This window comes from Pantoea sp. CFCC18179 (genome assembly GCF_059412405.1).
This window is the reverse complement of record NZ_JBNBPM010000002.1, coordinates 343508-401178: the sequence shown is the minus strand read 5'-3', so window position 1 is coordinate 401178 and position 57671 is coordinate 343508. Positions and strand designations below refer to the sequence as shown.

The 57671-nt window shown below is 53.2% G+C and carries 54 protein-coding genes (2 of these 54 running past the window's edge); 24 read left to right on the top strand and 30 right to left on the bottom strand.

Translation table 11 applies throughout. From position 1 onward, the window contains the following. From ACPUC7_RS06485 to ACPUC7_RS06460, 6 genes are all read right to left on the bottom strand, one after another. Nucleotides 1-258: the beginning of a siderophore-interacting protein gene (locus tag ACPUC7_RS06485; protein WP_494922219.1), read on the bottom strand. Its footprint begins 525 nt before the window's first position; only the first 258 of its 783 coding nucleotides appear in the window; it begins with the start codon at nt 256-258; its stop codon lies beyond the left edge, outside the window. A 238-nt stretch (nt 259-496) separates the two neighbouring features. Beyond that, entirely contained in the window at nt 497-724 is a 228-nt protein-coding gene (locus ACPUC7_RS06480) for a hypothetical protein (protein ID WP_494922218.1), read from the bottom strand. 167 nt (nt 725-891) lie between these two features. Next, entirely contained in the window at nt 892-1758 is an 867-nt protein-coding gene (locus tag ACPUC7_RS06475) for a helix-turn-helix domain-containing protein (RefSeq protein WP_343550917.1), read from the bottom strand. A 223-nt stretch (nt 1759-1981) separates the two neighbouring features. Further along, nucleotides 1982-2149 (bottom strand): DUF2474 domain-containing protein, encoded by a 168-nt coding sequence (locus ACPUC7_RS06470; RefSeq protein WP_343550916.1) that lies wholly within the window; start codon nt 2147-2149, stop codon nt 1982-1984. A 1-nt stretch (nt 2150) separates the two neighbouring features. Next, on the bottom strand, nt 2151-3155 hold the full coding sequence (gene cydB, locus ACPUC7_RS06465) for a cytochrome d ubiquinol oxidase subunit II (RefSeq protein ID WP_343550915.1): 1005 nt from the start codon (nt 3153-3155) through the stop codon (nt 2151-2153). Between the two features lies 1 nt (nt 3156). Further along, nucleotides 3157-4575 (bottom strand): cytochrome ubiquinol oxidase subunit I, encoded by a 1419-nt coding sequence (locus tag ACPUC7_RS06460; protein WP_494922217.1) that lies wholly within the window; start codon nt 4573-4575, stop codon nt 3157-3159. 564 nt (nt 4576-5139) lie between these two features. Here ACPUC7_RS06460 and yghX point away from each other — a divergent pair. Next, nucleotides 5140-6030, top strand: a complete 891-nt coding sequence (gene yghX / locus ACPUC7_RS06455; RefSeq protein WP_494922216.1) for a YghX family hydrolase — start codon at nt 5140-5142, stop codon at nt 6028-6030. A 79-nt stretch (nt 6031-6109) separates the two neighbouring features. Here yghX and ACPUC7_RS06450 read toward each other — a convergent pair whose 3' ends face one another. Continuing rightward, entirely contained in the window at nt 6110-6484 is a 375-nt protein-coding gene (locus ACPUC7_RS06450) for a winged helix-turn-helix transcriptional regulator (protein WP_494922215.1), read from the bottom strand. A gap of 101 nt (nt 6485-6585) precedes the next feature. On the opposite strand from ACPUC7_RS06450, the gene ACPUC7_RS06445 reads away from it, so the two are divergent. After that, a complete protein-coding gene (locus ACPUC7_RS06445; RefSeq protein WP_494922214.1) occupies nt 6586-7437 on the top strand; it encodes an SDR family oxidoreductase in 852 nt (283 codons plus the stop codon). A 441-nt stretch (nt 7438-7878) separates the two neighbouring features. Next, entirely contained in the window at nt 7879-9537 is a 1659-nt protein-coding gene (gene treF / locus ACPUC7_RS06440) for an alpha,alpha-trehalase TreF (protein WP_494922390.1), read from the top strand. Between the two features lie 84 nt (nt 9538-9621). Here the strand turns inward: treF and ACPUC7_RS06435 are convergent, their stop codons facing one another. Further along, nucleotides 9622-10440 carry an alpha/beta fold hydrolase gene (locus tag ACPUC7_RS06435; protein ID WP_343550910.1) on the bottom strand — a complete coding sequence of 273 codons (819 nt, stop codon included), beginning with the start codon at nt 10438-10440 and terminating at the stop codon, nt 9622-9624. 215 nt (nt 10441-10655) lie between these two features. Here ACPUC7_RS06435 and ACPUC7_RS06430 point away from each other — a divergent pair, with 215 nt between their 5' ends. Beyond that, the gene (locus ACPUC7_RS06430) at nt 10656-12245 is read left to right on the top strand and encodes an MFS transporter (protein WP_494922389.1); all 1590 of its coding nucleotides are present in this window, start codon (nt 10656-10658) and stop codon (nt 12243-12245) included. On the opposite strand, the gene ACPUC7_RS06425 is transcribed toward ACPUC7_RS06430, so the two are convergent. Further along, nucleotides 12246-13154 (bottom strand): LysR family transcriptional regulator, encoded by a 909-nt coding sequence (locus ACPUC7_RS06425; protein WP_494922213.1) that lies wholly within the window; start codon nt 13152-13154, stop codon nt 12246-12248. 136 nt (nt 13155-13290) lie between these two features. Here ACPUC7_RS06425 and ACPUC7_RS06420 point away from each other — a divergent pair, with 136 nt between their 5' ends. Then, nucleotides 13291-15159: an amidohydrolase gene (locus ACPUC7_RS06420; RefSeq protein WP_494922388.1), complete on the top strand. Its 1869-nt coding sequence runs from the start codon at nt 13291-13293 to the stop codon at nt 15157-15159. 61 nt (nt 15160-15220) lie between these two features. Here ACPUC7_RS06420 and ACPUC7_RS06415 read toward each other — a convergent pair whose 3' ends face one another. Beyond that, nucleotides 15221-16165, bottom strand: a complete 945-nt coding sequence (locus ACPUC7_RS06415) for a diguanylate cyclase domain-containing protein (protein ID WP_494922212.1) — start codon at nt 16163-16165, stop codon at nt 15221-15223. 377 nt (nt 16166-16542) lie between these two features. On the opposite strand from ACPUC7_RS06415, the gene ACPUC7_RS06410 reads away from it, so the two are divergent. The 4 genes from ACPUC7_RS06410 (at nt 16543) to ACPUC7_RS06395 (ending at nt 22258) form a co-directional block, all read left to right on the top strand. Then, on the top strand, nt 16543-19767 hold the full coding sequence (locus tag ACPUC7_RS06410; RefSeq protein WP_494922211.1) for a transporter substrate-binding domain-containing protein: 3225 nt from the start codon (nt 16543-16545) through the stop codon (nt 19765-19767). Next, entirely contained in the window at nt 19767-20471 is a 705-nt protein-coding gene (locus tag ACPUC7_RS06405; protein ID WP_494922210.1) for a response regulator, read from the top strand. Before ACPUC7_RS06410 ends, ACPUC7_RS06405 begins: the two co-directional genes overlap by 1 nt. Before the next feature lie 131 nt (nt 20472-20602). Then, nucleotides 20603-21667, top strand: a complete 1065-nt coding sequence (gene uxuA, locus ACPUC7_RS06400; protein ID WP_494922209.1) for a mannonate dehydratase — start codon at nt 20603-20605, stop codon at nt 21665-21667. 177 nt (nt 21668-21844) lie between these two features. Beyond that, a complete protein-coding gene (locus ACPUC7_RS06395) occupies nt 21845-22258 on the top strand; it encodes an ester cyclase (RefSeq protein ID WP_494922208.1) in 414 nt (137 codons plus the stop codon). On the opposite strand, the gene ACPUC7_RS06390 is transcribed toward ACPUC7_RS06395, so the two are convergent. From ACPUC7_RS06390 to ACPUC7_RS06345, 10 genes are all read right to left on the bottom strand, one after another. Beyond that, nucleotides 22255-22677, bottom strand: a complete 423-nt coding sequence (locus ACPUC7_RS06390) for a MarR family winged helix-turn-helix transcriptional regulator (RefSeq protein WP_494922207.1) — start codon at nt 22675-22677, stop codon at nt 22255-22257. The two genes, ACPUC7_RS06395 and ACPUC7_RS06390, sit on opposite strands and share 4 nt — an antisense overlap. Nucleotides 22678-22743: 66 nt before the next feature. Then, complete coding sequence (locus ACPUC7_RS06385) at nt 22744-23436, bottom strand: amino acid ABC transporter permease (protein WP_494922206.1); 693 nt, start codon at nt 23434-23436, stop codon at nt 22744-22746. Nucleotides 23437-23451: 15 nt separating this feature from the next. Further along, nucleotides 23452-24138, bottom strand: a complete 687-nt coding sequence (locus ACPUC7_RS06380; RefSeq protein WP_494922387.1) for an amino acid ABC transporter permease — start codon at nt 24136-24138, stop codon at nt 23452-23454. A gap of 111 nt (nt 24139-24249) precedes the next feature. After that, nucleotides 24250-25065, bottom strand: a complete 816-nt coding sequence (locus tag ACPUC7_RS06375; RefSeq protein WP_494922205.1) for a transporter substrate-binding domain-containing protein — start codon at nt 25063-25065, stop codon at nt 24250-24252. Between the two features lie 20 nt (nt 25066-25085). Continuing rightward, nucleotides 25086-25823, bottom strand: a complete 738-nt coding sequence (locus tag ACPUC7_RS06370) for an amino acid ABC transporter ATP-binding protein (RefSeq protein WP_494922204.1) — start codon at nt 25821-25823, stop codon at nt 25086-25088. A gap of 10 nt (nt 25824-25833) precedes the next feature. Next, complete coding sequence (locus tag ACPUC7_RS06365; protein WP_494922203.1) at nt 25834-26400, bottom strand: peroxidase-related enzyme; 567 nt, start codon at nt 26398-26400, stop codon at nt 25834-25836. Beyond that, nucleotides 26397-26879 carry a CMD domain-containing protein gene (locus ACPUC7_RS06360; protein ID WP_494922202.1) on the bottom strand — a complete coding sequence of 161 codons (483 nt, stop codon included), beginning with the start codon at nt 26877-26879 and terminating at the stop codon, nt 26397-26399. The genes ACPUC7_RS06365 and ACPUC7_RS06360 overlap by 4 nt, the downstream gene beginning before the upstream one ends. Continuing rightward, nucleotides 26876-28330, bottom strand: a complete 1455-nt coding sequence (locus tag ACPUC7_RS06355) for an NAD(P)-binding domain-containing protein (protein WP_494922201.1) — start codon at nt 28328-28330, stop codon at nt 26876-26878. Before ACPUC7_RS06355 ends, ACPUC7_RS06360 begins: the two co-directional genes overlap by 4 nt. Before the next feature lie 329 nt (nt 28331-28659). Continuing rightward, nucleotides 28660-29619: a LysR family transcriptional regulator gene (locus tag ACPUC7_RS06350; RefSeq protein ID WP_494922200.1), complete on the bottom strand. Its 960-nt coding sequence runs from the start codon at nt 29617-29619 to the stop codon at nt 28660-28662. 234 nt (nt 29620-29853) lie between these two features. Next, nucleotides 29854-30762, bottom strand: coding sequence for a LysR family transcriptional regulator (locus ACPUC7_RS06345; protein ID WP_494922199.1), 909 nt, complete (start codon nt 30760-30762; stop codon nt 29854-29856). Between the two features lie 130 nt (nt 30763-30892). Here ACPUC7_RS06345 and ACPUC7_RS06340 point away from each other — a divergent pair, with 130 nt between their 5' ends. The 3 genes from ACPUC7_RS06340 to ACPUC7_RS06330 all read left to right on the top strand — a co-directional run bounded on the left by ACPUC7_RS06340 (nt 30893) and on the right by ACPUC7_RS06330 (nt 34883). After that, nucleotides 30893-32203: an MFS transporter gene (locus ACPUC7_RS06340; RefSeq protein ID WP_494922198.1), complete on the top strand. Its 1311-nt coding sequence runs from the start codon at nt 30893-30895 to the stop codon at nt 32201-32203. A gap of 18 nt (nt 32204-32221) precedes the next feature. Next, nucleotides 32222-33310 carry a tartrate dehydrogenase gene (locus ACPUC7_RS06335; RefSeq protein ID WP_494922197.1) on the top strand — a complete coding sequence of 363 codons (1089 nt, stop codon included), beginning with the start codon at nt 32222-32224 and terminating at the stop codon, nt 33308-33310. 166 nt (nt 33311-33476) lie between these two features. Beyond that, nucleotides 33477-34883 (top strand): MFS transporter, encoded by a 1407-nt coding sequence (locus tag ACPUC7_RS06330; RefSeq protein ID WP_494922196.1) that lies wholly within the window; start codon nt 33477-33479, stop codon nt 34881-34883. Between the two features lie 98 nt (nt 34884-34981). Here ACPUC7_RS06330 and ACPUC7_RS06325 read toward each other — a convergent pair whose 3' ends face one another. Continuing rightward, on the bottom strand, nt 34982-35929 hold the full coding sequence (locus ACPUC7_RS06325; RefSeq protein WP_494922195.1) for a MurR/RpiR family transcriptional regulator: 948 nt from the start codon (nt 35927-35929) through the stop codon (nt 34982-34984). 290 nt (nt 35930-36219) lie between these two features. Between ACPUC7_RS06325 and ACPUC7_RS06320 the strand changes: the two genes are divergently transcribed. The 6 genes from ACPUC7_RS06320 (at nt 36220) to ACPUC7_RS06295 (ending at nt 42526) form a co-directional block, all read left to right on the top strand. Then, nucleotides 36220-36525, top strand: a complete 306-nt coding sequence (locus ACPUC7_RS06320) for a PTS sugar transporter subunit IIB (RefSeq protein ID WP_343550889.1) — start codon at nt 36220-36222, stop codon at nt 36523-36525. Nucleotides 36526-36584: 59 nt separating this feature from the next. Then, nucleotides 36585-36926: a PTS lactose/cellobiose transporter subunit IIA gene (locus ACPUC7_RS06315; protein WP_494922194.1), complete on the top strand. Its 342-nt coding sequence runs from the start codon at nt 36585-36587 to the stop codon at nt 36924-36926. Then, nucleotides 36919-38232 carry a 6-phospho-beta-glucosidase gene (locus ACPUC7_RS06310; RefSeq protein WP_494922193.1) on the top strand — a complete coding sequence of 438 codons (1314 nt, stop codon included), beginning with the start codon at nt 36919-36921 and terminating at the stop codon, nt 38230-38232. Before ACPUC7_RS06315 ends, ACPUC7_RS06310 begins: the two co-directional genes overlap by 8 nt. Before the next feature lie 31 nt (nt 38233-38263). Further along, nucleotides 38264-39616, top strand: coding sequence for a PTS cellobiose transporter subunit IIC (gene celB, locus ACPUC7_RS06305; RefSeq protein ID WP_494922192.1), 1353 nt, complete (start codon nt 38264-38266; stop codon nt 39614-39616). A gap of 240 nt (nt 39617-39856) precedes the next feature. Next, entirely contained in the window at nt 39857-40474 is a 618-nt protein-coding gene (locus ACPUC7_RS06300) for a glutathione S-transferase family protein (RefSeq protein WP_494922191.1), read from the top strand. Between the two features lie 9 nt (nt 40475-40483). After that, a complete protein-coding gene (locus tag ACPUC7_RS06295; RefSeq protein ID WP_494922190.1) occupies nt 40484-42526 on the top strand; it encodes a 2Fe-2S iron-sulfur cluster-binding protein in 2043 nt (680 codons plus the stop codon). 140 nt (nt 42527-42666) lie between these two features. Here the strand turns inward: ACPUC7_RS06295 and ACPUC7_RS06290 are convergent, their stop codons facing one another. From ACPUC7_RS06290 to ACPUC7_RS06260, 7 genes are all read right to left on the bottom strand, one after another. Continuing rightward, nucleotides 42667-43863 carry a peptidase domain-containing ABC transporter gene (locus tag ACPUC7_RS06290; protein WP_494922189.1) on the bottom strand — a complete coding sequence of 399 codons (1197 nt, stop codon included), beginning with the start codon at nt 43861-43863 and terminating at the stop codon, nt 42667-42669. Beyond that, complete coding sequence (locus ACPUC7_RS06285; protein WP_494922188.1) at nt 43781-44386, bottom strand: cysteine peptidase family C39 domain-containing protein; 606 nt, start codon at nt 44384-44386, stop codon at nt 43781-43783. The genes ACPUC7_RS06290 and ACPUC7_RS06285 overlap by 83 nt, the downstream gene beginning before the upstream one ends. Further along, the gene (locus ACPUC7_RS06280) at nt 44383-45666 is read right to left on the bottom strand and encodes an HlyD family secretion protein (RefSeq protein ID WP_494922187.1); all 1284 of its coding nucleotides are present in this window, start codon (nt 45664-45666) and stop codon (nt 44383-44385) included. The genes ACPUC7_RS06285 and ACPUC7_RS06280 overlap by 4 nt, the downstream gene beginning before the upstream one ends. A gap of 288 nt (nt 45667-45954) precedes the next feature. Continuing rightward, nucleotides 45955-46281, bottom strand: a complete 327-nt coding sequence (locus ACPUC7_RS06275; protein WP_494922186.1) for a hypothetical protein — start codon at nt 46279-46281, stop codon at nt 45955-45957. Between the two features lie 363 nt (nt 46282-46644). Further along, nucleotides 46645-47937, bottom strand: coding sequence for a DUF1254 domain-containing protein (locus ACPUC7_RS06270; protein WP_494922185.1), 1293 nt, complete (start codon nt 47935-47937; stop codon nt 46645-46647). Between the two features lie 16 nt (nt 47938-47953). Then, nucleotides 47954-49468 carry a DUF1254 domain-containing protein gene (locus ACPUC7_RS06265; protein WP_494922184.1) on the bottom strand — a complete coding sequence of 505 codons (1515 nt, stop codon included), beginning with the start codon at nt 49466-49468 and terminating at the stop codon, nt 47954-47956. Nucleotides 49469-49812: 344 nt separating this feature from the next. Continuing rightward, nucleotides 49813-51273: a DUF1254 domain-containing protein gene (locus ACPUC7_RS06260; protein ID WP_494922183.1), complete on the bottom strand. Its 1461-nt coding sequence runs from the start codon at nt 51271-51273 to the stop codon at nt 49813-49815. 226 nt (nt 51274-51499) lie between these two features. Here ACPUC7_RS06260 and ACPUC7_RS06255 point away from each other — a divergent pair, with 226 nt between their 5' ends. The 3 genes from ACPUC7_RS06255 (at nt 51500) to arsC (ending at nt 53684) form a co-directional block, all read left to right on the top strand. After that, nucleotides 51500-51853: a metalloregulator ArsR/SmtB family transcription factor gene (locus ACPUC7_RS06255; protein WP_494922182.1), complete on the top strand. Its 354-nt coding sequence runs from the start codon at nt 51500-51502 to the stop codon at nt 51851-51853. Nucleotides 51854-51924: 71 nt separating this feature from the next. Then, the gene (locus ACPUC7_RS06250; protein ID WP_494922181.1) at nt 51925-53208 is read left to right on the top strand and encodes an arsenic transporter; all 1284 of its coding nucleotides are present in this window, start codon (nt 51925-51927) and stop codon (nt 53206-53208) included. Between the two features lie 47 nt (nt 53209-53255). After that, entirely contained in the window at nt 53256-53684 is a 429-nt protein-coding gene (arsC, locus tag ACPUC7_RS06245; RefSeq protein WP_494922180.1) for a glutaredoxin-dependent arsenate reductase, read from the top strand. Nucleotides 53685-53731: 47 nt separating this feature from the next. On the opposite strand, the gene ACPUC7_RS06240 is transcribed toward arsC, so the two are convergent. Continuing rightward, the gene (locus ACPUC7_RS06240; protein ID WP_494922179.1) at nt 53732-54211 is read right to left on the bottom strand and encodes a nuclear transport factor 2 family protein; all 480 of its coding nucleotides are present in this window, start codon (nt 54209-54211) and stop codon (nt 53732-53734) included. A gap of 26 nt (nt 54212-54237) precedes the next feature. Continuing rightward, nucleotides 54238-54810, bottom strand: coding sequence for a TetR/AcrR family transcriptional regulator (locus tag ACPUC7_RS06235; protein WP_494922178.1), 573 nt, complete (start codon nt 54808-54810; stop codon nt 54238-54240). Nucleotides 54811-55201: 391 nt separating this feature from the next. On the opposite strand from ACPUC7_RS06235, the gene ACPUC7_RS06230 reads away from it, so the two are divergent. The 3 genes in view from ACPUC7_RS06230 to ACPUC7_RS06220 are tightly spaced (each overlapping or abutting the next) and all read left to right on the top strand, a layout consistent with a single transcriptional unit that may run on beyond the window. After that, the gene (locus ACPUC7_RS06230) at nt 55202-56086 is read left to right on the top strand and encodes a ParA family protein (RefSeq protein WP_494922386.1); all 885 of its coding nucleotides are present in this window, start codon (nt 55202-55204) and stop codon (nt 56084-56086) included. After that, nucleotides 56079-57458, top strand: coding sequence for an SPI-7-type island replicative DNA helicase (gene dnaB-PI / locus ACPUC7_RS06225; RefSeq protein WP_494922177.1), 1380 nt, complete (start codon nt 56079-56081; stop codon nt 57456-57458). Before ACPUC7_RS06230 ends, dnaB-PI begins: the two co-directional genes overlap by 8 nt. Further along, a protein-coding gene (locus ACPUC7_RS06220) for a ParB family protein (RefSeq protein WP_494922176.1) crosses the window boundary here: on the top strand, nt 57455-57671 show its 5' end (the start). 1310 nt of this gene lie beyond the right edge of the window; only the first 217 of its 1527 coding nucleotides appear in the window; the start codon lies at nt 57455-57457; its stop codon lies beyond the right edge, outside the window. Before dnaB-PI ends, ACPUC7_RS06220 begins: the two co-directional genes overlap by 4 nt.

The window sequence follows — 57671 nt, the reverse complement described above, 5'->3', positions numbered from 1 at the left end:
GGGACGCACGCCGCCCGGCCATTCAATGCCTTCTTCGGTCATTTTCGGCAAAGCCAACGCGCTGCCTGCACTCTCCGGGAAGAACACTTTGATGTGATCATCGAACGATGGCGAATTGAAGCCCGCCAGATCGCTGCCTGTAAATACGATGCGCCAGAATTCCCCGGCGATCAGGGTTTTGCTGGCAACGGTGATATGACGAAAACGTAATTCATTACGCACGCGGCGTGGCGCGCGCTCGGATGTTGACTGTGGCAAGCGATCTCTCCCGGATGTTTATTGAAACTCATTCTCATTTAATGAGGAGAGAATAGTTATGATATATCTTCGATGCAATGCCGAAAAATGCTATTGGGTGGATGTGGGATTGGTGCGCATAGCAAAAGGTCACCATAAATGGCGACCCTACGGGTGAAATATGCACCAACGTAGGGTCGCCATTTATGGTGACCGTTTTCAAGTACGCTTAAATCTGAAATAAATTCGCGGAGAGAGATTAAGCCTGATGATTCGTGCAGATAACAAAGCTGCCATCATCTTTGTTGTGTTGAGGCAACGGATTGTCGCCGAGGATTTCATGCTGCGCGCAATGCGTCTGATGCGGATGAAGTCCGGTCGGTGGTGAGAAAGGCTCAGCCATCTGTGCACTTGCCAACGAAGAAAACGCTACAAGCGCTGTCATGAGGAACAACGGTAGAAGTCGCATAATTTTTTGTCTTTTCACTATAGCGGTCCGGAATGGACCAGAAATGCAGGTGATTATCCAGCCTGATGTACGGCGGCTGGTGAATTACGCGGCCAATCAGGTTTCAATGAAGAATTTTACGCCAATCACGGCGATGAGTTTATAAAATCGTGCGGTTTGTCACGGTTTACCGCACGAATTATGCATTACGACGCCGTGACCGGAATATAAAACGTGCCTTGCAGCAAATCTGGCGTGCTGTATTTCAAATCCAGCTTGAGCAGATCTTTGCCGGCGCGACGCGCAACGCCCAATGCCGGCAGATGGTTGTAGTAAATCTCAGCGGTAAACGCGTTGATCTCCTCCGGCGCGCCGTGCCAATCAATCTCGGCATACAAACCACTTTCACCGGTCCAGTTCTGCACATTGCGCGGCAACACGTCGGCGTTCTGACTTTCCAGCGCCTGGAACATGCTGATGTGCTGCTGATCGGCGGAATTCACGCCCGGACTGAACTGGAAACCGAGCCAGCCGCGACTGACGTGTTGACCGGCGAAGGCAATGAAATCTCGCGTATGCTGCGCCACCACATGATTGTGATGCTCAATGTATTCGCCAAAACGGCATTCCCACTCAATCACTTCGCCGCACAGTTGCAGCTCTGGCTTGTGCGCCAGACGCGCGTTCACCCATTCACGCTGGGTGGAGATGCGGCTGTGGAAATCCTTCATCAGCATATCCGGGATGCGACGATAGGCGCCCGGCGTCAGCGAGAAGTGGCTTTTAAACACACGGGTGAAATTCTGTTGGTTATCAAAACCAAAGCGCACCGCGATATCAATCAGCGGCATGCTGGTTAAGCGCAACGCCATCGCCGACATCGTAAGGCGACGCTTGCGCGTGTACGACGCCAGCGTTTGTCCGGTCATCTCTTTGAACATGCGCTGCATGTGCCACTTGGAGTAACCGGATTTCAGGGTAATCAGATCGATATTCAGTTCGTCGGTCAGATTGGCCTCGATCCAGTCCACCAGATCATTGATGTACTGTTTTTTCAGATTCAGGCTGAGCATGATTTTGCTAATCGAATGATGAGGTTGAAGGTAATGAATTTGCGTGTTTCGTCACATAAATATAACAAAAACGTATTACCAACGTAAGGAAGAGTAAAGCCAGCGAGACGGGAAAAGCATTAATTGCTTAGGTGACTAATGTTTTTTCGGCGCGCGAACGTAAAAAAGGCCGCCATGAATGGCGACCTCGGGTGAACTCAAACGTTTTTTACGATGTGGCAATTCAGTGCGAGCGCATGCCCGCAGCCGTCATCATCATACGAAACAGTGATGCCACCACACCGAGTGCCAGCACGCTTGCGCCGTAAATAATGACCAACCACATCAGCTGTTTCCACCACGGAATCTTGGTTTCAGTGTGAGTTTTCATGTTGCTGACCTCGGTTTGCATATCAATGATATCCTTCGTCGGCTTTGATTTTTCCGCGGAACACGTAGTAACTCCAGAAGGTGTAACCCAGAATCACCGGAATAATCAGTAAGCCGCCCACCAGCATAAATGCCTGGCTGCTGGCCGGAGAGGCCGCCTGCCAGATGGTGATTGACGGTGGAATGATGTTCGGCCAGATACTGATACCCAGGCCGGAGAAGCCGAGGAAAATCAGCGCCAGCGTCAGGATGAACGGCGAGTAATGCGCTTCACGTTTGATGGCACGCACAATCCCCCACGAACACAGCACCACCAGCACCGGAACCGGCAGGAACCAGAACAGGTTCGGACGCGAGAACCAGCGCTGCGCGATATCGGCGTGCGTCAGCGGCGTCCAGATGCTGATAATGCCCACCACCAGCAGCAGCGTTAAGGTCAGCGGCGTTGCCAACGCAGACATTTTACGATGCAGATCGTGCTCGGTTTTCATGATCAGCCAGGTGCAGCCCAGCAGTGCATAAGCAATCACCAAGCCCACGCCGCAGAACAGCGGGAACGGCGCTAACCAGCTCATTGCCGAACCGGCATATTCACGGCCGACCACCGGGAAACCATTCAGAATCGCACCCACCGCCACGCCCTGGCTGAAGGTCGCCAGCAGTGAACCGGCAATGAACGATTTATCCCAGAATGGACGATGTTCTTCAGTCGCTTTGAAACGGAATTCAAACGCCACGCCACGGAAAATCAGGCCAATCAACATCGCCGTCAGTGGAATCGACAACGCATCCAGCAACACGGCGTAAGCCAGCGGGAACGCGCCATACAGCGCCGCGCCGCCCAGCACCAGCCAGGTTTCGTTGCCATCCCAAACTGGCGCAACGGTGTTAACCATCATGTCGCGCTCAATCGGATCTTTGTTGAACGGCAACAGCAGGCCAATGCCGAGATCGAAGCCATCCATCACGATGTACATCAAGGTGCCAAACACGATGATGGCAAACCAGATAATTGAGAAATCGATCATCTTAGTGCTCCCCGCTCTTGTTCGCGGTATTCGCTGCCGACAACGGACGCGCTGGCGTGTGATGCTGACCCGGACCGCCGTGATCAACTTCTTTACCTTCGCCGGTCACCGGACCTTCTTTAATCAGACGCATCATGTAGAGATAACCGACGCCAAACACCGATGAATAAACCAGAATGAACGCCAGCAGGCTGATACTCATGTGCATGTCGCCATGCGCCGACACCGCATCAATGGTGCGCTGCACGCCGTAAACCACCCATGGCTGACGGCCAATTTCGGTAGTAAACCAACCCGCCAGAATCGCGATCAAGCCCGATGGGCCCATCAACAGCGTGAACCACAGGAACGGACGCGATTGATACAGGCGACCTTTGTAGCGCAGCCACAAACTCACCACGCCGAGGGTAATCATCAGCAGCCCCAGCGCCACCATCACGCGGAATGACCAAAAGATGATGGTCGAATTCGGACGATCTTCTTTCGGGAAACTCTTCAGCGCCGGAATCTGCTTATCGAGGCTGTGGGTCAGAATCAGGCTGCCCAGATAAGGAATCTCCAGCGCATATTTGGTGCGTTCCTGCTCCATATCGGGCACGCCAAACAGAATCAGCGGCGAGGCTTCACCCGGTTTGTTTTCCCAGTGACCTTCAATCGCGGCGATTTTTGCCGGTTGATGTTCAAGAGTGTTCAACCCATGCGCATCGCCAATCATCGCCTGAATCGGTGCCACAATCAGCGCCATCCACAACGCCATTGAGAACATTTTGCGAATCGCCGGATTGTCGTTGCCGCGCAGCAAATGCCATGCGCCAGAAGCACCAACAAAGAAGGCACTGGCCAGGAAAGCACCCACCGACATGTGGAACAGTCGATACGGGAATGACGGGTTAAAGATGATTTTCAGCCAATCTTCTGGCACCACAATGCCGTTCTGGATGATGTAGCCCTGCGGCGTGTGCATCCAGCTGTTAGAGGCGAGGATCCAGAACGTGGAGAAGATGGTGCCGAGCGCCACCATGCAGGTGGCAAAGAAGTGCAAGCCTGGACCAACGCGGTTCCAGCCAAACAGCATCACGCCAAGGAAACCCGCTTCGAGGAAGAAGGCGGTTAACACTTCATAGGTGAGCAGCGGGCCGGTAATACTGCCAGCAAACTGCGAGAAACCGCTCCAGTTAGTACCGAACTGGTACGCCATCACCAAACCCGATACCACGCCCATACCGAAGTTCACGGCAAACGCTTTGGACCAGAAATGGTAGAGATCGCGATAGGTCTCGTTACGGGTTTTCAGCCACATCCCTTCAAGCACCGCCAGGAAGCTGGCGAGACCGATGGTGATGGCTGGGAAGATAATATGGAAGGAAACAGTAAAGGCGAACTGAATCCTAGCCAGATGAAAGGCATCTAATCCAAACATTGCTTACCTCATTGCCACAAATTACACCGAAATTTTTACTTATATTTAACAAGCAGAGCATCGCGTTATTTCGCCATGCTTAAAGATATGTCGCACCAATGTAAAAGAAAGGCGTGCGAACCGTAAGAAACAGTGGAAGTCGGTAAAACTATAACAGTGTTTTTTGATTTCGATCATTGTTTTCCGCAGAAACTAATACTTTAAAATCACTACGTTAAGGTTAATCACCCTCATTTATTGTGACAATATTGTTATTGTTTTATGGCTATTAATACGGCGCTTATCAGGTAAGCACCTCATTTATTTATTTTTTCGTGCGCAGAATATTTAGATTATTTAGCGGTGATGGAAATGCGCTGTAAATATTTACGGACAGCGCATCATGATCAGAATTGTTAATTAAAAGATAATTAATTTAAAACGAAAAAGGTTATTTCTGCTGTTTATTGGTGAAGTAATGTTAAACATTGCGCTTTAACCCGCTGCGGCATGGCATTTGCCAGCGGCGGCAAGCTGTGCTTTTTTAGAGCGGTAATCAACCAGTTAAACAGCGAAGGAGAGGTTATGACCCGTCTTACTGCACAGGATTTCCCTCAGGAACTGCTCGAGCTTTACGATTACTACGCGCACGGCAAAATCAGCAAACGCGAGTTCATCGCGATGGCAGCGAAATTCACCGTGGCTGGCATGGCGGGTGCAACGCTGTTAAGCGCCATGAGCCCCAACTATGCGCTGGCGCAGCAGGTGGAATTTACCGATCCGGCGATCAAACCTGAATACATTAACTATCCGTCGCCACAAGGCCACGGCGAGGTGCGTGGTTATCTGGTGCGCCCAACTAATGCGCAAGGCAAAGTGCCGGCTGTGGTGGTGGTGCATGAAAACCGTGGTCTGAATCCGTATATCGAAGATGTGGCGCGCCGCGTGGCGAAAGCCGGCTATATCGCGCTGGCACCAGATGGATTGAGTTCAATGGGCGGTTATCCGGGCAATGACGACGAAGGCAAAACCATGCAGGCAAAAGTCGATCCCACCAAGTTGATGAATGATTTCTTTGCGGCGGTGGATTTTTTAATGCACCACGAAGAGGGCACCGGCAAAGTCGGCATCACCGGTTTCTGTTATGGCGGCGGCGTGGCGAATGCGGCGGCGGTGGCGTTTCCTGAACTGGCCTGCGCCGTGCCGTTTTATGGTCGTCAGCCGAAAGCAGATGATGTGCCGCGCATCAAAGCGCCACTCTTGCTGCATTACGCCGGGCTGGATAAAGGCATCAACGAAGGCTGGCCAGCTTATGAAGAGGCGTTGAAGGCCAACCATAAAGTGTACGAAGGTTATGTGTATCCCAACGTCAATCATGGTTTCCACAATGATTCGACGCCGCGCTATGACAAAGCCGCCGCCGATCTGGCGTGGGAGCGCACGTTGGGTTGGTTTGAGAAGTATTTGCGCGCGTAATACTTAGCGGTCACCATAAATGGCGACCCTACAAACCCAGATTCACCTATTGTAGGGTCGCCATTATTGGCAACCGTTGTTAATGGCTCGTTGTGGAGTCTTTCAAAATCCGATGCACATTGCTCTCCAGCCAATCGGCCAATCCGGTCACCTGCCCTTCCACTTCCTGCCCTAACGACGTCAAACGGTATTCGACGTGCGGCGGCACCACTTCATACGCAATCCGCTCGACAAAACCATCTTCTTCCATATAGCGCAGCGTCTGCGCCAACATGCGCTCACTGACGCCACCAATCTTGCGGCGCAGCTCGCTAAAGCGCAGCGTTTCTTCACGTAGCGCCAATAAAATCAGCACGCTCCAGCGACTGGTAATACGCTTAAGCACATCACGTGACGGACAATTGGGGTTGAGTAACTCACCACGCGTAAATTTTTCACTCATCTTTTCAGACATTTAACTCACCCTTTCCAAACTAACAAATCTGTAAGTACTTACTAAAAGTTAGTTTATCTCGTAGGCTGTTTTCATTCCAGCTCAAACTGTAGGAGAACATCATGATTGCGATTACCGGAGCAACTGGCCAACTGGGCCGTTTAGTGATTAACGAATTATTGAAAAAAGTACCCGTCAGCGAAATCATCGCTGCGGTGCGCTCGCCAGAGAAAGCCAGCGACCTGCAAGCGTTAGGCGTGACCTTGCGTGCTGCGGATTACAGCAAACCTGAAACCTTGAAAAGTGCTTTTGCTGGCGTGGATAAAGTGCTGCTGATCTCGTCGAGCGAAGTGGGTCAGCGTGAAGCGCAGCATCAGGCGGTGATCGATGCCGCCAAAGCGGCGGGCGTTGGCTTCATTGCTTACACCAGCTTGCTGCATGCCGATACCACGCCATTGGGTTTGGGCGTTGAGCACCGTGCCACCGAAGCTTATCTGAAAGCTTCTGGCGTGCCGTTTGCCCTGTTGCGTAATGGCTGGTACACCGAAAACTACGCGGCAAGCATTGCACCGGCGCTGGCGCATCATGCCTTTATTGGTTCGGTCGGTGAAGGACGTATCTCTTCAGCTGCGCGTGCGGATTATGCCGCCGCCGCAGCGGAAGTGATGAGCCGTGACGGCCAGGCGGGCAAAGTGTATGAACTGGCGGGCGATGATAGCTATACGTTGGCGCAATTCAGCGCCGAGATCGCTAAGCAGTCTGGTGAAGCGGTGGATTACATCAACCTGCCACAAGCCGAGTTTGCCGCCGCCCTGAAAGGGGCCGGTTTACCGGACGGGCTTTCGGAGATGCTGGCGGATTCCGATGCCGGTGCCGAGAAAGGCGGATTGTTCGATGATAGCCGCACGCTGAGCACGCTGATTGGCCGTCCAACCACGCCGTTTGCGGATGTGATTAAGGCGTCGTTGAAGTAAGGAGCTGTTTGGCCCTCACCCCAGCCCTCTCCCACAAGTGGGAGAGGGAGCAGACTGTGCAATGATGTCAGATTTTAGCTCCACCTAAACATCCCTTCTCCCGCCTGCGGGAAGAAGGTTAGGATGAGGGACAGACAACTCCGAACCCTCCCATCCACCGCCTCGTATGCCATTAATTGATCAAGCCAACTGGCCCGTTTTAAGTCAAATAATAGCGATTTTCTTAATTACAGATAATTCTGTGCCGTTATTTAAACATCCATATAAGAAGCTGCTTTCACTTCCTGAAATATAGGACGTTGTAATCGCTGATAAATCATAAAAAAGCGCGATCCATCGACATGATTTATTACGTTCATAGATATTTCGCATTGTTGTCTCGCCTGCTCAGACCTCTATAATTTGTCCTTTACGCATTCAAGATTTAACCAGGAGGCTGCTATTAATACTAACAACCAGCAACGTAACGCTTTCGAGGATCGACGCGATGATGCTGAATTGGAGTATCAATATAATCCTCACGAGTTTGTGCGCGAAGGTATGCAAGATTCGGAGCCGGAGCCCGAGCTGATCGAAGGTCTGCCTGCGCCGGATGCGCTGACGCCTGCCGATCGCTACATGGAACTGTTTGAACAAGTGCAGACGTCGCACATATTTTCTGACAGCAAAACCTTTCCGGACTGCGCGCCAAAATTCGATCCGCTGGATATATTAATCCGCTATCGTCGGCGTAAACGCGCCGCGGATTTTGATCTGGAAAAATTCGTGCATGAACATTTTTATACGCCGCAGGTGAATGAGAGTTTTTATGTTTCCAATCCGGATAAAACCTTAACGGAACATATTGATGAACTGTGGCCGGTGTTAACTAAAATGCCGCAGCAACATTTACCACATTCATCACTGCTGCCATTACCAAAACCCTATGTGGTGCCGGGCGGTCGTTTTGGTGAGACCTATTATTGGGACTCCTATTTCAGCATGCTCGGCCTGGCGGATGCGGGCCGCGATGACCTGCTGCGCCACATGGCGGATAATTTTGCCTGGCTGATTGATAATTACGGTCATGTGCCAAACGGCAACCGTACTTACTATCTCAGCCGCTCACAGCCGCCGGTGTTTGCGCTGATGGTTGAGTTGTTCGAAGAGGATGGCATTCGCGGCGCGAAACGCTATCTCGACCAGTTGATGAAAGAGTATCAATTCTGGATGGATGGCGCGGGCGAGCTGATGCCGCATCAAGCCTATCGTCATGTGGTGCGCATGCCTGACGGTTCGCTACTCAATCGTTATTGGGATGACCGCGACACGCCGCGTGATGAATCGTGGCTGGAAGATATCGAAACCGCGAAGAAATCCAGTCGTCCGGCCAACGAAGTGTACCGCGACCTGCGCGCAGGTGCGGCTTCCGGTTGGGATTACTCGTCGCGCTGGCTACGCGATCCGCAACGTCTAGCCAGCATTCGCACCACACAATTTATTCCGATCGATCTCAACGCGTTCCTCTACAAGCTGGAACTGATGATTTCGACGCTCTCGCATGCCAAAGGTGAAGAGTTAACCGCGCTGGCGTGGCAGAAAAAAGCCGATGCGCGCAAGCAGGCGATTCACCGTTATCTGTGGGACAACACCGCTGGCGTGTACCGCGATTACGACTGGCGTCGTGAGCGTTTCGGCGCCTTCACTGCGGCGGCGGTGGTGCCACTGTTCCTCGGTCTGGCCTCGCCAGAACAGGCACATTTGCAGGCAGTCGCGCTGCGTCACTTGCTGCTGACACAAGGCGGTTTGTTAACGTCGATGGTGGAAAGCGGCGAGCAGTGGGATAAGCCCAACGCATGGGCACCGCTGCAATGGATGGCGGTGGTCGGCCTGAACAATTACGGTGAAGAGACGCTAGCCAGCGAGATTGCCGTGAACTGGCTGACGACCGTGAATAATTTCTATTCGCTGCATCATAAGCTGGTCGAGAAGTACGACATCAGCGGCGAGCGTGCGCGTCCGGGTGGCGGCGGGGAATATCCGTTGCAGGATGGCTTCGGCTGGACCAACGGCGTAACGCGCCGCTTGATGACCATGTACGGACATCTGCTCGCGGATTGATGCTTCGCTCCCCTATTCATCCCCTCTCCCGCCTGCGGGAGAGGGTTAGGGTGAGGGACAACGTGCTCCCTACTTCTGTGCTCCCTACTTCTGCAAGAACGCCAGCAAATCCGCATTCAACTGATCCTGATGCGTCACCGCAAAACCGTGCGGGCCATTCTCATACACCTTCAACTCTGAACCTTTAATCATCTCGTGCACCAACTTGCCGGTGGCTTCGAACGGCACGATCTGGTCATTGCTGCCGTGAATCACCAGGGTTGGCACATCGACTTTGGCGATATCGGCACGGAAATCGGTCTCAGCAAACGCCGTCACGCAATCGATGGTGCCTTTCAGCGACGCCAGCAGCGCAATATTCAAGGTCTGCGTCATCACGCCATCAGAAATCGTTTGTCCGGCATTGGCACCATAAAACGGCGTGGCGAACTCTTTGATAAACTGCGCGCGGTCTTTACGTAAGCCATCCCTGATACCATCAAACACCGCTTGCTCCACACCTTCGGGGTGATCAGCGGTTTTACCGAAGATCGGCGTTACCGCGCCCAACAGCACCAATCCTTTCACTTTCGCCGTGCCGTAGCGGCCGATATAGCGTGACACATCGCCGCCGCCCATCGAGAAGCCCACCAGCGTGACGTCATCCAGTTGCAGATGCTCAATCAAGCCGTGAATGTCATCAGCAAAGGTATCGTAGTTGTAACCTTCCCACGGCTGATCGGAGCGACCAAAGCCGCGGCGGTCAAAGGCAATCACACGATAGCCACGTTCCGCGAGGAAATTGAGCTGGCTATCCCACATATCCGCATCCAGAGGCCAGCCGTGGCTGAACAGTACCGGTTGGCCTTTGCCCCAATCTTTGAAGTACAGGTTAACGCCGTCTTTGGTTTTGAATGTGCTCATGTTTTTGCTCCGTTAGTGAGTGATGTGGTGTCTGCAAATCAAACTACATCGAGCGACTGGAAAAACCTAAAGCAGAGATTTTGACAACTTGTTCAGGCTTTTTTGTGTAGTGAAGCTGTCAAAAAAGCCTGAACAAGTTGCCCGGTTTTTTCCGCTATCAAGCAAGCAGCGGGCTTCGTAAGGTGCACTCATCGCCTACTGACAGGAACCTGATGATGAGCCAGCACAATCCAACTCAACCGCACAACAATGCCTTTTCTCCCTTTGGTTACGGGCTGTTTGCCCTGATCTGGACCGCCTCGGTGCTCGGCAACACCGGCAGCTTTATCCGCGATGTCGCCAGCGCGTGGCTGGTCACCGGATTGTCGGACAATCCCACCGCTGTCGCACTGATGCAAACTGCCGCTACCTTGCCGGTGTTCCTGCTGGCGCTGCCGGCGGGCGTGCTGTCGGATATTGTCGATCGCCGTCGCCTGCTGATTGCGGTGCAAATTCTGATGGCCAGCGTCAGCGGCACCTTACTTTTGCTGTCGCACAATCACTGGCTTACCGTTGAATGGCTGATCGGTCTGACCTTCATCGGCGGCATTGGCGCGGCGCTGTTTGGCCCTGCCTGGCAAGCGATTGTGCCGGAACTGGTGCCGCGTCATGAGCTGAAAAACGCCGTGGCACTTAATTCGCTCGGTATCAACATTGCGCGAGCGATTGGCCCAGCAACCGGTGGCTTGCTGCTGGCAAGTTTAGGTGCGATGGCGGCATATGGTGCCGATGTGGCGAGTTATTTTTTCGTTATCGCCGCTCTGCTGTATTGGAAACGTCCGGCCAAAGCCAAAACCGAACTCAATGAGCACTTCTTTGGCGCGTTTCGTGCCGGGCTGCGCTATGTGCGCGCCAGCCATGATCTGCACCGCGTGCTGCTGCGTGCCGCGCTGTACTTCGCCTTCGCCAGTGCCATTTGGGCGCTGCTGCCGCTGGTAGCACGCAACATGTTGCAAGGCACGGCGGGTTTCTACGGCATGCTGCTTGGCGCGGTGGGTATCGGCGCGATTGCCGGTGCGCTGCTGCTGCCGCGTCTGCGCAGCAAATTAAGTCACGATGGCTTAATGCTGCTCTCGGCGCTGCTGAGTGCGCTGGTGATGCTGGCGCTGGCCTTCAGTCCACCGCAATGGCTGGCGCTGGTTTTGATGCTGGTACTCGGCGTGGGCTGGATCATTGCCCTCACCACCTTAAACGGCGTGGCGCAAGCGGTGCTGCCGGATTGGGTGCGCGGCCGTGGTTTGGCGGTTTATTTGATGGTGTTTAACGGCACGCTGGCGGGCGGCAGTTTGACGTGGGGCTTGATTGCTCAACATGCTGGATTGGCCAATACCTTGCTGATCGCCGGAGCAGGTTTGATTATCAGCGCCCTATTGCTCAAACGTCTGGTGTTGCCAGCCGGTGAAGCCGATCTGCAACCGGCGCTGCATTGGGCTGAGCCGCAGGTGGATGCTGACGTGGATGTGCGTCACGGTCCGGTACTGATTCAAATTCGCTATCGCGTGATGCCTGAAGATCGTGCTGCATTCAAACAGGCGATTCATAAGCTGGCACATGCCCGCCGCCGCGATGGCGCTTATTCATGGGGATTGATGGCGCAAACCGACGATCCTAATGCCTTGCTGGAGTGGTTTTTGGTCGAGTCGTGGCAGGAACATTTGCGTCAGCACCAGCGCGTTTCCCACGCTGATGCTGAGTTACAACAAGCGGTGCGGCAATTCCATCAGGGCGAAGAGGAACCGGTTGTCAGTCACCACATCGCCATTTGATCACGCCGGCAGATAGATTTCAGCCAAACCTGGCAGCGTGAGCAAGCGCTCGCGCCACCAGGTTGCCGCGTTACCGCAGGCACTTTCGTTCCACGCCAGGTACGCCATATCACGACGACATTCGCTATCCAGCATGCGCGCCACCAGCGCACCACTTTCCAGATGCGGCTGCGCCAGATAGCGTGGTAAATAGCCGCAGCCCAAACCATCCAGCTGCGCCTGCAATTTGGCTGGGAAATCATGCACGCTCAGGGTTTTCTGTTCATCCAGCACGCGTAAATCCATGCCCGCGCCGTGACGCGACGAATCATGCACCGTCACCGCACGGTATTGGCGGATCTGCTCGCGCAGCAGCGGTTCCGGCGCCGTGGCGAGGGGATGATTGGGTGCCACAGCAAACACATATTCCAGCCAACCCAGCGGCTGGCAGATAATCTCTTTGCGCGTGGCGGGCTCTTGCACCGCGCCAAAGACAATATCCGCTTCGCCGTAATGCAATGCTTCCCAGCAGCCGGAAAGCACATCCTGGCGGAATTGCAGTTGGGTGTGCGGATGTTCCTGATAAAACTCATCAATCAGCGGCGTCAGGATGCTAAACGGCACCGATGCATCGACGCTGATCACCAATTGGCTTTCCCAGCCGCTTTCCACGTAGCGCGCCTGTTGTTCCAGCTCATTCACCGCGCGCAACAACGTGCGTCCTTTCTCCAGCATCAGGCGGCCGGTTGGCGTGAAGGTGGCGCGATGACCGGAGCGATCAAGCAGCGTGATTTTGAGATCGCTCTCCATTTTCTGCACGGTATAGCTCAGCGCTGACGCGGTTTTAAACAGTCGTGCAGCCGCCGCCGCAAAGGTGCCGTGGCGATCCAGCGCATCTAAAATCAGCAGCGCCTCAAGGTTTAAACGCATTTATTCCCCTCCCCCAAAATTGTTTAACAACAACCCCAAAACAATCCGTTATCAATAATTGCTCTCATTTCGTATTTTTTTAACCAACGACGCAAGTGCTTTTCACCGCTACGCTTAATCGATTTGGAGAAAGATGATGACAACCGCCTCACTGATTTTTACCAACGGCAAATTTCACACCGTAGACCGCGCTAATCCGCTGGCATCCGCCGTGGCGATTAAAGATGGCAAATTCCTCGCGGTCGGCAGTGAAGCGGAAGTGATGCGCTTCGCCGATAACAACACGCAAATCATTGATGCCAAAGGCCATACCGGTATTCCCGGCCTCAACGATTCGCACTTGCACCTGATTCGCGGCGGCCTGAATTACAACCTGGAACTGCGCTGGGAAGGTGTGCCATCGCTGGCCGATGCGCTGCGTATGCTGCGTGAACAAGCGCTGCGCACGCCGTCACCGCAATGGGTGCGCGTAGTTGGCGGCTGGAGCGAATTCCAGTTCGCCGAACGCCGCATGCCGACGCTGGATGAAATCAACGCCGCCGCGCCGGATACGCCAGTGTTTATTCTGCATTTGTACGATCGTGCGCTGCTCAACCGCGCAGCACTGCGCGTGGTCGGCTACACCAAAGACACACCAAATCCGCCGGGCGGCGAGATTCAACGCGACAGCAACGGCAATCCAACCGGCATGCTGATTGCGCGCCCTAACGCCATGCTGCTGTACGCCACGCTGGCGAAAGGGCCAAAGCTGCCGCTGGAGCAACAGGTCAACTCTACGCGCCAGTTTATGCGTGAACTGAATCGACTCGGTTTGACCAGCGCCATCGACGCAGGCGGCGGTTTCCAAAACTTTCCCGATGATTACGATGTAATTTCCGAACTGCACGCCAAAAAGCAGCTAACGGTGCGCATCGCCTACAACCTGTTTACTCAAAATCCTGGCCATGAACTGCAAGATTTCGAGAAGTGGACCGACATGCTGAAACCCGGCCAGGGCACCGATTTCTTGCGTCACAACGGCGCGGGCGAAATGTTGGTGTTCTCGGCGGCGGATTTCGAAGACTTCCTCGAACCGCGCCCGGATCTGGCGCCAAGCATGGAAGATGAACTGGAACGCGTGGTGCGCCATCTGGTAGAGCATCGCTGGCCGTTCCGCCTGCACGCCACCTATAACGAATCGATCAGCCGCATGCTCGACGTGTTCGAAAAAGTGAACCGCGACATTCCGTTCAACGGCCTGCACTGGTTCTTCGATCACGCGGAAACCATCACCGAAGCCAATATTGAACGCGTTAAAGCGCTGGGCGGCGGTTTGGCGGTGCAGCATCGGATGGCGTTTCAGGGCGAATATTTTGTCGATCGCTATGGCAAAGAAGCCGCCAAACAGACGCCGCCGGTGGCGCGCATGTTGGAAGCTGGCGTGCCAGTGGGATTGGGCACTGACGCCACGCGCGTCGCCAGTTACAATCCGTGGACCGCGCTTTACTGGCTGGTTTCCGGTCGTACCGTTGGCGGCATGCAACTGTACGATGACCATGCGCGAATCGATCGCGAAACCGCGTTGATGCTGTGGACCAAAGGCAGCGCCTGGTTCTCCAGCGAGCAAAATGCCAAAGGCGAGATCAAAGTCGGTCAGTTAGCCGATTTGGTGCTGCTGTCGAAAGACTTCTTCAGCGTGCCGGAAGAGGAAATTAAAGGCATTGAATCGGTGCTGACGTTGGTCGATGGCGAAGTGGTGTATGCCGCTGGCGGCTTTAGCCCGCTGTCGCCGCCGCCAGTGCCGGTATTGCCAGAGTGGTCGCCGGTGGTAACGGTGCCGGGTCATTATCGCAGCGCACCGCCGCAGGCAAATGGTCGTGCGGCGATGATGCCGAAAGTGCACCAATGCAGCGGCCCGTGTGGCGTGCACAGCCATGCGCATGATGTCGCGCGCCAATCTTCGGTGCCGGTGTCGGATAATAATGCGTTTTGGGGGGCGTTGGGTTGCTCGTGTTTTGCGTTTTAGTGGGGTGCGAATTTCCCCTCTCCCGCACGCGGGAGAGGGGAACGATCGAGCCTATTTGCAACTATCCCGCCAAACCAAACCCTTGCTTGCCGTTCTTCTTGATCTGATACATCGCTTCATCGGCGCGCGTCAGCGCGTCATCAAAACTGTCGCGCTCACGCACCTGCGCCACGCCAATCGAGGCACCAATCTGCGCCTGGCCGTTATCAATATCAAACGGCGTCAATGCGGCATCCAGCACCGCCTGCATCAAGATGCGCATTTTGGGATAGTCGATGAGGAACGGCATCAGCAACACAAACTCATCACCACCCAAACGACCAATCACCACGTTTGGCGGCACCACCTCGGTAATACGCTGACTGAGTTGAATCAACACTTCATCGCCGCTGCGATGACCCAGCGTATCGTTGACGTGTTTGAAGTTATCGAGGTCGATAAACGCCACGCACAGTGGCTGCGCTTTCATCTTGTTGAAATGGGTTTGCAGCGCGTGGCGGTTGGTTAAGCCGGTGAGCGGATCGTGATGCGCCAGCGAGGAGAGTTGCGCTTCGTACTGCTTCTCTTTGGTCATATCGATGTGCGTGCCGGTGACCTTGAGCGGATTACCGGCTTCATCCCATTCGGTCACGCGCCCGCGATCCAGCACCCACTTGATGTTGTCATTCTTGCCCAGCATGCGATGCAGCGCTTCGTAATAAGGTGCGCGTCCTTCGATATGATCGTAAAAGGCTTTCAACACTTCGTCGGCGTCGTCAGGATGCAGCCGCTCACGCCACACCTCGAACTGTGCTTTGGTCTCCTTGGGCTGAAAACCCAGCATCGATCCCCAGCGGCGGTTGAAAATCACCAGCTTGCCGCTGGGAATATCCAACTGCCACAAACATAAACCGGTTCCATCCAGTGCCGCACTGAGCTTGTTTCGCGCGTCATGCGCTATACGCTTTAATCGCGCATTATGCTTTTTCAGGTTCTGGATCTGCTGACGCAGCGCTTCTTCTGACATGGTTGGCTGAAGAGGAGGAAATAAGCGCTATTTTGCCTGCCAGGAAGTTTCTGTAAATAAAACAAATGAAAAGCCGATTAGCAGCGGCAAATTGCACCGACTTCAGAAGTAACGTCGACACTAACCAGCAAAAACAGCGAACTAAACTTACTTAAGTACCAGCCTTTAGTAAGTTACTCATTTCTCCTCCTTCCCCTTCCAGTTGGCATTTTTAAGAAATTTCTTGGTTTTCGCTTAATGGATGGTGAACCGCGTGCCGCTATGGGATGGAACCTGGCGCGATCTATCCCTCGTCAGCAAGTTGTGCCGCCACGCGCGCGGTGCAGAACACTGGCTTGATGATTGAGAATTGATTCGTGGGCATACGCATTCTAAGCATGATTTTCCTTTTGGGCTTCTGCTGCTCGGCCTTCAGCGCCACTTCGCTGACCTTTACACCGCGCTATGGATTAGTCTCGCCTGAAGTCACGTTAAATGCAGAAAGTCAGCGTTGGTTAGCGCGTCATAACGTATTGCGTGTTGGCATTTGGAGTCACTCATTGCCGCCCTATTCTGTCGAGTTTGAGAAGAATATCTACGAAGGATTATCCGCCGACTATCTGGCGATTGTGGCAAAAACGCTGCATCGCCCGGTTGAGATCACGCAGTATCGCACGCGGATGGAATTGGTTGCGGCATTGAATCAGGGCGAGATTGATTTGATTCCCTACTATCCGCAATCCGCCAATCACGTCACTCAACTCAGGCTCAGCATTCCCTATTCACTGGCGCAAAGTGTGTTGATCAGCCGACGCAACATGAAATTTGATCGCGAGTTAAAAGACAGTAGCTATCGTCTGATGTATTACGGCGATGACGAATTGAAGGATCTGCTGCATAAACGCTATCCGCAAGCGCAACTGGCCGCAGCTTCGCCGCCATTGTGGGCTTACACCGATACCGCGTTTAGTGAAAACACCGTGTTCTGGAGCAATTCGGCCACGCAACGCTATCTTTCACAGCGCGGATTACAAAATATTATCGAGTCGCATAACACGCCGTATACCAACGATGTTGATGCGCGTTTCGCCGCACGCGCCGGCAACGAACCACTGATTGCCGCCATCAATGAAATCCTCAGTAATATTCCGCTGCGCAATGCGGTGCAAATTGCCGAAGCCTGGGGGCTGGATTATCAATCGGTGGTGAAGAATCATCCGCTTGATTTGAGTGAAGCGGAAACGCAATGGCTGGCGCAGCACCGTCATATCACCGTGAATTACGATCCTACGCATCTACCTTTTACTTTTCTGGATAGTAAACAACGCGTTGCCGGCCTCAGCGTCGAGCTGTTAAAGATGATTTCTCAACGCACCGGTATTCGCTTTAATTTCAAGCCAATGCAGGGGCTCAGCAACATGCGTGATGCGTTGGTCAATCAACGTGATTCGCTGATTGTGGTCAGCGACGCCGCCTCACAGCAAAGTGACAACATCAGTTACACCCGCTCTTATATCTATTCACCTTGGGTGGTGATGACGCGCAGCGACAGCAATTATCACAGTTTCGATGAGATGGCGGGTAAGCGCATCGGTATTTATGAGCGTTCCTATTACCGCCATGATGTGCGACAGCGCTGGCCGGAAATCGACTTTAGTGAAAATGCCGTATCCATCGATTCACTTGGCGAATTGCAGGATAAGCAAGTCGACGGCTTTATCGTGCCTTACGAGTCGGCACAGTATTTGCTCAACAATCATTTTAATGATCGCTTCAAAGTGGCTTTTGTGGCGCCCTTACCGATGTTTCGTTTGGCGATGGCCACTAACGTCGCGGATGAACACCTGATTTCCATCCTCAATAAAGCGCTGACCGATATCCCACAACCCACGATGCAATCATTGATGGAACGTTGGATCAAATACACACCGCCCGCCACCAGCACTTCATGGCAAAGCTACCGCAGCTACATGCTGCGCATTATCGCGGTGGCAATGGTTTGTTTGCTGTTCTTCCTTTGGCGCAACCATTGGCTGAAATCATCGCTGGCCAAGCAACGCCTGCTTGAAAAAGAGATGAGTGGTCAGTTGATTTACATCGAAACGTTGCTGGGAGATGTGCGTAAAGCGAAAGGGGCTGCACTGCGCGCCAGCGAGGCGAAGAGCACCTTCCTTTCGCACATGAGCCATGAAATTCGAACACCGCTCGCAGCACTGATTGGTTTGCTGGAAATTGAGCATTTTGGCCAGAGCGACGCACGCCAGCGTCAGGAGAACATCGACCTTGCATGGCAATCGTCGCGTTCGTTGCTGTCGTTAGTCGGCGATATTCTCGATCTGGCAAAAATCGAATCCGGGCATTTCAGCATTCGTTATACGCCGATGTCGCTCAGCGATGTGGTGCATGATACCGAAGCGCTGTTTCATCAAGTTGCGCAAAACAAAGGGTTGGCGCTCAAGGTGATGCTGGATATCGAACAAGATTGCGTGTTGTTTGATGCCGTTGCCCTCAAACAAATTCTGGTAAATCTGGTGAGCAATGCCATCAAGTTCACGACTCAAGGTGAGGTCGAAGTGGCGCTGTATCAGGCAGATATCAGCAAAGCCGAATACGTGCTGGAAGTATGCGACAGCGGCATGGGATTAACCGCCGAACAGCAACAAGCAATCTTTGAACCCTTTATTCAACTCGACCAAGGTAGCAATCGCGTGAGTGGCACCGGATTGGGACTGAATATTTGTCGCCGTTTAGCGGTGATGTTGGGCACCGAATTACACGTTGAAAGCGAGGTTGAAGTCGGCAGCGTGTTTATGTTGCGCTTCACTGCGCAGCCCGCTGCACTGATTGAAACGGTCACCGAACTTCCCCTTGATGACGCGGCGCACATCGCATTACGCATGCTGATTGTTGATGACAATGCCACTAACCGTTTGCTGCTGGCTCAGCAATTACGCTATGCCGGACATCACGTGTTGGTCGCTGATAGTGGTGAAGCGGCGCTGGCGCTGTGGCGCGAACACGAAATCGATCGCGTCATCACCGACTGCAATATGCCGGGCATGGATGGCTTTGCTTTCACGCGCCAATTACGCGCTGAAGAAAAACAGCTCAATCGCCGCGCGGTACCGATTTATGGCTTAACCGCGATGGCAGAAGAGCGCGTTGCCCACTTAGCGCGTAACGCGGGCATGAACGGCTGCCTCTTCAAACCGTTGGAACGCGCGCAGTTGCTGCATGTCGTCACCGGAGCACCCACCCATCCACCGCGTCAGGAGACCTTGTTAACGCTAGAAAATCTGGCCGCCAACGATCCCATTGCCTGGCATGACCTGGTCACTACCGCACAAACCCAAAATGCCCGCGATCTCGCTCATTTGCAGCAGGCAGTGCAAGAAGACGATTTCATTGGCGCACGTCACGCTGCGCATCAGCTGCTTGGCAGCGGCAAATTGCTGCGCGCTGAATCCTTACAACTGAGTTGCCTTGCCGCTGAACAAGCGGCTGAACACGAAGATGGCACGTTGCTGCGACACCAACTGCCTGCGGTGATTAACGCCGTGGCCGAACTGGAAGTCCTCTTCCAGCGCGCACTCGAAAATGAACTGATCAAAGAGGTGAAATAATGAAAGAAGAAGCGATCTGGCAGATTGCCGTGCTGGACGACCATCCACTTATTGGCAAAGCCATTCAATATCGACTGGCTCAAGAGCCTTTGCTGCAACTCGCTGGGACTTTTTCACAGCGTCAGCAACTCATGGCATTTTTACAGCGCAATCCGTTGGATGTATTGGTGCTGGATTACATGCTGGGTGATGGCGATCTTGATGGCTTGCAGATGGTAAAGCAGCTACGCATGCGTTATCCCAATTTGAGAATTTTGGTCTCCTCGTCTGTAGAGAAACCGGCGATTGTGCAATTGCTGCTGAAAGCGGGCGTGCATGGTTTTGTCGGTAAGAGCGAAGATCAGGAGGTTTTGATCAACGCCTTACATCAGGTGTGTCGTAACAAACGTTTTCTCACCGCCGATATGTTGCTGGAGATGGATAAGTTCTCGGAAAGCGATCGTGAGATGCATGAATATTTGTTGCCGCGCGAAATGGGCGATGACCTCACGCTGCTGCTGCGCGAATTAAGCCCGCGAGAGATCGAAGTGATTCGCTGTTATCTGGATGGATTGAGCATCACGCAGATTGCAGGAAAATATGCGCGCAGCCGTAAAACCATCAGCGGTCAGAAACAGACCGCGTTGCGCAAACTGGGTTTACGATCCGATCTCGAATTATTCAAATACAAAGAGTATTTCAGCGGATTGGTGCAACATCATTAAGCGGTCAGCCGCGCGGATAAAGTGTGATCTGTGACGCGGATCAAGCCTTATTCGATTGTTCGATCTGTCATCATGTTTACTAGAATGGTAGTTTGTCAGTTATCACAGACACGATGACGGTGGATGACATTATGCAACTGACAATGCGTTGGTTTGGTCCAAAAGAAGATAAAGTTTCGCTGGAATATATTCGCCAGGTGCCGGGCGTACGCGGCGTGGTGGGCGCGTTGTATGACGTGCCGGTAGGTGAAACCTGGCCGGTAGATAAGATCAATGCGCTGGTTGAACAAGTGCATGCCGCTGGGCTGACGGTGGAAGTGATTGAAAGCGTCAACATTCACGACGATATCAAAATTGGCCTGCCGAGCCGCGATCGCTACATCGAAAACTATAAGCAAAGCATCCGTAATCTGGCGACGGTCGGTGTAAAAGTGATTTGCTACAACTTTATGCCGGTGTTCGACTGGATGAAGACCGACATGAATTATGTGCTGCCAGACGGCTCGCTGACCATGGCGTTCGAGAAGAAAGGCATTGATAAAAGCCTCGACGACGTGGTGCAGGAAGTGTTGGGCAATTCCAATGGCTTCGCGCTGCCAGGTTGGGAACCGGAACGTCTGGCAAAAGTGCAGGATCTGTTTGCCCAATATAAAGATGTCGATGACGCTAAACTTCGGGAAAACCTCGCCTATTTCCTCAAAGCGGTGATCCCGACGTGTGAAGAAGTCGGTGTGAAAATGGCGATCCATCCGGATGATCCACCGTATTCGATCTTTGGCCTGCCGCGCGTGGTGAAAAATCGCGACGATCTCGACTGGATCTGCAACGTGGTGGATTCCGAAGCCAACGGTATCACGTTGTGCACCGGATCGATTGCGGAAGATCCGGCGAATGATGTGTACGGCATTTTGGCGGAATTCTCGCGCCGCAAACGCATTCCATTTGCCCATGTGCGTAACATCAAAATCATTCAGGACAAAGATTTCTACGAGTGCGCGCATCCCACCGAATACGGTTCGCTGGATATGTATAAAGTGCTGCAATCGATGTACGACAACGGCTTCGACGGTTACATCCGCTCGGATCATGGCCGCTTTATCTGGGGCGAAACCGGCCGTCCAGGTTATGGCTTGTATGACCGCGCGCTCGGCACCACCTATCTGCTGGGATTGTGGGAAGCGCTGGGTAAACGCTAGTTCGGCGCGCTTTTCCCCTCACCCTAGCTTTCTCCCTCTCCCGCCTGCGGAGAGGGTTGGGGTGAGGGAAAGCCCGCACCATCCCCACCAAATACAAAGCACGACATAGCAAACCTCACCTCACGCTTTGCGGTTAAATATATACAGTTAAACTGTATATATTGGCGAGGTATCAGCATGTCAGAACAAAACAAAGCGGCAGTGCGCCGTTTCAATCAGCAGGTGATCGCCCAAGGCGATCGTCAAGCCTTCGATCAACTGGTCGCAGAGAATTTCGTTAATCACTCCGCTCCGCCCAACGGCGCAAACGATCGCAAAGCGTTGTGGCACACCTTTGATCAGATCCTGCGCCCGGCACTTTCCGATCTTCAGGTTGAGATCCATCAGCAGATTGCAGAAGGCGATTGGGTCACCACGCGCAAAACCATTACTGGCGTGCACAGTGGCGTGCTGATGGGCATCGCGCCCACCGGTTCAGCGGTCAAAATTGAAGTGATGGATATGGTGCGAATTGAGAATGGGCAATATGTGGAACATTGGGGCATCAATACGCTGGCGGCGGTAGTTAGCCAGCTGCGCAGCATCAGTTAAAGCAGCTTGCGCAGCGCGGCGATGCCTTTTTGCAAGTCGTCGCGCGCCTGCTCATCCAACGCCTCATCAATGCGCTGCGCCAGCCACGTCGCGCGCTGTTGCCGCGCGGCAGCCAGTTGCTCGCGCGCCTGATCGCTTAACACAATCACCTGCGCGCGCGCATCCTGTGCGCTTTTTTGCCGCAGCACCAATCCTTGCAACTCCAGCTCGTTGATCACCAAACGCATACTTTGATGCTTCACACCGCGCAACCGCGCCAGATCGGCAATCGAAAGCGCTTGATGACTATCCAGCAAATCCAGCGTTTCATACTGCGACGTGCGCACCGTTGCAGTAGCGATACGTACATTACGCACCAGTGCGCTGATGATCTGGCGCAGCGCTTCTGCCTGCTGCTGAGTGTCTTTATGAGAGGTCAAAGTGGCGGCTCCGGCACAAATAAAGCGCCCAGTATAATCGGGTCGCCATTTTTGGCGACCTCAGCTTTACGTCCGCACGCGCAATCGCGCTTCGATCTTGTCGGCAATCTTGGTGACCACATACGCAATCACCATGTAGAACACCACCGCGATCAGGAAGGCTTCGAGATAGTAGAAATTCAGCGCCGCGGTCAATTGCGCCTGAGCGAATATATCCACCACTTCGATGGCAAACGCCAGCGACAGCGCTTTCATGATCACCATAAAGGCGTTCGCTAGATCGGGAATCGCCGCCACAATAATCTGCGGGAACATCACACGGCGGAACAGCTGACCGCCGCTGTAACCCAGCGACAACGCGGCATCCGATTGTCCGCTATCAAACGAGTTGAGCGCACCCTTCCACACTTCCGCCTGAAACGCCGCCACGCAGGCACTTAGGGCCACAATGATAATCACCCAGTTCGGCAGCGAGTGGGCGTTCACTTCCACACCCAACAGCGTGGCAACGAAATGCAGCGCCGGTGGCAAACCGTAATAGGCGAGGAAAATCACCACCACCATTGGCACGCCTTTGAAGGCGATCTTGTAAGCGATCACCAACTGGCGCAGCACAGGAATACGGCGATGTTCGATAAAAGCAAACAGCCCGCCAAGCAGCGTGGAACAGACAAACACCGTCACCGCCATCAACAGCGTAACCGGCACCGCATCGAGAATGCTCCAGAAGTCCGGTAGCAAAACCTCAAGATCAAACATGGTTGCTCTCCCTTATCAGACGCTGGTGAACTTGACGCGTGCAGCGCTTTTCGAGCTGTACTTAGCGTGACGTTGTTCGAAATAACGGATAATCAGCCAGGCCACGCCGCACAGCAGCGAATAGAGCACCGCCAGCACCAGATAGGTACCGAACTGATATTGGTTGTAGTCGCGTTCCATGATCAGATGCGCGGTCGCCATCACATCCGCCGCACCGATGTACATCACCAACGCCACGTTATGAATCAGATAGATAATCGCGTTGCCGTAACCAGGCAGCGCAAAATGCAGCGCCTGCGGGCCAACAATGCGTTTCATCTTTTGCCAGAAGCTGTAACCCATGCTGTCGGCCGCATCATGCTGACCACGCTCAACCGCCAGAAACGCCGGACGCATCACTTCCGACAAATAGCCGCCGTGATACAGGCTCAAACCAATCATCGCCGCCACGTTGGCAGTGAAAAAGTCGGCGTAGCCAAGATGGTCGGTGATCAGCGGCAAGCCATAAAACGCCACGAACAGCTGCAACACCACTGGCACGCTGCGCGCGTATGAAACATATAAATCAACTAATGAGCTGATAAGCGCGATGCGACGAACGCGCAACGCGGTGGCGATCAGCGCCAGGAAGAACCCGACGATCATCGCGACAAACATTATGCCAAGCGTCAACGGCAGCGCCGACAGCAGCTCGGGTATCATTGAAGTCAGATTCACGGTGAAACACTCCTGCTAAAAAAGAGCCGATGCATGCGTCGTAGGGGCGGCCTTTGGCCCGCCCGTTTCAACGCATCATCGAGCACGGTGAATCGCTTACTTCATATACTTGGTCACGTCTTCGCCGAACCACTTCTGCGCCAGCTTATCCAGCGTGCCGTCGGCTTTCAGCTGTTGCAGCGTTTTGGCGATATCATCGTTCAGCGCCTGGTTCTCGGCAGAACGGTGGATCAGCACGTAGGTGTTGTTCACCGCCACTGGCTCGCTGGCTTTGATCTTCAGTTTCTGCTCGTCGATCACCGTCTGCTCACCGAGGTTCGAAGGCAGGATCAGCGCATCATATTTGCCGCTCTGCACTTCTTTCAGACGATCCGGATAAGGCACGCCAGCGCTCGACGCTTTGATCTCCACTTTGTCGTTTGGATTGTCTTGCTGCCATTGCGTGACGAATTTGTACACGCCGCCGCCCGCAGTCACAGGCACGATGTTTTTGCCGACCAGATCTTTCATGCCGTTGATGTTGCTATCGCTGCGGCTGTAGATCTTCATCAGGCTGGCACCGATTGGCGCATCCGGGATCAGGAACTGTTTGCTACGCGCCGGCGCTTTGTAATAGCCGCCGCTCGCCATGTCATATTTGCCGGTTGCCAGGCCGGTTTCTTGCGCGATATCGGCTGCGCCTTCCATCACGAATTTGTACTGCGGCAGTTTGGCGTTGATGGCTTTCAGCACATCCGGCTCGTAGCCCTGCGGCTCGTGACCAATCGCGCCCCACGACAGCGGCTTAGATTCCGCAGCGGTGGCGATTTTGATGGTGCGCACCGCGTCAGCGAAGCTGCTAGTGCTGATCAAGGCCAGTGCGATGATGCCAGGCGCGGCCAGGCGACGTAATGAGGTTTTGATTGCAGGCATGTCTTTGATTCCTTTAATTATTAGAATACGCGTTCTGAATTGAGGAACTGAGCAAGGCGCGGCAGGGTTGGATTATCAAACATCTCAGTCGGGCTGCCCTGCGCGGCCACCACGCCCTGATCCATAAACACGATGCGATTCGAAATGCTTTTGGCGAACTGCATCTCATGCGTCACCAGCAGCGAGGTAATGCCGGATGACGCCACGTCTTTAATCACTTTCAGCACTTCGCCCACCAACTCGGGATCGAGCGATGAAGTCGGTTCATCAAACAGCATCACATCAGGACGCACCGCCAGCGCGCGGGCGATGCCGGTACGCTGCAACTGGCCGCCAGAAAGCTGCGACGGATAGTGATCGAGCTTGGCGCCTAATCCCACGCGATCCAGCTCCTGCACGGCGATGTCGCGCGCTTGCTGCTTGCTTTTGCGTTGAATGACGATCAGCGGGTCCATGACGTTTTCCAGCACCGTCATGTTTTTGAACACGTTAAATTGCTGGAACACCATCGCGGTGCGCAGACGGATCGCCTGGATCGCCGCTTTATCTGGCGACTGGTAATCCATGCGGATCTGATCGAGCTGGATGGTGCCCGATGCCGGTTTCGCCAGATAGTTAATGCAGCGCAACAACGTGGTCTTACCGGTGCCGCTTGGCCCGATGATCGACACCACATCGCCGCGTTTTACCGACAAATCGACGCCTTTCAAGATCGGCGTGCTGCCGTATGAGAGCTTAATATCGTTGAGTTCTAACATGCATCAGCCCTTATTTGTTCAGGTCAGCATGGCCAAGCACATGCATCAAACGGTTGGCCCAGCCAAAAATGGCGATGGCGTGGATCAGGTCGATAATCTCCTGATCGTTCATGCCGACCGCGCGCAGTGCCGCCATATCATCAGCATTCGCTTCCGACGGCGTCACCGATAAACGGCGGGCGAAACGGTAGATCGCCGCATCGCGCTCACTCAATACATCGGCACGATCAAAATAAATTGCACTCACCACCGCGTCGCTTTCCGCCAGCTGCGCGTGGCGGCGCGCATGCACCACCGCGCAATATTTGCAGCCGTTGACGATCGATGCGCCCAGCGCGCCGAGTTCACGATCCGCGCGATCCAATCCACCTTCGACATACATGATGGCGTTGAACAGCACGGTGCGCGCTACGTAGCTATCGGGATCGTGTGCCAGCGTGCGCACATATTCGGAGATCTTCTTATTGGATGGCGTCACTTTCATCGCATCAAGCTGCGCGGGCGTAGCATCAGCCACTTCGACCGGCGCGATATACGGATGCCAATGCAACGGCTTGAGATTAACCGACGGAATCATGCAGACCTCAACAAACGTAATCCGGCCGCAACGCGCGTCTGGAAGTTAACAAAAGCGATCAGTTCAGACAGCGCCACAATTTGCGGATTGCTCAAACCGGCCTGCTCCAGCAAGCGAATGTGTTGCTCGGTGGCGTTCATCGGCTGCTGGGTGACCAGATCGGCGTGGCGTGCAATCGTCGCCAGCGGCTCCGCCAGATCAGTGGCACCTGCCGCTAACGACAAAAGCGCATCGGATGGCTGCTGCTGCTCAAGCTGCACCTGATAATCGGCTTGCAGCGCGGCATCGTTATTCAACATCGCCATACGCTGCGCCAGCGCCAGACGCAGATCGGCGGCTAACCCCTGCTCGTCGTTCGGCGTCAATACCGATTGGCGGCACTGCTCCGCCCCATCAACAAATTCCGGGCGCAGGCGGCGCGTGGCGTACAGCGCATCGTCGGCGGTTAATCCGGCTGCGCGATCAATTGCGTCACTCACTGCGCATTCTCCTGGTTAAGTAACGGTGTGGAATCCACCCATTCATCGCCCTGCAATTCAGGGGTGTCAAAAGCTTGTAGGTTGGCGTAATGCTGCTCGACGTCTTCGGCAAACAGCGAAGCGGTGATGCCGCGCACCAGCCGATCGGCACCGGCGCTGACCGCCGGAATATCGCCGGACACTTTGCCGTGCGTCAGCATCGCCGCATCGTTAAAGCAGTGAATGTGCGCCAACTGCGGGCATGCGCCTGGCGTCAGTTCGCGGAATTCAAAGGAGGGGCCGAGATCCGGCGCTTCCAGCAAGCTTTGTCGTGGCGCGCCCATTTCAGGTTGATAGCGTCCATCGCGCCAGCTGCGAATATGCGGCGCGATGGCGGCGAACTCTGGGCGTCCGTGGAAATCGTTGCTAAAGCCGGTGGCGGCAATCAAAAAGTCATAGCGCAGCGCGCCTTGCGTGGTTTCGATCAGTAAGCCGTTGACTTGCTGCTTCACCGCGTTGATACCGCAGTCGAGCAAGAAACGCGCGTTATCGTGACGTGACACGCGCAGCGTTGAGGAGCGCGGCGGCGGCGTTTGCGTGGTGGCGGTGTAATCGACAAACGCCCATTTCCACGCATCCGGTAATTGATGCATGCCGTGCACCACGCCCTGGCTGCCAATGCCGGTCATCTTGTTGATGCGCGGCATCTGTTTGCGGCGAATCAGCAAATCGACTGCGCCTGCGCCGTTTTCCAGCGCGGTGGCAGCGTTATCCATCGAAGATGCGCCGGCACCAATCACCGCAATGCGTTTGCCTTTTAAAGCAGTGAAATCAATCTCGTCAGCAGAGTGCGCCCAGAATTGGCGGTCGATCCCTTGCAGGAAATCCGGCACGGCGAAACCGCCAAGGCCAGAACGTCCGGTCGCCAGCACCAAACGGCGGGTGTAAACGCGGCCTGTTTCTGCACCGCTGAGATCCAGCGCAATCAAATCGCCATCGAAGGCAATATTGCTAACACGCACGTTGTTGTGCACCGGCAGGTTCAGTACCTTGCGATACCAAATCAGATAATCCATCCACTGCGCTTTGGGAATTTTATCCAGCTCAAGCCAGGCTTCTTTGCCCCACTGCGCAGTAAACCACGCGCGGAAAGTGAGTTGCGCCATGCCAAGCGCCGGGCCGTGTAACGTTTTCGGCGAGCGCAGGGTTTCCATGCGCGCGAACGTCACCCACGGACCTTCTAAACCGGCGGGCGCGGCATCGTAGGCCACGGCATTACTGATGCCGGTAAACTGCAATTTCGCCAGCGCCGCTAATCCGCACATGCCCGCACCAATCACCACCACATCGCGTACGGCGGCGCCATTATGCGTGCGTTCAGGCACCCAGGATTTGGCGGGCAGTTCCAGATATTCCAGATCTTGCTGTAACTGCGCTTCCAGTGCAGCAAGGCCTTCGGCGGCATAAGTCATAGACGTTTTCCCAGAATGAAGCGGCAGCCAATCGCCGCTAAAGCGCGTAAATCACTATGCATTGCCATTATCCTGATAACACATAGTTAATGGGTAATAATCATTAAATCGCATAGTAATAACTAAGGATTCGCATATTCCTCTTGCCCTAAATCGGAGTCAAGATTTGCGCTCAGCTTTTGACCAATGGATTTCTTATATCTTATGCCGAAAATGTTATAAGCGGGTTCTGAGTGGTTTACCGGTCACCATAAATGGCGACCCTACAAAACCTCGCCGTATTCGTAGGGTCGCCATTTATGGTGACTTTTTTGAAAAAAAGCTGAACATTAATCCTGATTTATCAACCGCATAATACGTGGATGTTCACTGGCAGGCAGGCGTTCAAAACCCGGTAACAGATCAGCCGCCGCGTTGGCTAACGCCTCCACCAGCGCCTGCGCAGCGCTGGAAATTTGCCGACCTTGCGGCGTGATGACGCCGAAATAGTAAGGAATATCTTCTTCCAGTGGACGAATCGCCACACCCGCCAGCGGCATGCCCCACGCGGTGACCGGTTCTAAGATTGCCACGCCCAATCCGGCACGCACGCAGCCAAGAATATTGGCGGAAGAGTTGGTTTCAATAGTCTCCAGCAGCGGCGCTTTGACCTTTTTCAGCGCCTTTTCATAGCGTCCACGCAGACGTTGCGGGCTCCACGGCGCAATCAAACGACGCCCCGCCAAATTGCTTAACGACAACTGCGACTGCGCGGCGAGTTCATCATTTTCTGGCAGCGCCACCACGCATTGCGATTGCCCGATCCAGTGTAATTCCACCGCGTGGTGCTCCAGCGGCAAACTGCATAAACCGAGATCGGCTTCGGCAGTGATCACCGCATGCGCGGTCTGCACCGCCGATTCGCTGATGATCTGCACTTTGTTCTGCAAGTTGAGCGCAGCCAGTGCCTGCGGCAATAAACCGGCAGCCAGCGCAGGCGTAGCGGCGATGCTCAACGGACGATGCTGTTGATGGGCGATCTCCTGCGCGCGCAGGCGAATTTGTTGCAAGGAGAGCAAGGCTTTCTGCACATATTGATGCAGTTGCAACGCTTCTTCGGAAGGATGGATGCGCGGCCCGTTGCGGATAAACAGCGGATAACCTAACGATTGTTCCAATTCCTGGATCAGGCGCGACACCGCTGGCTGCGAGCGATTCAGCGCCTTCGCCGCCGCCGTCACACTACCAGCAGAGATCACCGCCGAGAAGGCTTCAAGCTGACGTAAATCCAGATCGTTGATAATAGTCATCGCGCGATTTTTCCCTAACTCATTGATCATCCGCGCAATCACGCGGGAAAGTTTTCATCATAGAGAGAGTGGCGGGAATTAGCCACTGGATGGATGGTGGATGGTGTGCGTTGTCCCTCACCCTAGCCTTCTCCCATAAATGGAAGAGGGAACTGCCCGCTGCGGGGTGGAATTTTATCCCACCTAATATCCCCTCTCCCGCGTGCGGAAAAGGGTTAGGGTGAGGGCCAGCGATCACAATTTCTCCGTCAATTCACCCTGATGCTCATGCAACAACCGCAGCATCTCCAGCAGAAAACTGTCCTGATTACCCTGTTGCCAGGCGATGCTCAGCGGCAAACCTTTTAGTTGCTCCGGCAAATCCAGCGCAATATAACTGACGCTGTCGCTGTTCATAGTGCGGTACGAAGCGGGCACCACCGCTAATCCCAATCCGGCGGAAACCAGGCTCAGAATGGTTTGCTTCTCTTCGGCAAACTGGGCGATATGCGGCGTGAATCCTGACAACTTGAACAGGTTGATGGTGAGATCGTGGCTATGTGGACGCGTGCGGCGATCGGGAATAATCATCGCTTCCTGCTGAAAATCATCCACCGTTACCCTAGTGCGTCCGGCTAATCGATGATGCAACGGTACCGCCAGCACGCAGCTTTCGCGGGTAATAAAACGCACCGCTATTGCAGCATCAATACTTTGCGGCTCGCGGATAAATATCATATCCAGCCAACCCGATTTTAATTTCGGAATCAAATTAATGGTTTTATCTTCAATAATATGAATATCACTGTGTGGATGCAGCGGTACAAATAAGTTTAATAGTGCCGGAACTAATCCGCGTGCAGCGCTATCAATTGCGCCAATACGTAAAGTACGCCGTTCATCTTTTAATCCCACTTTAAATCGCTGCGCCAGTGCATCAAATTGATCGATGAGTTTCCCGGCCTCATCAAAGAATATCGCCCCTTCAGCGGTTAATGAAACATTGCGCGTTGAGCGATTTAATAAACGCACGCCGACATCGTCTTCCAATAAGCGAATGAAGCGGGAAAGTGACGCAGGCATCATTTCCAGCTTTTGTGCCGCGCGGCCAAAATGGAGTTCTTTGCCCACCGCCACAAAGCAACGCAATTGATTTATATCCACATTCCCCTCACCCGCCGATTATGCAAATAGTTTATATAATCCACATCTAATGATAAGCCAAAACAAAACGGCATACTGAACTCGATTACAAAAAAATAACACCACCCTACATAATCTGGAGCACTTTAATATGAACTCTCACCTCGAAAAAAGGGTGATGCGTAAAGTGACATTACGCATTGTGCCCTTCATCATGCTGCTCTACTTCATCGCTTTTCTCGATCGCGTCAATATTGGTTTTGCCGCGTTAACCATGAATCAGGATTTAGGTTTCTCGCCAACGGTATTTGGTTTTGGCGCGGGCATCTTTTTCCTCGGCTATTTTCTGTTTGAAGTCCCGTCGAATTTAATTCTGCATAAAGTCGGCGCGCGTATTTGGATCGCCCGCGTGATGATTACCTGGGGATTAGTCTCCGGCTGCATGGCGTTTGTGCAGGGCACCACCAGTTTCTACGTGCTGCGCTTCCTGCTCGGCGTGGCGGAAGCCGGCTTCTTCCCTGGCATCATTCTCTATCTCAGTTACTGGTTCCCGGCGGCGAAACGCGCGCAGGTCACCGCCATTTTCATGGCTGCCGCCCCACTCTCCACCGCACTGGGTTCACCGATCTCCGCCGCGCTACTGGAGATGCACGGCATGCTCGGCTACGCCGGTTGGCAGTGGATGTTTGTGTTGGAAGCAATTCCGGCGCTGCTGTTCGGCATTGTGGTGCTGTTTTTCCTCACCGATCGCCCAGCTAAAGCCAAGTGGCTGACTGATGAAGAACGCGCGTGGCTGGAAAACACCATGAAGGCCGAAGAACAAGCGCGCGCGGCCAATCAAAGCCACAGCAGCGCCTGGCGTGGTTTGGCGGACAAACGCGTACTGGCGCTGGCGCTGGTGTATTTCGGCACCTCCGCCGGTTTGTACACGCTCGGCATCTGGTCGCCACAAATCATCCGCAGCTTCGGCGCATCGTCGATGGAGATTGGTTTCCTCAATGCCTTCCCGGCAGTGATTGGCGTGATCGGCATGATCCTGTGGGCACGCCATTCGGATCGCACTAAAGAGCGCAGCTGGCACGTGATTGGCGCCTGTTTGTTGGCGGCGGCTGGACTGATTTATGCCGGTAACGTCAGCACACTTTTCGCGGTAATTATCGCCCTGACGTTGGTCACCGTCGGCATCAGCGCCTCTAAACCGCCGTTGTGGAGCATGCCAACGCTGTTCCTCAGTGGCCCGGCCGCGGCAGCAGGCATCGCCACCATTAACTCGATTGGCAATCTTGGCGGCTTCGTCGGCCCGATGATGATCGGCGTGATCCGCCAGCAAACCGGCAGCTACACGTGGGGACTCTATTTTGTCGCCGGGCTGTTGGCGCTCTCCGCCATCGTGGTTCTGATTCTTTCTGCCAGCGGCAATAAGCCGCAACCCGCAGAACTTCCTCATCCTCATACACATTGATCTAACTGGAGAAACACTATGCGTAACTACAATATTGCCGCAATTCCTGCAGATGGTATTGGCCCGGAAGTGATCTCGGCGGGCGTCGAAGTGCTGCATGCGCTGACGCGTCACGATCCGCAGCTCAAATTCAACGTGCAGACCTTTGATTGGGGTTCGGATTACTACAAACAGCACGGTGTGATGATGCCGGAAGATGGCCTGCAAACGCTGAAGAAGTTTGATGCCATCTACTTCGGCGCAGTCGGTGCGCCCGATGTGCCGGATCACATCACGTTGTGGGGATTACGCCTGCCGATTTGCCAGGGCTTTGATCAGTACGCCAACGTGCGTCCGACCAAAATCCTGCCGGGCGTGACGTCGCCGCTGCGTAATCGTGGTCCCGGCGATCTCGATTGGGTGATTGTGCGAGAAAACTCGGAGGGCGAATATTCGGGCAACGGCGGCCGTGCGCACCGCGGTTTGCCGGAAGAAGTCGGCACCGAAGTCGCCATCTTCACCCGCGTCGGCGTGACGCGCATTATGCGTTATGCCTTCAAACTGGCGCAGTCGCGCCCGCGCAAACTGCTGACCGTGGTGACCAAGTCTAACGCGCAGCGTCACGGCATGGTGATGTGGGATGAAATCGCCGCCGAAGTGGCGCAAGAGTTCCCGGATGTGCAATGGGATAAAATGTTAGTGGATGCGATGACGCACCGCATGACGCTGCATCCGCAAAGCCTCGACACCATTGTCGCCACCAACCTGCACGCCGATATTTTGTCGGATCTGGCGGGCGCTTTGGCGGGCAGCTTGGGCGTTGCGCCAACGGCAAATATCGATCCCGATCGCCGCTTCCCGTCGATGTTTGAACCGATTCACGGCTCAGCGTTTGATATCACCGGCAAAGGCATCGCCAACCCGATCGCCACTTTCTGGACGGCGGTGCAAATGCTGGAACATCTCGGCGAGCGTGATGCGGCGGCGCTGATTATGCAGGCGATTGAGTTTGTCTGCGCGAAAGGTATCTTGACGCCAGATGTCGGCGGCACGGCGAATACGGCGCAAGTGACGAAGGCGGTGGTAGAGTTTATTACTGCCAAAGCCAAGGTGGCTGAAGCGGTATAATTTACCCCGCAGCAGGTCACCATAAATGGCGACCCTACGTTGGATCATCACGGCTTGTGTGGGGTCGCCATTTATGGGGACCTCAACATTTTGCTAAACATTTCAATTTGCACCCTTGCCGCTTTTAATTAACAGTCATGGCATCCCTTTTTTCACAGGCTCCCGCATGACGCACGCAGTTAAGCAAGCAGGTTCGCATACCAATCACACCTTGGTTTTAGCTCTATTAGTCGCCGTTACCTTCTTTATGGAAAACCTCGATGCCACGGTCATCACCACCGCGATTCCGCAAATGGCACGCGATTTCGCCGCTAGCCCGGTAGCGTTAAACATCGGCGTCAGCGCCTATTTACTGGCTGTGGCGATATTTATTCCGATGAGCGGTTGGCTGGCCGAGCGCTTCGGTGCGCGCACTATCTTTGCCAGCGCCATTTTGATTTTCACCTTCGCGTCGATTCTGTGTGGCTTCAGCGACACGCTGGCGATGTTTACGCTCAGTCGTATTTTGCAAGGGATTGGCGGCGCGATGATGGTGCCGGTCGGACGCATGGTGGTGCTGCGTGCCACCGAGAAAAAAGACATGGTGAAAACCATCGCCTTTATTACCTGGCCGGGACTGATTGCGCCGGTGCTGGGGCCGCCGCTCGGCGGGTTGATTGTCACTTACGGGCATTGGTCGTGGATTTTCTGGCTCAACATCCCGCTCGGCATTATCGCGTTAGTCGCTACCGCGTATTTAGTGCCGCAGTTTAAAGCTGAGCAAATGCGCCCCTTCGATATTAAAGGTTTTGCCTTCACCGCGACTGCCTGTACGGCGTTAATTATCGCGTTGGAAGCATTGGGACAAATGCATCTGAATCTCGGCGTTCCGTTATTACTGCTCGGCGTATTGTGCTGCTGGCTGGCGTATCGTCACAGCTTTATTCACCCACAACCGCTGTTGCCGTTCAGCGCGCTGAAAATTGCTACCTTCCGCAATGCGGTGATTGGCGGCTCCTTCTTTCGCGCCTCAATTAACGCGGTGCCGTTTTTATTGCCGCTGCTGTTTCAACTGGGATTTGGCTGGAGCGCGGCGCAAGCCGGTGCGATGGTGTTGTGGGTGTTTGCGGGCAATCTGGCGATGAAACCCGCCACCACCTGGTTGATGAAACGCTGGGGTTTTCGTCAGGTATTGATGGTAAATGGCGTAATCAGTTTGGTGGCGATGCTCGGCTGTTTGCTGCTCAATCCGGCGCTGGGTTATTTCTCCATCGCTGCGATTCTGTTTATTGGCGGCCTGTCGCGCTCGCTGCAATTCAGCTGCTACAACAGCCTCGGATTCGCCGATGTGCCGCAAAGTAAAATGAGCGATGCGTCGGTGGTGTTTAGCATCTTCTTCCAGTTCAGCATGAGCGCTGGCATCGCGCTGGCGGCGCTGTTCCTGCGTGGTTCGATGTGGTGGCATGAACACGCGACGATTGCCCAGAGCGATATTCATGTCGCGTTTGCCGGTGTCGCGCTGTTGGTACTGATGTCGCTATTCGATGTGTGGCGATTGGAGAAAAACGCCGGTGCGCAGGTGTTGGTGAAATAGGCAAGCTCGCCAACAATGCGCTTTCGGTCACCGTAAACGGCGACCCTACAAGGGATTGGCGCGGTTTTTGTAGGGTCGCCATTTATGGTGACCACGACTTACAACGCCGCCTCCAACCGCTCCAACGCGAACAAAATGCCGTAGCTGCGCGCGCTTTTTGTCTCCGGTAGCGGCAACCAAATATCGGCCTGGCTGGCGAGATCCAGCGCTTGCGGGCACAGCGCGATCACTGCGGTTTTCTGAATATGCGCATGATGTACCGCACTGAGCACCGTGCTGCTCACCGCATCAGGCGCGAGAATCAGCAACAAATCATCCGGCTGCAAACGGCTTAAGGTCATGCGCAGCAGGTTATCGTCCTGAATCCATGCGATAGCTAATCCGGCGCTGTTCAGGCGCTGCTGCACCTCCGTCGCCAGCGGCGTTTGTTGTCCGGCACCGCCAATCAACAACACGCTGCGCGCTTTACGCAACGCCGTTGCCGCGCGTTCCCAGGTGGCGGTTTCGGCCTGCGACCATTGCTGGGTTAACGCCTGATGAATCACTTCCAGCGGCGCAATCACATTCGTCGAGCGTTGCTGCGGCGCAGATGAGGCGCGCGCTAACCGCATACGCAAATCGCGAATATCCTCGCAACCCACCGATCGCGCAAAACGGGTGATAGTGGCGGCGCTGACTTCGGCGCGCCCGGCCAACTGTTCGATGGTGGCAGACGCGGCAAACGCGCTGTCGCCAAGAATTGTCTCAGCTACGCGTTTTTCCTGCTGGCTTAGCGAAGCTTGTCGCTGGCGAATCACATCGAGAAAGGCCACTTCCTGCTGCTGACCGGCCTTGCGTACCTGATGCAAAAAATCATCCAGATCGCGACAGCCCGCCGATGCTGCGAAACGGCGCAGCACTTCCTGACTGACGCCCGCCTGCGCGGCAAGGCTTTCCATGGTGGCCTGCGCATTGCTGTGCAGGTTGGCCAGAATAAATCGCGCCAGCTTCGATTCCTGCGCATCCGCGCGCTCCGATTGCTGCTGTAATTGCCAGACAATATCCATCAGATCATCACATCCTCAGTAGCGAAAGCACATCATGCATGAAAATCTTTTTCACGGTGAATTTTTTTTCGACGTTTTGTGCGCCATTTCCACGTTTAAACGACAATGTTAATGAAAAATTACAGTACGGATCACAGCCATGAAAAATATTTTCACGCACAAAACCAACACAACATAATGATTTTAATCAATTAAATAATCATTCATCAGAAAATCCTCTGCCGCGAGGGTATTTACAGCATCTCCGAGACAGGTCTTAAATGCCCCTGTCAAATCACAGGAGAAAAGTTATGCGCATCGTACTTTGCTGTGCCGCCGGAATGTCAACCAGCATGCTGGTGAGCAAAATGCAGAGCGCCGCTCAAGGGCGCGGCTTGGCCGTTGAGATCAAAGCGGTGCCGGTGGCGGAATTCGAACGTATTCTGCCAGACGCCGATGTGGTGCTGCTCGGCCCACAAGTGCAGTTTGAAGCCGCTCGTCTCACCGCCATTGCCGCTCCGCAGGGCAAATCTGTTGCCGTCATTGACATGATGGATTACGGCATGATGCGTGGCGAACAGGTGCTGGATAAAGCCCTGGCGCTACACGCTTCCTAAACACCCGTTTCACCCAATCTAGCTGACATGACACGGCCTTGTGCTGTGGGGGATTCTGCATGCCTGAAGACGTGGTTATCGAGTTTGAAGAGGAAATTATGCTGCTGCTGGTGCAGGCCGGTGCGGCACGCAGTGCAGCGATCAATGCGCTGCGCTTAGCGCGTAACGGTGATTTCACAGAAGCGCAGCGTGAGCTGGCGGCAGCGAATAGCAGCATCAGCGCCGCACATCAGCAGCAAACCGCCTTGATCGGCCTGGATGAAGGCAGCGGCAAACTGCCGGTAACCCTGATTTTGGTGCATGCCCAGGATCATTTGATGAACGCCATGCTGATTCAGGATCTGGCGGGCGAAATCATTGAACTTTATCGCCGCACGGCGGCAGGAGAAACTCATGCTTAAGATAGCGATTATCGGCGGTGGCAGCAGCTATTCGCCCGAATTGGTTGAAGGCATCATCAACCGCTACGCGCAACTGCCGGTCACGGAATTGGCGTTGGTGGATGTGGAGCAAGGACGCGAAAAGGTGAAGATCATCGCCGATCTCACGCGCCGCATGCTCGATCAGAACGGGCTGGAACAAGTGAAGGTCAGCGTGCATTTCGAACTGGATGACGCAATTCGCGGTGCGACCTATGTGTTAACGCAATTGCGCGTCGGTCAGTTGGCGGCTCGCGCCGCCGATGAGCGTTTGGGCTTGAAGTACGCACGACTCGGCCAGGAAACCACTGGCGTTGGCGGCTTTGCCAAAGCGCTGCGCACCATTCCGGTGATGCTAAACGTCGCGCGTAAAGTGGAAGCGTTGGCGCCAGATGCTTTTATCATCAACTTCACCAATCCAGCCGGTATCGTCACCGAAGCGGTGTCGCGCTATAGCAAAGCGAAAATTATCGGCCTGTGTAATGTGCCGGTGAATATGCATCATATGATTGCTGGCATGCTCAACGCGCCGTGGGACGATGTGCAATTGCGCTTTGCCGGGCTGAATCATCTGGTGTGGGTGCATCAGGTGACGTGTCGCGGCGAAGATGTCACCGAACAGGTGATTGAGCAGTTGTGCGACGGCCAATCGCTGACCATGAACAACATCAAAGATATGCCGTGGTCGCCGCAATTCCTGCGCGCGCTCAAGGCGATTCCGTGCCCGTATCACCGTTATTACTGGCAAACGCCGCAGATGCTGGCCGAAGAGCAAGAGAAAGCACAAAACGGCCACGAAGACACGCGCGCCGAGCAGGTGATGAAAGTCGAAGCCGAGTTGTTTGCGTTGTATGCCGATCCGCATCTGGCACATAAACCAGAGCAGTTGAGCTTCCGTGGCGGTGCCTATTACTCCGAAGTGGCGGTCGAGTTAATCAGCGCCATCCACAATAACAGTGGCAAAAATCTGGTGGTGAACTGCCGCAACAACGGCGCGATTCATGGCTTGCCAGATGATGCCGTGGTTGAAGTGAATTGCCTGGTCGATGCCCAGGGCGCGCATCCGCTGATGTTTGGCGAATTACCGCCGCTGATGAACGGCTTAACCCAGCAGATCAAAGCGTTCGAACGTCTGACCATCGAAGCGGCGGTGCACGGCGATCGCCAGCAAGCGTTGCTGGCGCTGTTGGGAAATCCGTTGGTCGGTGATGTGGCCAGCGCCGAAGCGTTGCTGGAAGAAGTGCTTACGCTCAATCAGCCGTGGCTGCCGCAGTTCGCCACGCCATAATTTGTTGCGCCATTGAGCCTGAGGAGGCCCTATGTCCAACCGTACTTTTATCGAACGTTATGTGTTACCCGTCGCGCTGAAAATCGCCGGTCAAAAGCATGTGCTGTCGGTGCGTGACGGCATCATACTCAACATGCCGTTTATGCTGATTGGCAGTTTCTTCCTGATCTTTGCCTATCTGCCGATTCCGGCGTGGGGCCATTTGATGGCGGATCTGTTTGGCGATACATGGCGCAACAAGTTGCTGTATCCGGTGCGCGCCACCTACGACATCATGGCGCTGATCTCCAGTTTCGGTATCGCCTATCGTCTGGCGGAGAAGTACCGCACGCTCGATCCACTCACCAGCGGCGCGATGGCGTTGGTGGCGTTTGTGATGACCATTCCACAGCAGACACTGTTTGCGCCAGTGGAAGGCGCGCCGACGCAACTGGTCACCGGCGTGTTGCCGATTTCGCTGATTGGCAGCCAGGGATTGTTCGTGGCGATTGTGATTGCGCTGATGTCGACCGAGATTTATCGCTTCGTGCATAACCGCAATCTGGTGATCAAAATGCCAGAAGGCGTGCCGCCTGCGGTGGCGAAATCCTTCCTCGCGCTGGTGCCGGGCTTCTGCGTGCTGGCGGTGGTGCTGGTGTTGCGTTTGGCAGTGGAAGCCTCGCCGTTTGGCGATATCAATAACCTGATTGCGACGGTAATTGGTTTGCCGATGCATCATGTGGGCGGCACCTTGCCGGGCATGATTTTCTCGGTGTTGCTGATTGGCATTTTATGGACGCTGGGCTTGCACGGCGATGCGATTGTGCTGGTGTTTATCCAGCCGGTGTGGCTATCGAACATGAGCGAAAACCTTGAAGCGTTCCAGCATAACCTGCCGATCCCACACATCTTCACTCAGCAGTTTTATGATTTGTGGATTGCGCCCGGCGGCACTGGCGCGCTACTCGGTTTGGTGATCTTTATGCTGATACGCTCGCGCAGTCGCCAGATGAAACAGCTGGGTAAGATCGCCGCGCCCGCCGCACTGTTTAACATCAGTGAACCGTTGGTGTTCGGCATTCCACTGGTAATGAACCCCTATCTGTTCTTACCGTTTATCCTCACGCCGGTGGTGCTGGTGATTGTTTCATGGGCAGCGATGTCCACCGGTTTGGTCGCGCTTCCAGCCGGGATCGCGTTGCCGTTTACCACACCGATTTTCGTCAGCGGTTATCTGGCGACCGGCGGACACATTTCCGGCACCGTGCTGCAAGTGGTGAACCTGACGATTTCGCTGGTGATCTACTATCCGTTCTTCCGCATCTGGGATCGTTTGAAGTTCCGCGAGGAGCAACAGAGTGAACAACAGGCGCAAGCGGTGGCAGCGGATGCAGTAACTTCCTGACAAACATATGCTTCGTAGGGTGCGCATTTTTGCGCACCTGGTCACCATAAATGGCGACCCTACGTGTCAGGTGCGATTTTGAAAGGTCGCCATTGATGGTGGACGAAATGCAAACGCGCAGCATTCTTCCACTTTCCGCAATAATGACTTCGCAAACCCAGCTATTCTGCCGCGGATTGCGCTGTGCGAACCTTGCGTTATCGCCCGGGATCATCCCGGGCACAACCTGAGGAATCGCTCATGAAGCTCTACCATTTCCCGCTTTCAGGCCATGCACACCGCGCTCGTCTGTTCCTGTCATTGCTTGATGTGCCGCATGAAATCGTCGATGTCGATCTCAAAGCGGGTGAACATCTGACACCAGAATTCCTCGCCATGAACCCGTTTGGTCAAGTGCCGGTGCTGGAAGATGATGGCCAATTTATTGCCGATTCCAACGCCATTCTGGTTTATCTGGCGAAGAAAACCGGGCGCAGCGAATGGCTGCCAGAAGATGCCCTTGGCGCGGCACAAGTGCAGCGCTGGCTGTCGGTGGCGGCAGGCGATCTGGCGTTTGGCCCGGCGGCGGCGCGTTTGATTACCGTGTTTGGTCGCCCTTTCAATCCCGAAGAGGTGATCACCCGTGCGCATCTGGTGTTAACGCGCATCGAAAATCACCTCAAAGACCGTGAATGGCTGGTTGGCGATCGCCCCACTATCGCCGACATCGCCCAATACAGCTACATCGTTGGCGCGCCGGAAGGCAATGTGAACTTGTCAGGTTATCCGGCGGTGAATGGCTTGCTGCGCCGCATCGAAGCGCTGCCAGGTTTTGTGGCTTTCCCCCAAACCGCTGCCGGCCTGCGCAGCATCGCGTGAGTGACGATCATGGGTGAGAAACGTCAGGTTTGGCATCAGGGCGAAATCGCGCTGCAACAACAAGCGGGCGTGGCGGAACGTATGGCGGAAGTCGGCCAGCGTGTGGTGCGCGATCACATGCCCGATCAGCATCGCGATTTCTACGCGCAGTTGCCGTTTATTGTTGCCGGCAGCGTGGATGCGCACGGCGATGCCTGGGCAACGCTGCTGGAGGGCCAGCCTGGCTTTATCTTCTCTCCCAACGCCAGCACGCTGGACATCGCGGCGCGTCCTGACCCCAGCGATCCGGCCGCCGCAGGCATGCAGGATGGTGCGCCGATTGGCTTGCTCGGCATTGAACTGCATACGCGTCGCCGCAACCGCATGAACGGCGTGCTACAGGCGATTGGCGGTGGCTTTCGTGTGCAGGTCGAGCAGAGTTTTGGCAACTGTCCGCGCTACATCCAGCTGCGCGACTTCCGTTTCGCACGCGATCCAGCAGAACCTTATCGCGGTGAAGTGGAAAACCTCGCCGCTTTGGATGACGCCGCACGCGCCACGATTTCCAACGCTGATGCGTTTTACGTCGCCACTTATGCCGCGCAGAGCGTAGATGCATCGCATCGCGGCGGCAAACCAGGTTTTGTGCGCGTGGCGGAAGATGGCCTGCTGACCATTCCCGATTTCAACGGCAATCTGTTTTTCAACACGCTCGGCAATATCTATCAAAATGGCAAAGCGGGTTTACTGTTTGTCGATTATGCCAACGGCGACACGCTGCAAATCAGCGGCGATGCCGAGGTGATTTTCGATTCGCCGGAGATCGCTGCTTTTCAAGGGGCCGAACGTTTATGGACTTTCCGCCCGCGCCGAATTGTGCGCCGCCGTGCCGCCCTCGCCTTGCGCTGGCAAACCCAATCTGATGGCGCTGCGCCCAGCGCGTTAATGACCGGCGATTGGCAAGCCGCTGCCGAGCGTTTACGCGCCAGCGAACTGGCGACTCGCTGGCGTCCATTCCGCGTCACTAAGGTGGTGGATGAGAGCGTCACTATTCGCTCGTTTCATTTATTGCCGGATGATGGCGCCGGATTGTTACCGCATCTGGCGGGACAACATCTGCCGATTCGCGTGCAGCTTCCCGGCAGCGATAAAACACAGATACGCACTTATACGCTCTCGGCCGCACCGTCGGACGGTTTTTATCGCATCAGCGTCAAGCGCGACGGCGTGGTATCGAGTTTTCTGCATCAACACCTCGCGGTTGGCGATACGCTGGAAGTGCGTGCGCCTGGCGGTGATTTCACCATCGATGCCAATCAAATGCGTCCGGCGGTGTTGCTGGCGGCGGGTGTTGGCATCACGCCGATGTTAGCGATGCTGCGGCATCTGGTTTATGAAGGGCAACGCAAGCAGCGGATGCGACCGGTGTTCCTGTTCCAATCGGCGCGCAGCAAAGCCGAGCGCCCGTTTGTACGTGAACTCGATCAGCTATTGGCGGCGGCGCAAGGTGCGGTCAATCTGGTGCGCGTGCTAAGCCAAACCAGCGATGCTGAAGAGGGATTTGATTACGATTTTGCCGGACGCATTGATACGGCGCTGCTCACGCAGGTGCTGCCGTTTAACGATTACGATTTCTATTTGTGCGGCCCGCCGACCTTTACCCAAGCGCTGTACGATGGTTTGCGCGCGTTGAATATTGCGGATAATCGTATCCATGCTGAAGCGTTTGGCCCTTCGTCGTTGCAGCGCACTCCTGATAGCGCTGTAGCTGAAACACCCTTGCCGCCGGTCGCCACGCAAGCGGTGCCGGTAAAGTTTATGAACTCATTAAAAGAAGCGCGCTGGACGCCGGGATCGGGTTCATTGTTGGATTTGGCCGAAGCGCGGGGACTCAGCCCGGTATTTAGCTGTCGCGCTGGATACTGCGGCAGTTGCAAAACCAAACTGCTGCGCGGCGCGGTGACCTATCAAACGCAGCCAAGCGCCCAAGTGGCGGAGGATGAAGTGCTGATTTGCTGCGCGATGCCTGCGCAGCAAGAAGACGATGCCGAAGGCATTCAGTTAGAGATTTAAAGCAGAGTTTGGGCACGAGAATTTAGCGGTCACCATAAATGGCGACCCTACGGGCAAGTTTTTGGCTACGTCATTTATGGTGACCATATTAACGATTTTTGTAGGGTCGCCATTTATGGTGACCAATAATTACACCTATTTTAAATCCTGGTGTTATTTACACTCATATCAAAAACTTCATCCGCAGAATCAATGGTGCTTTGCCGATGTGCCACAATCACACGGGTCATATTCATGGCGGCAATCGCCTGATTGATTCTTGCTTCATTGATCGCATCAAGATGGCTGGTGGATTCATCCATAAATAAAATTTTGGGACGCCGATATAATGCGCGGGCAATCATTAAACGCTGTTTCTGTCCGCCAGAAATAGAGCCACCGAGTTCGCCAAGATAGGTCGAATATTGCATCGGTAGCGCCATAATATCATCGTGGATGCAGGCTAATTCAGCACACTTCACCAGCCACTCTCTATCAAGTTGTGACGAGAATGCGCTGATATTTTCCTCAATGGTTCCAGAGAGTAATTTGTCATCCTGTAATACGCAGGCAACATTCTCCCGGTAATTTTTCAATCCGAATCGCTGTAACTCAATGCCGTTCAAGGTGATCTTCCCACTGCTGGGTAATATTAAACCGCATAGCACTTTAAGTAAGGTCTTTTTTCCACAACCGGATGCACCGACAATCGCCACGCTTTTCCCTGCGGGAATGATGATAGAGAGTTGCTCAAATACCGCCGGAGTGAAATCATCATAACGAAAAGAGAGATTTTCAGCACGAATATTGAAACTGACGTCGCTATTTTTGGCTGGCAACATTGTCGCAGTGACTTCGGTTGGCGTAAGCAAAATATCTGACACTCGCTCCCTATGCAGACTTATCATTTTAAGTTCAAGCAGCATATTAATGATGTTGCTGGTGCGCGCTGAAAACTCGCTGCGATAGAAAGTAAAAGCCAGTAACATACCTAATGAAAGTTCGCCGTTCATTACCCCATGCGTACCGATCCATAGAATCAAAACATTATCTAAAGATCCAATCAATGTGTAAGCTGCACTATAAATCAAGCCAAACTTCGCATTCTTTATGCCAATATTCAGCTCACTGATATTCAAGTTAAACCATCGACCCGCACGTTGCTCGTGCATATTCATGCTTTTGACCGTGGCAATCCCATATAAGGTCTCCATGAAGTGGGAATGCTGCGTGGCACTTTTAATGATCTGTTCTTCAGCAATTCGTCGATAATAATCAAACGTCAGAATGCGCATCACGACATAAATTAAGGAAAAAGAGAACACCAACAAAAACAGCAACGGTGAATAAGCCACCATCAATAATCAATGCAGCTTTTAGACCCGTAATACTACCAAACAATTGCCGTATTTTTATTTTTTCGACTGGCACCTCGGATTGTTTAAAGCGTGTTCCGGGCCACAATTGTAAAGCGACGCCAGTAAAATGCTCAGAGAATTTGTTCGCTGATAACACCATGCGCCCTAGAGCAGGGTCATTAATCACAAAGCGATTTTTCGATACTTTTATCAGCACCACAAAATGGGTTAAATCCCAATGCAGAATACAGGGAAGCCGGAGTTGAGAGATTTCTGCCATTTCAATGGAAACCGGATGGGTATCAAACTGGTAATGCTGTGCGATCTGATTGATATTGACGAGATTTAGCCCGTGCGAAGAAATCGCATGCTGGTTTCTCAAGTGAACCAGATCCATCGCAAAACCATAATGATTAAACACCATCAGCAGCGCAGCCAGTCCGCATTCGGCACTTTCCGTTTGTAAAATAACCGGTGGCGTTTTCTTCCAGCATAGATTTAATCTCTCTTGCTGCTCGCTCATACCGCTGGCCCGGAAACACTCTCTTTGACGTCATATAAGGGCGAGAGAATCCATTGCCAAAGAGGACGTTGCTCAAGATAAAGTGTCACGTTGGCGGTGAGTCCATTCGATAAGGGAATTATTCTACCGTTATAAATAATGCCATCGCTTTTCATTGAGCACGCAACTTTGAAATAATTACCGCCAGAGCGAATCAACTCTTCTCTTGGCGCACTTCTGTAGTGACTCATTTCCTTAATCGAAGCGGGCACCCGTGAGATCTCTCTGATCTTCCCGCTAAATTGACCAAATTTTTGCCATGCAAAGGCGTCATAACGGATACTAACGGGAGCATCCTCGAGCAAATAAGGCATATTTTTGTCTGGCACCCACAGAATTAATTGATACTCATTTTCTGCATGAGGCAGCATTTGGGCGAGATCGTCATTAAAGGTCACATATTGGCCAATACCGATATTAAGACTCTCGATCTTGCCAGCGTAAGGCGCCACAACATAGACATCGGTCTCAGCCTCGACCGCGGCAAGTTGACGGTCTAGATCTTGCAGTTTTAATTGGTATTCCAATATTTGATTCTGAAACTCAATCTTCTTAGAGGCAATATCTGCTTCTATATTAATAATTTGCACACGCTCCTGAACGTGCTGATTATTAATTCCATTCCAGATATTTTGCTGTTGAAAGTAGTTATTAAGTTGGTAGATATACTGATCTTTGGTGATCAATCCCTGCTGCTGATAATTTCTATAGTTATTCAAGGTTACTTCGTAGGCGTGTAAACCCTTTATTGATTTTTTGAGTAGTTCCTCGGATGATGCATTTAACGCCAGATATTTATCGCGTTGCTCAACAAGATTGTGTTCCGTTTTTGCTTGATGAGTCTTTAAGCCCAATACAATATCTTTTATGGTTTCAATTTGGTGTTTAATCGCGGTAATACTACGTTCGCCGATTATTCCCGAACTGATGCTTTTCCCGGTATTGATGCGATACAATTTTTGTCCCGCAGCCACGGTACTGGCTACAGTGACGTAAACATCTGAGATATAGCCTTGATATTGCGACGAAATAGTAATAGGCCTTAGCGTTGAGACAACTTCTCCTGCTACGGAATTTCTTTTGGTATAACTCGCAAAAGTAAGAAACAGCAGTAATGCGATCACCACGAATAGCGTTGCGCTTACTACCGCAGTTTTATTCAGAAAAGTCACCTCAAGTACCACGCCCAGGTAGCGCCCCCGTTTTTTTTCGATCACTTCCTGCCGGAAAAAGCTAGCCATTGCTTTACAAATTCTCAGAAAGATAAAAGCTTCCCAATCAATATCGAGAAGCTTGCATGGTTAATTACTGTTAAACCAATCGTAAAAGCGAAACAGCCCGGAATAAAAAGCGTAAGCACCGATGAGCATTAACATCCACGATATAACCCCCAATATCCCTTGCGTATTCATTGGGCTACAAGGACCGGAGATACTAGAAAGAGGAAATATAGTAAAAATCCAAAGTGTATTAACGATCAGACCACGGGCGCTGGTACCCAGACTGAATTTTTTCATCGTTGATCTCTTTTACCAGGTACACTGGCCGCCGATATTATTTGATCCGCTATTATTGCCACCATTACCGCCGTATGGGCTATTGTTGCAAGACAAACCGCCGCTCACTCCACCTACAACAGCGCCAACCGCCACCGCACCCATTCCAGCTGGCCCCAAGGCTATGGCGCCGATAGTGCCGATAATTGCCCCCATGCCAACCTGATTGCCGCAGGTGCTAGGTGCGCCACCAGTGCGACCACCATTTGAATCGCTATTAACTTTTCCGCCGGTAGATTTATCGGAGAAATTCCCTGCACCAGAGACCATTGCCATTTCCTGCACATTCAACGTTTTCATATAAACTTCTTTTAGATGCCTGTTAATGTGGCAGAAATAAAATAATGCTTACCAAAGATAATGTAAATAAAGATATAACTGAAACCTACCATTAATAAATCGACCGAAAAACCTTCCAATAAAAAAGAAACAAATTAAAAATATCAACACAATTCAACAAGTAGCGACCTTTATTATTAGATGAACATCTAAATTGAAACTGTATTTAATCGCCATTTTTAAGGCGTGAATATATTTTTAAAATCATTCAGCCTTGTGATAAGCATCAAAAAACTTCAATTTAATTTTGGCTGTTAAGAAATTCAGAGGAACACTATCCCCGCATCTTTCTTGCGGGGATAGCTCAATTCAAATATGCGAAATTTACTTCACCACTTCCAGCGTCGGCGTTGGGTATTTGCCATCAATCGCCGCCTGATCCGGGCCGTAAAGACGCATGATGATATAGGCATCTTTCTCCGGAATTGGCAGCCAGTTCGGGTTATTGGCATCACCTTTGGCGCTCAAATCGATGGTGTACATGCTATCAGCACCAGGTTTCAGCGTGCGGTCGCCACGGCTGTGGCGGTTAATCGCGTTGTGCGCCATCAACATGTTGTCGAGACCATAAACCGTGAACGACCAGAACTGAGTAACGTTTGGCGCTTTAAAGTGAAGGCGATATTTTTTGCCATTGGAACCGTTAATGCTCTGGCCATCTGAACCTTTGATGATTTGCAGATAAACCGACTCTTCCGGCGGCAAGCCCCATTGGCCGATTAAGGTGCCTTCCGCGAACAGATCGCGTTTCTGATTTTGCAATTCTTCACGCGTTCCCAATAAACCTTTGGAAACCGTCATGGTTGGCTGAAGTTGTTTCAAGTGCGCCATGCCCAACTCTTCGCCTTTTTTAGCGGCGGCGAGTTGTTCGGCGGTGAAATCGGTTTTGCAGGGTTCAATGCCAACCGCTTTGTATTGGTCGATCCATTTCTTATCCACCGTGCCCATATCGCCCTGACACAGCACGAAATTCACCCGTTGAAGCCAATTGGTTTTTTCCAGATCTGGCCAGTTATGCACCGTGGCTTTCGGACCGGGTTCGCCCAGATAAGCCGAGAGCGTACGGATATTCCAGTCATCCATATAGCCCAGCGCTTTTTTGGTGTCTTCCGGGCTAGTCGCCATGATGCGCCCCATCAGCTTGACGATATCGGAATCAACACGTATCACTTCGGTCACACTGGGCGGCACTTCACCTTTCCATGAACGAGAGGCAAACATGAAGTGCCCGCCTGTGGTGCCGCGCGTGCGCGAGCCAATCATTGACGTGGTGTAATGCCCCATATCCATGGTGTGCAGGATCCAATAACGTCCTTTATCCATATCCGGCACGCTGACAATCACGGGTTCCGCGCTAACATCCAGCCAGCCTTGCAGGTGCAGCGTGTCGTTATTGATGGTGGGATGATCGGTGTAGGTATCGTCTGCCAGATGACGGATATTCTGGAAGCGGTTCATTGGTGTATCGGTTTTCACCGCCGTTTCATAAAAGAATTTGTAGGCTTCATCCATCGAATAACCGTAGATGTAAGCATCTTCGGCGGTTTTATCGCTAATTTGCGCCATCGCCGGCAGTGCAACGGTGGTGAGCAGCATTGCAATCAAGGTTCTTTTCATTTTCGACTCCGGTTTATCAGGCGCGCACAACATCAGCAAGTTTGAAGGTTTTGTTGTTGAGCTCATCGGTTGGGCCATATAAGCGCATCGCCGGTAACGGTCGCTTGCCGCTGGTGGGGATCCAGTTATTTTCCAGGCCAACCGGTGCCTGCGGGCCGATGTAAATCGTCACGCTGCCATCGGCGTTCTTCTTCATTTTGTCGAGGTCGTAAGAGGAAAGCGTGGTGCGATCCAGCGAATTGTAGATGAATGACATGGTGTCGCGGTTGTAGACGGTTAGCGCCCAGAACTGTTTCACCGGCATCTGCGCCGGCACGGTCAGGCGATACATCAACCCGGCTTGCAGTAATTGCCCGTCGCTGTCGGCTATCGCCATCAGATATTGCGTGGCGGGCGACGCACTCAGCTGCTTAGGCATGTAGGTACACCAGAAGTACTCTGCGGCGCGATTAATCAGATCGATTTTGTCCTCATACACAAAGGTAAAACGCTTGTTTTCATCCGTCTGCAATAGCGAGGCGTAATGACGATCCGGCCAGAACAGTTTTTCGCGCGGAAAATTGTCGAACCAATGTTGCAGGTAAAACCACGCATCAATCGCCGCCTGACGCATCGCTTTGCGCGTGGTGTCATCCGGTTTAAACGGCTTGCCGCGCTCGATGCCCAGCGACATCAGCATCCCCATCATCACCTTATCCTGCTCTTGCGCCGGTTCAACGCTGGCGACCGCATGCATATCCTCAAAGTGGCGTTCGTCATAAAACGGCAGCGTGGGGTAAACCTGATTGCTGGGATCGACAAAGCGTTGGGTTGGCGGATTAGCGGCTTCGCTGAGGTAATACATGCGCAGCTTTTTCGAGTATTGGTAGGCATCCTGCGCCGATTTACCCACGGCAGGCACCGAACGAAAAGCGAAGGCGATGCGGTAATTGGGGGAAGCGACATGCAAATAGCCTTGCGGGATCTCTTCTTTATAACCGGGCGGCGTGAGCAGAAATTTTCCGCCCTGCCCTTTATCCATGCCCGATGGCCCAACATCGGCGATGGTGAACTGCCAGGCATCAACGATCTGCCCATAAAGACTGCCATCCGCACTCGCTGCGGGTACTTCCAGCACCACTGGACCACGCTGCAAATCGGTAAATGCAGAGATGTACGGCGTGGTGCTGTTGGCAGTAATCGCTTCGAGTTTGGGCGTGGCGGTGTGGGAATAGGCAATGATGTCGTTGTCTTTCATGCCGAGATTGTTGAACGCGGCGCGGCGGAAGCTGTAAATCGCCACCGCTGGCATATTCCACAATACTGCCTCAAACGCGCGCTGATACTTAATCTGATAGTCGAAATCCACAATCGAACAGGTGGCGCCTGCTGGCGGAAATCCGCCCTGCGTTTCACCTTTATCGCCTGCGCCGTGATGCAGCGGGATTTTTTCTACCACCTTCGCTTGTCTGGCAGCAGCGTGTTTCATCACCGCAAACCCCGCGGCGCTGCCAAGCACCAGTTTATAGAAACCGCGTCTTGATATAGCCATGATTGCCTCCTGAACGGATTTAAAAAGGGGTAATGCTTCTTGCCTATTGTTTTGGGTTTGGCGTTTTCGGTATGACAAAACTGAAATGTATTGAACGGCATACGCGTCTTATCCAGAAGCTGAAATTCATGGATAAAACGGCTATATAACGGCTGGAACTTATTGAGAATACTGCCCTTTTGGCATGCAATTTCAGTGTAGTTTGAGTTAGTAAAAAGGTGAGGAATTGATTTGCACTGAGCAATTTCGAAAAAAATCGCTAAGCACGTCAAATGGATATGAAATCAATAAAGTTGAGGGTGTTAACAAGAAGGGCAACAAATTAACGTTGCCCTAAACCATTCCTAATTGCTGCTCACTTTCACGGCAGGCGGCGTCCAGGTTTTATTTAACACCGCTTCTTTTGGCCAGTAGGTTCGAATGGTCATTTCGAAATCACTGTCTGGCGCAGGTAGCCAATTACCGGCTTTATCATCGCCAGGGCTGCTTTTCTGAATATAAATGGTTAACGATCCATCATCGTTGTATTTCATTCCCTTCAGATTCTTGGTGCCGACCGAGTAGCGTCCCGACTCGTTTTTGGCGAAGAAATGCTGGGGATCATACATCGTCAACGACCAGAAACCATTGACCGGCGGCGTTTGTCCTTTCGGGAAAGTCAGCGTGTAGTTGTGCGTCCCATTCAACCGTTTGCCGTCAGCATCGACTTCCACAAAGAAGTAGCGTGTCTCTTCGGGCTGATTAACATACATATTCGATTTCGCGGTTGCGGTGCGGGTTAAATAGTCATATCCCCATCGCGCGCCGTTAGATGGCGTGTTCCAGCCATTGGGTAACACCTGACCATTGGTTTTGAAATCAAACATCGGCTTAATGACCTGCTCTTCCATTTCCACAGCGGCGTCATCTATCGCCTTTTTAATCGCGGGATCGGCTTTTGCGGCAGCCAGCATGGCGTTGATGGCGCTATATCGGGCTTCTTCTCCCGGTAACGGCGGGACTTTCGCTAACACTTCTGGCAGTTCATCGAAGAAGGTGGTTGGCTCTACCCATTTAATTTCACTTGAACCTGACAAATCTGCCGGGAACGTCGGCGAGTCTTTCCACACCACAGTTTTCTTTTTGCCGTCGTACTTACTCAGCGGATAAATCACCACCTGATTGAGCACGGCCTGCAATGCGTTTTGGTCTGCGGCATCGTCATTAACAAAGACACGCGGTCCCATGCCGACAAATTCCGTTGGAGAGTGGATCACTTTGGTAATGCCTGCCGGGATTTTGCCTTTCCAATGCGGGCCAACCACTAGGTAATTGCCCGGCTTGGTGCCATATTGCTTGCCCAGTTTGGAGAATTCATCGGTGCGCGCATCATAAAGCGCATAGACCCAGAAACGATCGCCAAAATCAGGCACTTGCAGCACCACCGGATCGTCATCCACCGCGCCAAAACCAAATCCATACACCACATCCTGATTGGGATGCGCGACCCAACGTTGCATCGGTGAGATGTAGCTGTGCAGCATAGAAACATAGCCAACCGGCGCGACGGGCAGGATACCGCCATTCAGTCCTGGCTCAGGTGCCTTGGCAAAAGAAGCCCGACGATTAAAGGAGTTAACCATCGGCCACGCCCAAAGATATGCATCTTTGGCGATCACCACCGCGGCGTTTTTGGTAATAACCGTTCCTGCAGGAAAGGGAGTAGTGGCAGGATGCGCTGCCTTCTCAGCAGGCGCAGCCCAGGACACAGCGTTACCGGCTAAAGCCAGTGCGATAGCCGCACTAAGTAAGATCTTTTTATTCATTTCAGATTGCCTCGAACAAGTAGTAAGCACCGGAATGGCCGAACAAAATTCGGTTGGAGCTGAACTACAGTACAGACAACGTTCGATTCTTCTGCAAATGCGGTCAAAGCGTTATTGAGGGGAAAAATTAGCAAGCCCCTGACAAACACATTCACAATAACGAATATGTTATTGACTTAGCCTTTTTCTGATCAGACACTCTCTTTTTTAACTCACCGGAGTCAGCATGTCACAACTCACCCCACTGCTGCTGTTTAAAAACCTCTCGGACGAAACGCGCCTAACCCTGGTTTTGCTATTGAAAGAGAAAGGAGAATTGTGCGTGTGTGAACTCACTCAGGTACTCAAACTTCCTCAACCTAAGATTTCCCGCCACTTAGCCATGCTGCGTTCCAGCGGATTGTTAATTGACCGCCGCGACGGCAAATGGATTCACTATCGCCTGTCTCCTCACATGCCCGCTTGGGCGGCTTCCGTCATTGAGCAGGCGTGGCTGAGTCAGCGCGACGAAATTCGTGACCTGGCCGATCATTCTCAACTGGACCATGCCACGACTAACGGCAGAGCTGTCTGCCTGTAAAAAAAATTTAGCCAAACACATTCGTTTATACGAATGTGTTTGATGTCTACATAATTAAACACGGAGGCAGCATGCTGCTGGCAGGCGCAATTTTTATCCTCACCCTGATCTTCGTTATCTGGCAGCCGCGCGGGCTCAGTATTGGTTGGAGCGCGGTAGCCGGCGCCGCGCTGGCGCTGATGACGGGGGTGGTACATATCGGCGATATTCCCGTGGTCTGGCAGATAGTCTGGAACGCCACGGCTACGTTCATTGCGGTGATCATCATCAGCCTGCTGCTGGATGAATCGGGATTTTTTGAGTGGGCGGCATTGCACGTTGCACGCTGGGGTGGCGGCAGCGGGAAACTGCTGTTCACCTATATCGTGCTGATGGGCGCGGCGGTGGCGGCGCTGTTTGCGAATGATGGTGCGGCGCTGATTCTGACACCGATCGTGATTGCCATGCTGCTGGCGCTCGGATTTAGCCGTGGTGCGACGCTGGCATTCGTGATGGCCGCGGGTTTCATTGCTGATACGTCAAGCCTGCCGCTTATCGTGTCCAATCTGGTCAATATCGTTTCGGCGGACTTTTTCCATCTGGGATTCAGTGATTACGCTGCGGTTATGGTGCCGGTCAACATGGCTTCGGTGCTGGCAACACTGTTTATGCTGCAGCTGTTTTTCCGTAAGGAAATCCCGGCGAATTATGACGAGGCAAAGCTCAAAGCGCCTCGCGACGCCATACGTGATATCAGGACTTTCCGCACCGGATGGGCGGTGCTCATTTTACTGCTGGCTGGTTTTTTTGCGCTGGAACCGCTCGGCGTACCAGTCAGCCTTGTCGCAGCTGTCGGCGCACTGATCCTCTGGCTGGTCGCGCGGCACGGCCATGTGATTGATACGCACAAGGTATTGCGCAATGCGCCCTGGCAGATCGTGGTGTTTTCACTGGGCATGTATCTGGTGGTCTACGGGCTGCGTAATGCCGGACTAACGGAGTATCTCACCACGCTGCTCAACAATTTCTCCGCTTCGGGTGTTTGGGGCGCAGCGATGGGAACCGGCTATCTCACCGCACTGCTCTCATCAATAATGAACAATATGCCAACGGTGCTGATCGGCGCACTTTCCATTGATGCCAGCTCGGCACAAGGTGTTGTGCGTGAAGCGATGATTTACGCCAACATTATCGGCTGCGATCTCGGTCCAAAAATCACGCCGATTGGCAGCCTGGCAACGCTGCTGTGGCTGCATGTCCTTGCACAGAAAAACATCCGTATCAGCTGGGGTTACTATTTTCGGGTCGGCATCGTCATGACGTTGCCAGTGCTGACCGTAACGCTCGCCGCGCTCGCACTGCGTCTGTCAATCTAACGATAATCCGGGGCGGCGCATGCAGCCCCATGACACGAGGTTTTACCATGTCTGACATCACCATTTACCACAATCCCGCCTGCGGCACTTCGCGTAATACGCTGGCGCTGATCCGTAACAGCGGCGCGGAGCCGACCGTTATTCATTACCTCGAAACTCCGCCGACGCGCAAAACGCTTGAGGCGCTGATTGAAGCGATGGGAACAGGCGTGCGGGCGCTGCTGCGAAAAAATACGGAACCGTATGAACAGCTGGGCCTCGCCAGCGACAGCTTCTCAGACGAGCAGCTGCTGGACGCCATGCTGGCTCACCCGATTCTGATTAATCGCCCGATAGTGGTGACGCCGCTGGGTACGAAGCTTTGCCGCCCTTCAGAAGTGGTTCTGAACATCCTGCCAGACCCGCAGCAGGGCCCGTTCACCAAGGAAGATGGCGAAGTGGTAATTGGTGCAGACGGTAAACGCGTCAGCCAATAATAAGGCAGAAAAGAACTCTTATACTCGCACTTAACTAATGAACGCTATTACAAACCCAACTCAGAAAGGCCGGGATGATCGTCTGGACGACGCCCGAGCGGCCAATGAAATTTACGCTCAGATTCTTTAATTTGCAGATCATTGATACTGGCGAATCGACGGGTCATTAAACCATCCGCTCCAAATTCCCAATTTTCATTGCCATAGGAGCGGAACCAGTTTCCTGAATCATCATGCCATTCATAGGCGTAACGAACCGCGATGCGATTGTCATTAAACGCCCAGAGTTCTTTAATCAGGCGATAATCTAATTCTTTATTCCACTTGCGCGAGAGAAAGTCTCGGCACTCTTCGCGATTAGTGACAAATTCGGCGCGATTACGCCATTGCGTATCTTCGGAATAAGCAAGAGAAACGCGTTCTGCATCGCGACTGTTCCAGCCATCTTCCGCCAACCTTACTTTTTCAATAGCGGTTTCACGGGTAAACGGCGGCAGCGGTGGACGCGTTGGGTTATTGGCAGACATAATGAAGCCTCAGGTTATTAAAAGCGTTATTCAGGACAAGCCTGATCCAATAATGAAATCGCAATTACTTTGGCATTTTCAGCAGCCTCACTGTCGCCCATCACTTTGGCAACGGTAATAGCGCCATCAATAAGAATTAATAACTGATTCGCCAATATTGACGGCTGTGAGCATTGCGCCTGTTCACACAGCATTAGTACGTAATCTTTTAACTTCTGTTTATGAATGCGGGCAATTTCCCGAATCGGATCGGCTGGATTGCCTATTTCTCCTGCCGTATTAATAAAAGCGCAACCGCGAAACTCCGGCGATTTAAACCATTCCGTCAGCACGCTGAACATCTCAATAATACGTCCTCGCGGATGCTCATTTTTCTCCGTTTCATCAATGAACCACGCCATCCAGCGAACGTCGCGCGCATTCAGCACGGCGGCGGCAATAGCCTCTTTATCAGCAAAATGATGATAAATACTCTTCCGCGCCACGCCAGAGGTTTCAACCAACAGCGCCATGCTGGTGGCATGAATACCCTCTTCATAAATTAGCTTTTCAGCGCTGGTAAGGATTTTGTCTCGTGTCGAGCTGGTGTTTGTTTTCATAGCAACAAGGTAGAACGATCGTTCTACTTGTGTCAATCGAATATTTATCGATGTCACGCGGTTTAAAAAATACGTGGAAGCACTTGGCGGCAAGCTAAGTTTGAACGTTGAGCTTCCTGGCGGAGATGTACGGATGATTGAGATTTAGAACAGGGAAAGATGGCGGTAGATGGTTGGAAGCTTTTCACCCCCCACAAAAGCAAAAACCCAGCCATAAAGGCTGGGTTTTCAGAATGTTGGTGCCCGGACGCGGAATCGAACCACGGACACGGGGATTTTCAATCCCCTTGCACAGACTTTAGGGTTGATTCTGGGCGGGAAAATTCAGCTTCGATTAGCTTAAAAACATCGTGATTTAGATGTACCTCCGAATAACTTTCGGATGTGCATGATGAAAATACTTCCCGTAATTTCCACTAAAGGTGGAGAAGGCAAATCTACGCAAGCCGCAAACCTCTGTGGCTTCCTCGCTGATGCAGGTTTGAAGACGCTTTTAATCGATGGCGACTTTGGCCAGCCCACCGCCAGCAGCATTTATCAACTCACCTATGAAGCGCCGTGCGGCATATACGAACTGCTGATGCAGTCGGTAGATCTCGGCGATGCCAGCAACATAATCTCCAACAGCTTTATTCCTAATCTCGACGTCATCATCTCCAACGACCCGCAAGCCCACTTACTGACTGCCATGCTACACGCGCCGGATGGCCGGTTGCGCATGCGCAACGTTCTGCAGCATCCGCTGTTCCATGAGTACGACGTGATCATTATTGATTCACAGGGAGCGCGTTCGGTGATGTTGGAACTCATTGCACTCGCTGCCACTGACACAACCATCGGGATAGTGAAGCCTGTGTTGCCCGACATCCGCGAATTTCTGCGCGGTGCTATCGCGATGTTCGAACAGCTGCGCTCACTCTCCTCCTACGGCATAGCGCTTCCGGCAGTACGCATTCTGGTGAATTGCATGGATTACACCTTACTGGCAAAAACCACGTTGGGCCAACTGGAGACGATTGTCAGCGAGGGGAAATATAGTCCCTATGCCGACGAGATTTCCGTGTCGATGCTAAACACCCAAATCTACGATCTCGACATCTATAAAGCAGGCCACTTTGCTGGTGAACCTGCGCACCGGCTTGAAACGCAGACACGGCGCAAAAGTGATTCGGCACTGCAAACTATGCATAACCTGGCGTGTGAATTGTTTCCTGAATGGCGCGGTCAGTTTGATGCGCTTCTTTCACGTTTTGTGAAGGAGGTAAATCATGACTAAGTCCAGCAACTACCCAATCGATGTGCCCCATTCCATTGATGCTGAGCAGGCGGTGCTGGGCGCGCTAATGCTTGATAACGATCGCTGGGATGATGTGGTTACGCTGATTCAACGTGAAGATTTTTTCTCTGGACCGCATCGCTCTATTTTCAAAGGCATCTACGAGCTGGCCAGAGGCAATAACCCATTTGACCTGATCACCCTCAGCGAGTTACTGGAACGTCACAACATCATTGATCAGTGCGGTGGGTTTGCTTACCTAGCCGAGTTAAGCAAGAACACACCGAGTGCCGCTAACATATTGGCTTACGCGCGGATAATTGCCGAAAAGAGCCAGCTGCGTCAGCTATATGTGCTTGGCAACCAACTTACGCGCGACGTGCAGCTTCCCAACGCCACCGCCAACAACATCACCGAAGTTGCCGAAAGCCAGCTGTTCAACCTTGCCGAAAAAGGCCACGCGCGCCAGCATCAGGAAATCACGGTTCTCGATGGCATGTCGCAGTTGCTTACTCGGTTAGAAGAGACGACCGGCGGCAATGGAATCACCGGCACGCCGTCGGGTTTTCGCGAGCTCGACCAGATGACCTGTGGCTTGCAGGCGGGCGATTTAATTCTGCTGGCCGCGCGTCCCTCTATGGGCAAAACGGCGCTGGCATTAGCGATGTGCGAATCGGCGCTGGATGCGCTGGAGAGCAATTTAGTTTTCTGCTTCAGCCTGGAAATGCCCGCCGAGCAGTTGATGATGCGGCTGGTTGCAATGCTGGGCCAGGTTGAGCTGAATTTGCTGCGCAGCGGCCAGCTCGATGATGAATGCTGGGCCAGAATCAGCATGGCGATGGAGCGCGTTACAGCATGGAAAGATCGGCTGATTATCGATGAAAACAGCGACCAGACTCCAGCGCTATTGCGTGCCCGCGCGCGGCGTTACATCCGTAAATACGGGCAACCGAGCCTAATTCTGGTCGATTACCTGCAGCTGATGCGTGCGCCTGAGCAGGAAAACCGTACGCAGGAAATTTCAGAGATCTCGCGCTGCCTGAAGGCGCTGGCCAAAGAGCTGAAATGTCCGCTGGTCGCGTTATCCCAGCTAAATCGTCAGGTTGAATCGCGCCCCAACAAGCGGCCAAACAACGGCGATCTGCGTGATTCCGGTGCGCTGGAACAGGACGCCGACCTGATTCTCTTCATCTATCGTGATGAAGTTTATAACGAGAACTCCACCGAAAAAGGCATCGCCGAAATCATCATCGGCAAGCAACGCCAGGGCCCTATCGGCACCGTCAAAACCGCCTATGATGGCCGCTACACGCGCTTTTCGAATGCTGAAAACAACTCCTATCACTTCGGTTATGGGAGGGCTCAGGCATGACAGCGATGGCAAAACAGCGCACTAGCGATCTGACAGATGCGCTTTTAAAACGCGGTCGTCAGGCTGAAGCAACTTTAACTGTGGCAACGCCAGATGCGCCTGGCAGCGAAATGCCAATGGTGCTGACGCTGGACCAGCTACGCCCCAATCCAGATAATCCACGAACCAGCCGCAATCCCCGTTTCGACGATATTAAGGCGTCGATTCGCGCGC

Excerpts from the sequence above, each read along its gene's own strand:
- ACPUC7_RS06475 (WP_343550917.1), bottom strand. The coding sequence starts at position 1,758 with ATGCTCAGCCTGAATCTGAAAAAACAGTACATCAATGATCTGGTGGAC.
- ACPUC7_RS06470 (WP_343550916.1), bottom strand. The coding sequence starts at position 2,149 with ATGCAAACCGAGGTCAGCAACATGAAAACTCACACTGAAACCAAGATT.
- cydB (WP_343550915.1), bottom strand. The coding sequence starts at position 3,155 with ATGATCGATTTCTCAATTATCTGGTTTGCCATCATCGTGTTTGGCACC.
- ACPUC7_RS06460 (WP_494922217.1), bottom strand. The coding sequence starts at position 4,575 with ATGTTTGGATTAGATGCCTTTCATCTGGCTAGGATTCAGTTCGCCTTT.
- yghX (WP_494922216.1), top strand. The coding sequence starts at position 5,140 with ATGACCCGTCTTACTGCACAGGATTTCCCTCAGGAACTGCTCGAGCTT.
- ACPUC7_RS06450 (WP_494922215.1), bottom strand. The coding sequence starts at position 6,484 with ATGTCTGAAAAGATGAGTGAAAAATTTACGCGTGGTGAGTTACTCAAC.
- ACPUC7_RS06445 (WP_494922214.1), top strand. The coding sequence starts at position 6,586 with ATGATTGCGATTACCGGAGCAACTGGCCAACTGGGCCGTTTAGTGATT.
- ACPUC7_RS06435 (WP_343550910.1), bottom strand. The coding sequence starts at position 10,440 with ATGAGCACATTCAAAACCAAAGACGGCGTTAACCTGTACTTCAAAGAT.
- ACPUC7_RS06430 (WP_494922389.1), top strand. The coding sequence starts at position 10,656 with ATGAGCCAGCACAATCCAACTCAACCGCACAACAATGCCTTTTCTCCC.
- ACPUC7_RS06425 (WP_494922213.1), bottom strand. The coding sequence starts at position 13,154 with ATGCGTTTAAACCTTGAGGCGCTGCTGATTTTAGATGCGCTGGATCGC.
- ACPUC7_RS06420 (WP_494922388.1), top strand. The coding sequence starts at position 13,291 with ATGACAACCGCCTCACTGATTTTTACCAACGGCAAATTTCACACCGTA.
- ACPUC7_RS06415 (WP_494922212.1), bottom strand. The coding sequence starts at position 16,165 with ATGTCAGAAGAAGCGCTGCGTCAGCAGATCCAGAACCTGAAAAAGCAT.
- ACPUC7_RS06410 (WP_494922211.1), top strand. The coding sequence starts at position 16,543 with ATGATTTTCCTTTTGGGCTTCTGCTGCTCGGCCTTCAGCGCCACTTCG.
- ACPUC7_RS06405 (WP_494922210.1), top strand. The coding sequence starts at position 19,767 with ATGAAAGAAGAAGCGATCTGGCAGATTGCCGTGCTGGACGACCATCCA.
- uxuA (WP_494922209.1), top strand. The coding sequence starts at position 20,603 with ATGCAACTGACAATGCGTTGGTTTGGTCCAAAAGAAGATAAAGTTTCG.
- ACPUC7_RS06395 (WP_494922208.1), top strand. The coding sequence starts at position 21,845 with ATGTCAGAACAAAACAAAGCGGCAGTGCGCCGTTTCAATCAGCAGGTG.
- ACPUC7_RS06385 (WP_494922206.1), bottom strand. The coding sequence starts at position 23,436 with ATGTTTGATCTTGAGGTTTTGCTACCGGACTTCTGGAGCATTCTCGAT.
- ACPUC7_RS06380 (WP_494922387.1), bottom strand. The coding sequence starts at position 24,138 with ATGATACCCGAGCTGCTGTCGGCGCTGCCGTTGACGCTTGGCATAATG.
- ACPUC7_RS06375 (WP_494922205.1), bottom strand. The coding sequence starts at position 25,065 with ATGCCTGCAATCAAAACCTCATTACGTCGCCTGGCCGCGCCTGGCATC.
- ACPUC7_RS06370 (WP_494922204.1), bottom strand. The coding sequence starts at position 25,823 with ATGTTAGAACTCAACGATATTAAGCTCTCATACGGCAGCACGCCGATC.
- ACPUC7_RS06365 (WP_494922203.1), bottom strand. The coding sequence starts at position 26,400 with ATGATTCCGTCGGTTAATCTCAAGCCGTTGCATTGGCATCCGTATATC.
- ACPUC7_RS06355 (WP_494922201.1), bottom strand. The coding sequence starts at position 28,330 with ATGACTTATGCCGCCGAAGGCCTTGCTGCACTGGAAGCGCAGTTACAG.
- ACPUC7_RS06350 (WP_494922200.1), bottom strand. The coding sequence starts at position 29,619 with ATGACTATTATCAACGATCTGGATTTACGTCAGCTTGAAGCCTTCTCG.
- ACPUC7_RS06340 (WP_494922198.1), top strand. The coding sequence starts at position 30,893 with ATGAACTCTCACCTCGAAAAAAGGGTGATGCGTAAAGTGACATTACGC.
- ACPUC7_RS06335 (WP_494922197.1), top strand. The coding sequence starts at position 32,222 with ATGCGTAACTACAATATTGCCGCAATTCCTGCAGATGGTATTGGCCCG.
- ACPUC7_RS06330 (WP_494922196.1), top strand. The coding sequence starts at position 33,477 with ATGACGCACGCAGTTAAGCAAGCAGGTTCGCATACCAATCACACCTTG.
- ACPUC7_RS06325 (WP_494922195.1), bottom strand. The coding sequence starts at position 35,929 with ATGGATATTGTCTGGCAATTACAGCAGCAATCGGAGCGCGCGGATGCG.
- ACPUC7_RS06320 (WP_343550889.1), top strand. The coding sequence starts at position 36,220 with ATGCGCATCGTACTTTGCTGTGCCGCCGGAATGTCAACCAGCATGCTG.
- ACPUC7_RS06315 (WP_494922194.1), top strand. The coding sequence starts at position 36,585 with ATGCCTGAAGACGTGGTTATCGAGTTTGAAGAGGAAATTATGCTGCTG.
- ACPUC7_RS06310 (WP_494922193.1), top strand. The coding sequence starts at position 36,919 with ATGCTTAAGATAGCGATTATCGGCGGTGGCAGCAGCTATTCGCCCGAA.
- celB (WP_494922192.1), top strand. The coding sequence starts at position 38,264 with ATGTCCAACCGTACTTTTATCGAACGTTATGTGTTACCCGTCGCGCTG.
- ACPUC7_RS06300 (WP_494922191.1), top strand. The coding sequence starts at position 39,857 with ATGAAGCTCTACCATTTCCCGCTTTCAGGCCATGCACACCGCGCTCGT.
- ACPUC7_RS06295 (WP_494922190.1), top strand. The coding sequence starts at position 40,484 with ATGGGTGAGAAACGTCAGGTTTGGCATCAGGGCGAAATCGCGCTGCAA.
- ACPUC7_RS06290 (WP_494922189.1), bottom strand. The coding sequence starts at position 43,863 with ATGGTGGCTTATTCACCGTTGCTGTTTTTGTTGGTGTTCTCTTTTTCC.
- ACPUC7_RS06285 (WP_494922188.1), bottom strand. The coding sequence starts at position 44,386 with ATGAGCGAGCAGCAAGAGAGATTAAATCTATGCTGGAAGAAAACGCCA.
- ACPUC7_RS06280 (WP_494922187.1), bottom strand. The coding sequence starts at position 45,666 with ATGGCTAGCTTTTTCCGGCAGGAAGTGATCGAAAAAAAACGGGGGCGC.
- ACPUC7_RS06275 (WP_494922186.1), bottom strand. The coding sequence starts at position 46,281 with ATGAAAACGTTGAATGTGCAGGAAATGGCAATGGTCTCTGGTGCAGGG.
- ACPUC7_RS06270 (WP_494922185.1), bottom strand. The coding sequence starts at position 47,937 with ATGAAAAGAACCTTGATTGCAATGCTGCTCACCACCGTTGCACTGCCG.
- ACPUC7_RS06265 (WP_494922184.1), bottom strand. The coding sequence starts at position 49,468 with ATGGCTATATCAAGACGCGGTTTCTATAAACTGGTGCTTGGCAGCGCC.
- ACPUC7_RS06260 (WP_494922183.1), bottom strand. The coding sequence starts at position 51,273 with ATGAATAAAAAGATCTTACTTAGTGCGGCTATCGCACTGGCTTTAGCC.
- ACPUC7_RS06255 (WP_494922182.1), top strand. The coding sequence starts at position 51,500 with ATGTCACAACTCACCCCACTGCTGCTGTTTAAAAACCTCTCGGACGAA.
- ACPUC7_RS06250 (WP_494922181.1), top strand. The coding sequence starts at position 51,925 with ATGCTGCTGGCAGGCGCAATTTTTATCCTCACCCTGATCTTCGTTATC.
- arsC (WP_494922180.1), top strand. The coding sequence starts at position 53,256 with ATGTCTGACATCACCATTTACCACAATCCCGCCTGCGGCACTTCGCGT.
- ACPUC7_RS06240 (WP_494922179.1), bottom strand. The coding sequence starts at position 54,211 with ATGTCTGCCAATAACCCAACGCGTCCACCGCTGCCGCCGTTTACCCGT.
- ACPUC7_RS06235 (WP_494922178.1), bottom strand. The coding sequence starts at position 54,810 with ATGAAAACAAACACCAGCTCGACACGAGACAAAATCCTTACCAGCGCT.
- ACPUC7_RS06230 (WP_494922386.1), top strand. The coding sequence starts at position 55,202 with ATGAAAATACTTCCCGTAATTTCCACTAAAGGTGGAGAAGGCAAATCT.
- dnaB-PI (WP_494922177.1), top strand. The coding sequence starts at position 56,079 with ATGACTAAGTCCAGCAACTACCCAATCGATGTGCCCCATTCCATTGAT.